Source organism: Alistipes sp. Marseille-P5061, assembly GCF_900290115.1.
GTDB lineage: Bacteria > Bacteroidota > Bacteroidia > Bacteroidales > Rikenellaceae > Alistipes > Alistipes excrementigallinarum.
Genome location: NZ_LT985749.1, coordinates 310,586 through 368,256, shown reverse-complemented (window position 1 = coordinate 368,256; position 57,671 = coordinate 310,586). Strand labels below are relative to the sequence as shown.

The following is a 57,671-nucleotide window of genomic DNA, read 5'->3' as shown; positions in this document are numbered from 1 at the left end:
GAAGACGCGGTCCGCGCCGCCGTGGTCGCTGTGGCGCCGCACGAAGTCGCGGCACTCCCCGGGCGTGGTGACGAGCACCTCGGGGTAGTGCTCCCGCACGAAGCGGCGCCGCCCGGGCTCCTTTTCGCAGACGATGATGCGGCGCGGGCGGTGGAGCATCGCGCAGAGCAGCGTGCAGATGCCCGTGGGGCCGGCTCCGATGATGAGGAGCGTATCCTCTTCGGTAATCTCGGCGATGCGGGCGGCCCAGAATCCCGTGGCGAGGATGTCGCCCGCGAAGAGCGCCGCCTCGTCGCTCACCGTCGCCGGGATGGGGGTCAGCCCCTGGTCGGCATGGGGCACCCGCACCAGAGGGGCCTGCCCGCCGTCGATGCGGCAGCCCAGCGCCCACCCTCCGTCGGGGTCGGTGCAGTTGTTGACATAGCCGTGGCGGCAGAAGTAGCACTCGCCGCAGAAGGTCTCGACGTTGACCGCCACGCGGTCGCCCGGGCGGAGCGTCGCAACCTCCGTGCCCACCTGCTCGACGACGCCCACCATCTCGTGGCCCACGGTGATGCCCTCGACGGCGCGCGGCACGCTGCCGTGGAGGATGTGCAGGTCGCTGGTGCAGATGCTTGCCAGCGTGACGCGCACCAGGGCGTCGCGGGGTGTTTCGAGCCGGGGTTCCGGCTTTTCGCGGAGCTCGAAGCGTCCGCGTTCGACATAGGTACAGGCTTTCATGGTCCGGCGTGTTTTCACGTGTACAAAGATAACCATTTGCGGCGGAAAACGGAGCGTCTGGAGGACGTTGTTCATGGCTGCCCGTGGCTGTCTGCGCCCGGCGGAGACCGCTTGGCGGCCGTTTCGAACAAAAAGGTGCATGCAGATGTTCGATTTCGGACGAAAATGTTGCATATTTCGCAGAATTTTGTACTTTTGTAACAACACGTTGAAGGAGACGTAAGTTTGCCTCCTGAATCCGGGCTTCCCGGATGAGGTGACTGCGAATGAGAAGTGCGAGATTCCCGGGATGGGAAGTGGACTGCTGCACCACGTCTCCTTTCCAAGAACAGCTGCCGAGGTGCGGGCGGCAAAAACACATGAACGATTATGGAAGAAAATGTACAAAAGCCGCAGGGCAAGGAGAACCAGGGCCAGACGATTATCATCAACCAGCCCGCTGAAAAGAAATCGAACGGAGTAGGTACGGCCGGTTTCGTGCTCGCACTGCTGGGCCTGATTTTCTCCTGGGTTCCCGTGCTGGGATGGATTCTCTGGGTACTGGGTCTGATTCTGTCGCTCGTGGGCGTATTCCGTACGCCGCGCGGCCTGTCGATTGCCGGTCTGGTCATCTCCTTCCTGGGACTGATTCTGCTGATTGTCCTGGTTGGAGCCGTGGCTGCAGCCTTCTGACATCGGCCCCTGACCTCCGGAGTGCGTGAGGCGCCTCCTCCGGAAACGAGTCAAACGGACCTTCTCACTGTACGGACGGCAGTGCGGAGGTCCGCTTTTTTGTGCCCCTCTCCGCCGTGCGGAGAGGCTTCGACCGGGAGAGAGCCGGCTGCGCGTCCGACCGGGAGAAGCTGGCTGTGCGTCCGGCCGAGTCTACGGCCGGGAAAGTCTGGTGGGCGTCCGGCCGGGGAGGAGGACATCGGCCGGTTCGAAACCGTTTGTCCGCCTGTTGCCCGGGCGCATTTGGGCCGGGATGGAAAAGAGAGCGGGACCCTTCCGTTGAGGAAAGGTCCCGCTTGTCGCATCGGAAGAGCGGCGCGGCTCTCCGGAACGCTGGTTGCCTATTTTTCCGGCTTGCGCAGTTCGAGGTAGAGTTCGTCAAGCTGCGACTGGTCGAGGTACGACGGTGCGTCGAGCATCACGTCGCGGCCGGCGTTGTTCTTCGGGAAGGCGATGTAGTCGCGGATGGAGTCCGAGCCGCCGAAGAGTGAGCAGAGCCGGTCGAAGCCGAAGGCCAGACCTCCGTGAGGGGGTGCACCGTACTTGAAGGCGTTCATCAGGAAGCCGAACTGCTCCTGCGCACGCTCGGGCGTAAAGCCCAGGCACTTGAAGATGCGGGCCTGGAGCTTGGCGTCGTGGATACGAATCGAGCCGCCGCCGATTTCGGTGCCGTTGCAGACGAAGTCGTAGGCGTTGGCGCGTACGCGGCCGGGGTCGCTCTCGAGGTACTCGTAATCCTCGGGCTTGGGCGAGGTGAAGGGGTGGTGCATCGCATAGAAGCGCTGCGTCTCCTCGTCCCACTCGAACATCGGGAAGTCGACCACCCACAGCGGGGCGAACTTCTTCGGGTCGCGCAGTCCGAGCTGCTGGGCCACTTCGAGGCGCAGGGCGCAGAGCTGCGTGAGCGTCTTGAACTTCGGGCCGCTGAGGATGAAGACCATGTCGCCGGCCTTGGCGCCGCAGCGCTCGGCCAGTGCGCGCACCTGCTCCGGCGTGAAGAACTTGTCAATCGACGACTTGATGCCCGACTCCTCGACGCGGAGCCAGATGAGCCCCTTGGCGCCCACCTGCGGACGCTTGACATACTCGGTCAGGGCGTCAATCTGCTTGCGGGTGTAGGTCGCACAGCCCGTGGCGGCGAAGCCCGTCACATACTCGGCGTTGTCGAAGACGCTGAAGCCGTGCCCCTTGGCGAGCTCCGTAAGGTCCGAGAACTCCATTCCGAAGCGCAGGTCGGGCTTGTCCGAACCGTACTTCTCCATCGCCTCAATCCAGGGCATGCGGCGGAAGGGCTCCGTGAAGTCGATGCCCATGACCGCGTGGAACATGTGCTTGGCCCAGCGCTCGAACACCTCGAGGATGTCCTCCTGCTCGACGAACGACATCTCGCAGTCGATTTGGGTGAACTCGGGCTGACGGTCGGCGCGCAGGTCCTCGTCGCGGAAGCAGCGCACAATCTGGAAGTACTTGTCGTAGCCGGCCACCATGAGCAGCTGCTTGAGCGTCTGCGGCGACTGGGGCAGGGCGTAGAACTGGTTGGGGTTCATGCGGCTCGGCACGACGAAGTCGCGCGCGCCTTCGGGCGTGGAGCCCACCAGATAGGGGGTCTCGATTTCGAGGAAGCCCTCGGCATCGAGGAAGCGGCGAATCTCCTGGGCCATCTTGTGGCGCAGGATGAGGTTGCGCTGCAGCGGCGGACGGCGCAGGTCGAGGTAGCGGTACTTCATCCGCAGGTCGTCACCGCCGTCCGAGACCTCCTCGATGGTGAAGGGCGGGGTCAGCGCCTCGTTGAGGATGTTGACCTGCTCGGCCGCCACCTCGATGTCGCCCGTCGGCATCTTGGGATTCTTCGACGAACGCTCGACGACGCGGCCCGTGACCTGGACGACGAACTCGCGTCCCAGACGGGAGGCCGCCTCGCGTGCCTGGGCCGGGGAGTGCTCCTCGACGACAATCTGCGTGATGCCGTAGCGGTCGCGCAGGTCGATGAAGGTCATCGCCCCGAGGTTTCTCACTTTCTGCACCCACCCTGCCAGGGTGACGCGCTCGTTGACGTTTTCGACTCTCAGGGAGCCGCACGTATGGGTTCTGTACATGGAGCTATTGAGTTTGTTTTTGTTAGAATCCTTTTGTAACGGGCAAATTTAGGAAAAATTCACAACAGACGTTCACATTTTCCCGATTTTTCGCCCTTCGGGGCCCTTCGTGCGTCCCGGCCGGCGGAGGGGACGGGCCCTTCGGCCCCGGCACCGGGCCGCCTACGGCTTCCGCTGGTCGCAATCGAAGTCGAAGCAAAGCTGCACGCACTCCGGGCATGCTTCGGATGAATTGCCCACCGTCAGCCCGATGAGGCGGACGCGGTGGCCGCCCAGGTCGGTGGCCGCAAGCAGCTCCTCGGAGACCACGCGCAGCTCCTCGGCCGAGGCCACGGCCGCCGCGAGGGTCCGCGAGCGGGTAATCTGGCGGAAGTCGTCGAACTTGAGCTTCAGCACGACGGTCCGGCCGGCGAATTCGTGGCGCTGGAGCCGCGCCCAGAGCTCGTCGCGCACCCCCGCAAGTTCGAACGCGAGCCGCCCGCGGTCGCCGGTATCCTCGGCAAAGGTGGTCTCGGCCCCGAGCGACTTGCGGATACGGTTGGGGGTCACTTCGCGCTCGTCGATGCCGCGCGCATAGCCGTAGTAGGCGTGGCCCGCCTTGCCGAAGTGGTGGACGAGCGCCTCCTCGCTCCAGAGCCGCAGGTCGGCCCCCGTGCGGATGCCCAGCCGGTGCATCCGTTCGGCCGTGACCTCGCCGATGCCGAAGAAGCGCTCGACGGGGAGTGCCGCGACGAACTCCTCGACCTGGGCCGGGGCAATCGTGAAGAGCCCGTCGGGCTTGCGGTAGTCCGAGGCGATTTTCGCCAGCATCTTGTTCACCGAGATGCCCGCCGAGGCGGTCAGTCCGGTCTCGGCGCGGATGGCTGCCTTGATTTCGCGCGCCACGAGCGTCGCCGAGCGGTGGTGCGAGACGTCGAGAAAGGCCTCGTCGAGCGAGAGGGGCTCGACCAGTTCGGTGTAGCGGTGGAAGATGGCGCGAATCTGCTGCGAGACCTCCTTGTAGACCTCGAAGCGGGCCGGGACGAAAATCAGCGAGGGGCAGAGTCTCCGCGCCACGGCAGAGGGTAGGGCCGAGTGTACGCCGTAGGGGCGCGCCTCGTAGCTGGCCGTGGCCACCACGCCCCGCGGGCCGTCGTAGCCCACGGCAATCGGGCGCCCCCGGTAGGCGGGGTTGTCGCGCTGTTCGACCGAGGCGAAGAAGGCGTCCATGTCGACGTGTATGATTTTGCGCTGCGCCATTATCGCGGTGTTTTCCGAAGCAAAGATAGGAAGAAACGGCGTGGTGCGTACCCGTGGGTGCCGCTTTTCCGCGCCGGAGCGTTTGGACATACGGCGGAAATTTTCTATATTTGTTTTAGAGAATAGGGCGGGCGAAGCGGACTCCGGAGCCCGCCGCCCGGATATGCCCTGTTGACGAAGTACCTCTAAAATAAAATGTAACCTTTATGAAGTCCCTGTTGATTCTTCGATGCGCGGTTGCCACCCTCCTGCTGATGGCGGCCGGAACCGTCGCGGCAGCAACCCATGTCCAGTCGCCCGCTTCGGACGAAAGCTCCGAGGTCAGGATGATGGCCCAGCAGATGCCCTCGTTCAAGGGCGGCACAGTGGCGGCCTACCAGAAGTGGGTCTCCTTCAAGGCCCGTTCCGAGGCCCGCGCCAAGGGGGTGAAGGGCACCTGCAGCGCCAATGTCCTCTTCGTGGTCGATACGCAGGGGCAGGTGACCGACATCGAGGTGAAGTCCGCCTCGTCGCAGGAGTTTGCCGACGCGGTGACGCAGGTTATGGAGCGCTCGCCCAAGTGGCGTGCGGGCCGGCAGGACGGCAAGCCGGTGAAGGTGCGGCTGCTGATAACGGTGACGGCCGAAATCTGATGCGCACCTGCCGCCGTGAATCCGCACCGGGACCGCGGGCCCCGGTGCGGGGAGTTCATGTGCCCTGATGCAACGGAATGAAAAGCAATATGGAAGGTTTGGAACAACAGCAACTTGACGAAAAATTCATGCGCCTCGCACTAAACGAGGCGCATCATGCGTTAGATGCATGCGAGGTCCCCATCGGCGCGGTGGTCGTCTCCGGTGAGACGGTCGTGGGCCGGGGGCACAATCTGGTGGAGACGCTCCGCGACCCGACGGCCCATGCCGAGATGCAGGCGCTGACGGCAGCCGCCTCGACGCTCGGGGGCAAATACCTGCAGGGCTGTACGCTCTACGTGACCGTCGAACCCTGCATCATGTGCGCCGGCGCGATTGGCTGGGCCCAGGTGGCCCGCGTGGTGTGGGGCGCCGACGACCCCAAGAAGGGCTATCGTTGCTACTCCGACGGGGTGTTCCACCCCCGCACGACCGTCACGCGCGGCGTGCTGCGCGGGGAGTGTGAGGAGCTGATGACCCGTTTTTTCGCCTCGCTGCGCCGATAGCCTCTTGTAAAATAGGGAAAAATAAGTTATTTTTGCAACCATCTGCCCGAAAGGGCGACTACGCACGAATATTAAAAACTCTAAGTGAAAATGAAAAAAGTATTGTTATCTGTAGCTGCGCTCTTTGCTGCGGTATCGCTCTCGGCGCAGGATTTGACGGCTGTCTACAACGAGGCTGCCGCTGCTTACGGTGCCAAGGATTTCGCGGGTGCTGCGGCCAAGTTCCAGCAGGTCATTGACGAGGGCATGGATGCCGAAGGCTCCGAGTCGCTGGTCGCAACCGCCAAGTCGACGCTTCCGAAATGCTACTTCATGATGGGCGGCTATGCCGCACAGGCCAAGAAATACGACGAAGCGCTGACCAACTTCAGCAAGTCGGCCGAGCTGGCCGAGCTCTACGGCGACATGACGCAGATGACCAAATCGAAGCAGTGGGTTGCCAAAATCTACCAGCTGCAGGGCGGTGAGGCCTTCAACAACAAGGACTACGCCACCGCATCGGAGATTTTCGCCAAGGGCTACGCTGCCGACCCCCGCAATACGGACATGGCACTCAACCTGGCGATGAGCTACTGCGAGTTGGGCAAGTATGCCGAGGGTATGGCCATCTACGAGGACATCGCCGCGCTGACCAACCCCAAGTATGAGGATGCCGTTGCGAAGGCCAACGAGATGATGACGCTCTATACGAACAACGAGGTTGCCAAGCTGCAGGCCAACAACGACTACGACGGTATCATCGCCATGGCCGACGCCCTGCTGGCCAAGAACCCCGCAAGCGCCGTTGCCCACAAGGTGCGTCTGCAGGCCTACTCGAGCAAGCAGGACTTCGCGAAGGTCATCGAGCTGGGTGAGGAGGCTGCCGCCGCACAGACCGACCCCGAGGACAAGAGCCTCATGTACCTGACGCTGGGCGCCGCCTACAACGCCAAGGAGATGAAGCCGCAGGCCATCGCCGCCTTCCAGAAGGTGACCGACGGTCCGGCCGTCGAGAGTGCCAAGGCCGCTCTTGCCGAGCTGTCGAAGTAATCGTCCTGCTCCGCACCGCGAGGGGGGGGGAAGGTAGATGCCTGAGCGCCTCTGCTCGCGGGGAGCGGACCAGTGAAGGACCATTGAAAATATGAAATAAACGGAGCCGGACGGGCTCTGCGAGTTTTGTAATCCTCATCGGAGGGTATCTACGGTACCGGATAAGATGACTGGGTAAAACCAATCGCTTGTCCGGTACCTTTTTTTGTGACAGGTCATGAAACGGAACAATCAGGAGCGCGATGCCATCGATTTGGGCACCGTGCGGGTCTCGACCCTCTTCCGGCGCCTCTTCGTGCCGACGCTGCTGGGCATGCTGTCGATTTCGGCGGTGACGGTCGCCGACGGAATGTTCGTGGGCCACGGCGTGGGCAGCGACGGCATCGCCGCCATCAACATCTACGTCCCGCTGCTGATGCTCGCCCAGGGGGTGGGGCTCATGGCCGGCGTGGGGAGCTCGGTGGTGGCCTCGATTCACCTGGCGCGCGGCAAGGTGCGGGCCGCGCGGCTCAACGTCACCCAGGCTCTCTGGTTCGTGACGCTGCTGACGCTGCTCCTGGTCGGCGCGGTGATGCTCTGGCCCGATGCGACGGCCCGGATGCTCGGCGCCTCGGAGCGGCTGCTGCCGCTCGTGCGCGATTACCTGCTCTGGTTCTCGCCCGGGCTGCTCTTCCAGATGTGGACGGCCGTGGGGCTCTTCGTCATCCGCCTCGACGGCGCACCGCGCGTGGCGATGTGGTGCTCGGTCCTCTCGGCCGTGCTGAACGTCGTGCTCGACTGGTGGTTCATCTTTCCGCTCGGATGGGGCGTCCGCGGAGCCGCCTTCGCTACGGCCATCAGCGTGGCCGCCGGCGGTGTGGTGGCTGTCGGCTACCTGCTCTTCCGCGCCCGGACGCTGCGGCTCTGCCGCGTGAAGTGGAGCCGCAAGAGCCTCAGACTCTCGTGGCGCAACATCGGCTACCAGTGCCGCATCGGTTCGTCGGCACTGCTGGGCGAGATGACGCTCGCCGTGTTGATGTTCGTGGGTAACGGGGTCTTCATGCGAAGGCTGGGCGACGACGGGGTGGGGGCCTTCGGCGTGGCGTGCTACTACATCCCCTTCGTCTTCATGGTCGGCAACGCGATTGCGCAGTCGGCGCAGCCGATTCTGAGCTACAACTTCGGGCTGGCCAACGGCGTGCGCGTGCGCGCCGCCGCACGCATTGCCCTCATGACGGCCGTCGGCTGCGGCGCGGTGGTCTCGGCGCTCTTCGTCTTCGTCCCCGAGGGGCTGGTCGGACTGTTCCTGCCCGGTGAGAACCGCGCCGCGCAGCTGGCCGTTGCCGGATTCCCGCTCTTCGCGGCCGGCTTCATCCCCTTTGTGGTCAATCTGACGGCCATCGGCTGCTACCAGAGCCTGGAGCGGGTCCGGCCGGCAACCGCCTTTGCGCTGCTGCGCGGATGCGTGCTGCTGGTGCCGAGCTTCCTGCTGCTGCCGGAGCTCTGCGGCGTTGCGGGCATCTGGTTTGCGCAGCCGCTCTCCGAGACGCTCACCACAGTGTTCATTCTGCTCTATTTTCGGCTGCACCGTCCGCGGCGTTGAGCCGTGCATTGCGGCGGATGCGCTCCAGACCGCTGCGCTGGAGGGGCGTCGCCCCGAAGCGCTCCCCGAACTGCCGCTCGTCGAGCGCCTCCCACTCTTCGGACGTCATCGCACGGGGGTCGAACAGCGGGTCGAAGGCCTTGTTGGCATGGTGCGGTGCGCGGCGGTTGTAGGGACAGCAGCTCTGGCAGGCGTCGCAGCCGAAGAGCCAGCCGTGGAGGTCGATGCGCCTCTGCGGTTCGCGCTCGATGGTGTGGCAGGCGATGCAGCGCCCCGTGTCGAGCGTCCGCGGGGCGACGAGCGCCCCGGTGGGGCAGCTCTCGAGGCAGCGGTTGCAGCGGCCGCACCCCTCGAGAGTGCAGGGGGCGTCGTAGCTGTCGGCCTCGTCGGTGAGCAGCAGCTCGCCCAGCAGCACGAAGCTCCCCAGCGTCGGGGTGACGAGCAGCGACTGGCGGCCAATCCATCCCAGCCCCGCCTCGACGGCCAGCTGCTTCTCGAGCAGCGGCGCCGTGTCGACGAACGCTCGCCCCTGCAGTTCGTGGTAGCGCTGCCGCAGCGCGCCGAGCATGCCGCGGAGCATCTGCCGGATGGTGGTGTGGTAGTCGGTCGTCAGGGCGTAGGAGGCGATTTTCGTGCGGCACGAGGCGGGGTAGCCCTCGCTCGCCTCGTTCTTGTAGCCCACGGCGCAGACGACGGCCGTGCGGGCCCCTTCGACCAGCCGCGCGGGGTCGAACCGTTTGTCGAGGTTGCGTGCCAGGTAGTCGAGCGAGGAGTTGTAGCCCTCTGCAAGCCACGAGCGGAAGCGCCGCTCGTTCTCGGGAAAGGGTCTGCAGCGGGCGATTCCGCAGAGGTCGAAGCCCGCTTCGGCGGCCAGGCGTTTGATGTGGAGGCTCTCGAGCATTGCAAGATTTTGTTTCAAAAATAGCGTTTTTCGGGGGAATTTCGTAATTTTGCAACAAACTTTCCGTTTGATAAACGAGGGCTCCGCTCCGCTGCGGGACCGTTGTTGTGAAACGCGAATAAAACCTGAAAAATGACTCTTAACACACTTTACGACCTTGTCCGTCACAGCGTAAAGGAGTTTGCATCCCGGATTGCCTTTTCGATGTTCGACGGCGAGGATGTGACCTACGCCGAGGTGGGCAGGCGCATCGCAAAGGTGCAGGATATTCTGACGGGCGCCGGCCTTCGTCCCGGAGACAAGGTGGCGCTGCTGAGCAGCAACATGCCCAACTGGGGCGTCTGCTACTACGCCGTCACCTCGGCCGGCTTGGTGGTCGTGCCGATTCTGCCCGACTTCACGGGCGAGGAACTCGACATGATTATCGCCCACTCGGAGGCCAAGGCGCTGCTGGTTTCGGACCGGCTCTTCACCAAACTCTCGAAGACGACGGTGGCGTCGCTCAACGTCGTTGTCCGTACGAAGAATCTGGGCGTCATCTCGCAAAAGGTCCACGCCCAGGGCTCGACGACGGTTCCTGCACCCGAGGATTTGGCCGTCATCATCTACACCTCGGGTACGACCTCGAAACCCAAGGGGGTGATGCTCTCCCACGCGGCGCTCTGCGCCCAGGTGGATTTGAGCGCCTCGATTTTCCCAATCCATTCCGAAGATGTCTTCCTCTCGGTGCTGCCCCTGTCGCACACCTACGAGTGCTCCATCGGCATGATTTACCCCTTCTCGAAGGGGGCCCGCGTGGTCTACCTCGACCGTCCGCCCACGGCTTCGGCCCTGATGCCGGCGCTGCGGCAGGTGCGCCCCACGGTGATGCTCATCGTGCCGCTCATCATCGAGAAAATCTACCGCCACCAGGTGCTCGCCAAGTTCAACTCGAACAACTTCTGGCGGACGCTCTACCGCGTGGGCTTCATGCGCCGCTACCTACACCGCGTAGCGGGCAAGAAGCTGCTAAAGCTCTTCGGCGGCCGCCTGCGCTTCCTGGGTATCGGCGGCGCGAAGCTCGACGGCGACGCCGAGAAGTTCATGATGGAGGCGCGGATTCCCTACTCCATCGGCTACGGATTGACCGAAACGGCTCCGCTGCTGGCCGGCGCTGCGCCGTCGCAGGTGCGGCTGGGTTCGACCGGGCCCCAGGCTCCGGGCGTCGAGCTGCGGCTCGTGAATGTCAACCCCGAGACGCGGCAGGGTGAAATCGTCGCCCGCACGCCGAGCGTCATGATGGGCTACTACAAGAATCCCGAGGCCACGCGCGAGGCCTTCACCTCCGACGGCTGGTTCCGCACGGGCGACCTGGGCGAGTTCGACAAGGACGGCTGGCTCTACATCAAGGGGCGCCTGAAGAACATGATTGTCGGCCCGAGCGGCGAGAACATCTATCCCGAGGATATCGAGAGCGTGCTCAATTCGCACGTCTGCATCGCCGATTCCATCGTCACGCAGAGGGAAGGTCGTCTTGTGGCGCTCGTGCACTTCAACCGCGAGGAGCTTGAGTCGATGCTCGACGACTGGCGCGAGGAGTGGGCGACGAAGAAGGAGGCGCTCGAGGCGAAGACCGAGCAGCTCAAGAAGGAGCTGGTGGCCTATGTCAATGCCAAGGTGAACCGCTTCTCGCGCATCTCGGAGGTGGTCGAGCAGAAGAAGGAGTTCGAGAAGACCCCGACGCTCAAAATCAAGCGCTTCCTCTACAATACGACGCACCGCAAGCACGAAAAGGAGGGCTCCAAGTCGGGAGTCTCCCATGCCAATGCGGCGCTTCCCGCCGACAAGCCGCAGGCGTAATGCGCCGGGGCGGGGCGTGACACTGTGAAAACCTCGCACGGAGAAGGCGAGCGCCTCGCTCGCCGGGAAAAGAACCGCCGAAAAAGCCTTCGGCCGGCCGGTGAGCCCGCTGCGGGCGAAGCCCCGGTTCGGCCAATGTGAAGCAACAGGTTGGGCCGGTGAGAAGCAACTGGTTCAGCTGGAGAGAAGCTTTCGGGTTAGCCGGTGAGAAAGATTCGGCTCGGCCGGTGAGAAAGATTCGGCTCGGCTGATGGGAGTCCTCCGGTTCGGCCGGTGAGATGAAATGAAAAAGGAACTCCGCACCTTTGGGGTGCGGAGTTCCTTTTTACGTTTTCGGACCGGGAACAGAGCGGGCGCGGCATCGTTGCGCCGCGCCCGGCCCGAAAGAAGAGTCGTTACCGCTGCTCCGAGACGGTGGAGTCGGCCTGCTGGGGCTTGTCGCCCACGTCGGTGAGGTACTCCTCCGAGACGCCCAGCGAGCGGTAGTACTTGTTGATTTCAGCCACTACGTCACGCCGTCCGGCATAGCTTGCCAGCGAGTAGATATCGCCCAGCTCGGTGAGCTTCGCGTCGATGGTGTCCGACACCATGTCGCCCAGCGCTCCGTCGAAGCGGAAGTAGTACTCGATGTACTCGATGAGCGTCGTGGCATACTCCCTGAGCAGGGCATCGCCCTTCTCGGCGGCCCCTTCGGCCCCCATGCTCGCGGCGGCGTAGTACCCTTCGATGTAGGGATAGGTGTTCATGTCGGTGAAGCGAATCTGCGAGGTGGGGAACTTCTCGAGCCCCATGTCGAGCATCTCGACAGCCTCGTCGACGCGTCCCTCGCGCAGCAGCTCCTTCCCGACGCGGGCAAACATCTCGCGGGTGCGCGATGCCCCCAGGTTGTACTGCAGGAAGTAGTCCACATAGACGCGCGGGTCGTTCAGATTGCCGTAGCGGAAGGTGTCGCGCACGAGCGGCAGCGTGTAGTCGACATCCATGCGGCCGATTTCATAGGCGTTCTGCACTGGCGTGAGAATCGGCACCAGACGGTAGGCGTACCCGTCGTACTGGAGGTAGTCGAGCAGCCCGAAGTCCTGCAGGATGTAGATTTGCGTGAAGAAAATCGGACGCTTCCAGTCGAAGTTGGCCAGCATGTCGAGAATCATCAGCTGGCTCTTGTCGATGCTGCTCTGGCGGAGGTTGATGTATACCGTGTCGACCATCAGGTCGCGGTCCTTCTCGGCCACGATGCCCGAGGCAATGGCGTTCTCCTTGTTGACCGGCAGGGCGATGCGCCGTGTGGGGATGTAGTCGATGGAGGAGCCGTCAACGAGCTTGATTTTCGAGCGCGGGTCGTCGCTCAGCACGAAGTCCATCACCTCGTGGATGTCGACCGGACCCTCCAGACGCTCCTCGACCGGCAGCACGTCATTGGCGTAGGTGTACTTCCGCTTGGGCAGCGAGAAGGGTACGCCCGGCGCGTCGTTGGCCTTGGTCTTCATCTCGTCGATGTACCACTCGCCGCCCAGGTAGGAGGTGTTCATGATGCGCACGTCGGGGCGCACGCCGTAGACCTCCTGGTTGTTCCAAAGCGGGAAGGTGTCGTTGTCGCCGTAGTTGAGGATAATCGAGTTGGGCAGCGTCGACTGGAGGTAGTTCCAGCCGATGTCGCGGGCCATGTAGCGGTGCGAGCGGTCGTGGTCGTCCCAGTTCTGTGCGGCCAGGATGGCGGGCACGACCAGTCCGACGAGCGTCGCCGCGCCGGCAACGACCCGCGTGTCGCGCTTCGCAAGCCGGGCAAACAGGTCTCGCAGCGCCAGCACGCCGAAGCCTATCCAGATGGAGAAGGCGTAGAACGAACCGGCATAGACGTAGTCGCGTTCACGCGGCTCGCCGGGCGCCGTGTTGAAGTAGAAGACCAGCGCCACGCCCGTCATGATGAAGAGCCACATGACAATCGAGAAGTTCCGCGGGTCGCGGTTGAGCTGGTAGAGCAGTCCGACCAGACCCAGCAGGAAGGGGAGGAAGTAGTAGGTGTTGCGCCCCTTGTTCTCGGCGATTTCGTGCGGCAGGTTGTCCTGAGGGCCCAGCCGCCGCTCGTCGAGCCAGCGGATGCCCGAGAGCCAGTTGCCGTCGGTGATGGTGCTCGAGCCCGAAGGCTGTATGTCGCTCTGGCGCCCCACGAAGTTCCAGAGGAAGTAGCGCCAGTACATGTAGTTGAGCTGGTAGTTGAAGAAGAAGTAGAGGTTCTCGGCAAAGGTGGGTTCGACGACCGTGCGCAGGTCGTAGCCGTCGTCGTAGACCCGCTTGCGGCCGAAGTCGAGCACCTCGCCGCGGACGGGACGTCCCTGTTCGTCGCGGACGATTTCACCCTTGTCGTCGCGCATCACCTCGGTCTTGGTGCGGTATGCGGCCCACGGCTTGTAGGCCCGCTCGCCGCGGCGCGGCTCCCACATGCGGGGGAAGAGGTGCATGAATTCCGACGAGTGGGTGTAGCCCGTGACGGTGGTGGTCGCCTTGTAGCGGCCGTCCTCGTCGAGGTAGCGCACCTGCTTCTCCTTGTAGCCCTCGATGGGTGCCGAGTAGTAGGGACCGTAGAAGAGCGGACGGTCGCCGTACTGGTCGCGGTTGAGCACCGAGTAGAGGGCGAAGGGGTTGTTGGGGTTGTTGCTGTTCATCGGGGGATTCACCGCTGCGCGGATGGTCATCGAGGCGTAGGAGGAGTAGCCGATGAGAATCATCGTCGTCGAGAGCAGGATGACGTTCCACGTCACCTTGCCCTTGCGGTGGGTGTACCACGAGGCCCACCCCATGGCGATGATGAGCGCCAGGGCGAAGAGCACCATGCCCGAGTTGACGGGCAGCCCCAGCGTGTTGACGAAGAAGAGGTCGACCATCGCCCCGCAGTAGACCGTATAGGGGATGATGATGCCGTTGATGAAGCCCAGGATGAGCAGCGCGACGAGCGTGGCGAGGCCCATGCCGCGCCAGGTCACCCGCTTGGTGGTGCGGAAGTAGTAGATGAAGACCAGCGCCGGGATGGTCAGCAGGTTGAGGATGTGCACGCCGATGGAGAGTCCCATCATGTAGGCGATGAGCACAATCCAGCGCAGGCTGTGGGGCTGGTCGGCCTCGTCCTCCCACTTGAGCATGAGCCAAATGACCAGCGCGGTGAACATCGACGAGAGGGCGTAGACCTCGCCCTCGATGGCCGAGAACCAGAAGGTGTCGGTGAAGGTGTAGGCCAGGGCGCCGACGATGCCGGCTCCGAGCACGGCCCACGTCGAGGCGACGGTCAGCTCGCGGCCGTCACGCGTGACGAGCCGTCGTGCAAGGTGCGTGATGGTCCAGAAGAGGAAGAGGATGCAGAAGGCACTCGCCAGCGAGTTCATGGCGTTGACGGCTATCCCCACGTAGTCGGGGTTGCCCAGCGCGAAGAGGGTGGCCAGACGGGCCAGCATCATGAAGAGGGGTGCTCCGGGAGGGTGCCCCACCTCGAGTTTGTAGGAGGTTGCGATGAATTCCGAACAGTCCCAGAGACTTGAGACGGGTTCCATCGTTTTCAGATAGACGAACGCCGCAATGGCGAATACCGCCCATCCGACGATGTTGTTCCAGCGTTTGAAAAATGTCATATCGGATTTGAGCTCAAGTTTTTCCTGCAAATGTAATCATTTAACGGCGAAAATCAATCGTTATTACCCCTCAAAGGCGGAAAGTTCCATGCTCGGGGCCGATTTTGTCGTTCGGGTGCCGCGCAACCGGCCGGCAGGAGGCCAGCCCTGCCGCCGGGGACCGCTGTTTTGTCGGGTGCTGCCTGTCCCTCCGCCGGAGGTGCTTGTTCTGCCTCGGAAGTTCACTCCCGGCGGCACGCGTCACCGCTTTGCCGGACGGCGGTGGCTGCGGTGTCGGGCAGGGCGCTCCGCGCAGGGGCGCTCCTGATGCTCCGGATGCACGTGCCGCTCTTGACGCTCCTGCCGCTCCTGCCGCTCCTGACGGGCGGGGCGTGGAGAGGTTGCGGCGTATTGGCTCTTCGCTGCGGGGTGCACCGGGTGCGCGGCATGTGCGGAGGGGCCGGTTGCGGCCGGTGCGGCGTGGGTTCCCGTGCGACGGCGACGGCTTCGGCGGGCATCGGAGCGGGTGCCGGATTGTTGCTGCGCATCGGAGGGGCGGGGTGCCGCAGCGGTGGGGTGCTCCGCACGTCGGGCGGAGGCTGCGGGGACAGGCCGGTCGCCTCCGGCAGCAGCTTTTGCGGAAACGGTCTGCCCCTTGGCGGCAGCCTTTGCGGGAGCAGCCCCGGCGGCTTTTGCCGTAGAGCCCTTTGCGGCCGGGCCCTTTGCGGGGGCAGGTTGGTAGGGCTCCGGTGCGGGGGCAGGTTCGACGGTGGGCTCGAAGCCGGCGAGGGGCGCGGCGTGGGGAATCGCGCGTCCGATGGTCCGCTCGATGTCGCGCAGCAGCGGGCGCTGCTCCTCGGAGCAGAACGAGAGGGCGCACCCCTCGCATCCGGCGCGCCCCGTGCGGCCGATGCGGTGGACGTAGGTCTCGGGAACCTCCGGCAGGTCGTAGTTGACCACCAGCGGCAGCTCCGAGATGTCGATGCCTCGCGCGGCGATGTCGGTGGCAATCAGCACGTGCAGCTCGCCCGACTTGAAGTCGCCGAGGGCCTTCTGCCGGGCGCCCTGCGACTTGTCGCCGTGGATGGCCCGCGCGGGGATGCCGCTGCGCGTGAGCGTGCGGGCGATGCGGTCGGCGCCGTGTTTGGTGCGGGCGAAGACGAGCGTCGAGCGTTCCGGCGCCCGGCGCAGCAGCTCGGCAAGCAGGGCGCTCTTGTCGGGCTTCTCGACGAAGTAGACCTCCTGGCGGATGGTCTCGACCACCGAGGCCGGCGGGGTGACGGTCACATGCACCGGGTCGTGGAGCAGCTGCCCGGCCAGCGCGGCGATGTCGGCCGGCATCGTGGCCGAGAAGAGCAGCGTCTGCTTTTGGCGGGGCAGCAGCGGCAGCAGCCGTTTGATGTCGTGGATGAAGCCCATGTCGAGCATGCGGTCCGCCTCGTCGAGCACGAAGTGGCGCACGGCGTCGAGCGTGAGGCACCCCTGCCCCAGCAGGTCAAGCAGGCGGCCCGGCGTGGCGACGAGCAGGTCGACGCCCTGCTGGAGCGCCTCGACCTGGGGCCGCTGGCTGACGCCGCCGAAGATGACCGTGTGGCGGATGCGCGTGAAGCGGGCGTAGTCGCGGCAGCAGGCGTCAATCTGGATGGCCAGCTCGCGCGTGGGGGTGAGAATCAGAGCCCGTACGGGGCGTCGTCCGCGCGGGGCGGGCGAGGAGTCGAGCAGCTGGATGAGCGGCAGCGCGAAGGCCGCCGTCTTGCCCGTGCCGGTCTGGGCGCAGCCCAGCAGGTCGCGCCCGGCCAGCACGGCCGGAATGGCCTGCTGCTGAATGGGGGTGGGGGTATCGTACCCGATTGCTTCGACGGCCCTCTGCAGTGGGGCCGTCAGTGCCAAGTCGTGGAATGTCATGCGTGTTGTAATCTGCGGGATTTGCGGCGGCAGCCTCTGCGGCCGTTGCCGCCGCTGTCGCCTCGAAAGGGCCCCGCCGGCGCGTTGCGGGGCCGTCGGGGCGCGGCAAAGGTAGGATTTATTGTCGGATTTTGGGCGCACTCTGAATTATATTTCCTATTTTTGTAGCAAAATATTCCGACACTATGGATTCCAAACTCGTGCTTTACAATACGCTCACCCGCCGCAAGGAGGTGTTCGAGCCGATTACCCCCGGCCGCGTGGGGATGTACGTCTGCGGCCCCACGGTCTACGGCGACCCCCATCTGGGCCATGCCCGTCCGGCCGTGACCTTCGACCTGCTGTTCCGCTACCTGAAGGCCTCGGGCTACAAGGTGCGCTACGTGCGCAACATCACCGACGTGGGCCATCTGGAACACGACGCCGACGAGGGTGAGGACAAAATCGCCAAGAAGGCGCGTCTCGAGCAGCTCGAACCGATGGAGGTGGCCCACTACTATACGGAGCGCTACCACCACGCTATGGATGCGCTCAACGTCGAGACGCCCTCTATCGAGCCCTGCGCTTCGGGCCACATCATCGAGCAGATTGCCTTCGTCAAGCGGATTCTCGATGCGGGCTACGCCTACGTGTCGAACGGTTCGGTCTACTTCGACGTCGAGAAGTACAACGCCGCCTACAACTACGGCCGCCTGTCGGGCCGCAACCTCGACGACATCGTCGCCAACACGCGCGAGCTCGACGGCCAGAGCGACAAGCACCACTCTTACGACTTCGCCCTCTGGAAGAAGGCCTCGCCCGAACACATCATGCGGTGGCCCTCGCCCTGGAGCGACGGCTTCCCGGGCTGGCACATGGAGTGCTCGGCCATGTCGACGCGCTATCTGGGCGAGCGGTTCGACATCCACGGCGGCGGCATGGACCTCATGTTCCCCCACCACGAGTGCGAAATCGCGCAGTCGACGGCCGCTCTGGGCCACGATTCGGCGCGCTACTGGGTCCACAACAACATGATTACCATCAATGGCCAGAAGATGGGCAAGTCGCTGGGCAACTTCATCACGCTCGAGGAACTCTTCACGGGGCGCCACCGCCTTCTGGCGCAGGCCTACTCGCCGATGACCATCCGCTTCTTCGTGCTGCAGGCCCACTACCGCTCGACGCTCGACTTCTCGAACGAGGCGCTGCAGGCCGCCGAGAAGGGGCTCGACCGTCTGATGAAGGCCGTCGAGACGCTCGACCGCCTCAAGGCGTCGGACTCCTCGACGGTCAATCCGGCCGAGCTCGAGGAGCGCTGCCGCGCGGCGATGGACGACGACCTCAATTCGCCGATGGTCATCTCGGCCCTCTTCGACTGGGTGCGCATCATCAACCAGATTGCCGAGGGGCAGCAGCGCATCTCGGCCGAGGAACTCAAGGCGCTTCACACGACGGTGCACCGCTACGTCTTCGGCATCCTCGGACTGAAGGACGAGAAGGCGGCCGGCGCCGCTTCGGGCCGCGACTACGTGACGCCGCTGGTCGAGCTGCTGCTCGAGGAGCGTCTCAAGGCGCGTGCCGCCAAGGACTGGGCCACGTCGGACCGCATCCGCGACGGCCTCTCCGCCGCCGGCATCCGCGTCAAGGACCGCAAGGACGGCAGCGACTGGGAGCTCGAGTAGCGCTGCGGAACCCCTGCCCCGGCATCCATCCGCCGGGGCGCAGGTGTGCTCTCCGGAGGGCAGGGTCTCCGGGGCGGAGACTCCATCCGTCCGGAGTGCTCCGCCACGGGACTGTCCGTGCCGGGAAGAGAGCCCGGGGTTCCTCCCCCGAATGGAAAAATAAACAACGGGGTGCCTGCGGGCATCCGCATCTGGAAGAGACAACGCAAGGAAAGAAAGGAGAGAAGAAGTTATGACGGAGATAAGGGGAGCGGCCATGGAGCTCGGAACCGAGCGTATTCGCAAACTGCTCGTGCAGTATGCCGTGCCGGCCATCATTGCCATGACGGCCTCGTCGCTCTACAACATGGTGGACAGCATCTTCATCGGCCACGGCGTGGGCCCGCTCGCCATTTCGGGTCTGGCGCTCACCTTCCCGCTGATGAACCTCGCGGCGGCCTTCGGCTCGCTGGTGGGCGTGGGTGCCGCGACGCTCGTCTCGATGCGCCTCGGACAGCGCGACTACGACACGGCGGGCAAGGTGCTGGGCAACGTCTTCATGCTCAATCTGATTATCGGCGTGGCCTTCAGCATCGTCACGCTGCTCTTCCTCGACCCGATTCTCTACTTCTTCGGTGCGAGCGAGGCGACGGTGGGCTATGCGCGCGAGTACATGACCGTGATTCTGCTGGGCAACGTTATCACGCACATGTATCTGGGGCTGAACTCCGTGCTGCGCGCCTCGGGCCACCCGCGCAAGGCGATGTACGCCACCATCAATACGGTGGTTATCAATACGGTGCTCGACCCGCTCTTCATCTACGGCTTCGGCTGGGGCATTCGCGGCGCCGCCATCGCCACGGTGCTTGCCCAGGTCATCTCGCTCGTGTGGCAGTTCCGCATCCTCTCCGACCGGCGCGAGCTGCTCCACTTCCGGCGCGGCATCTACCGCCTCCATGCCAAAATCGTGCGCGACATCCTGGCCATCGGCATGTCGCCCTTCCTGATGAACCTGGCCGCCTGCTTCATCGTGATTCTCATCAACAAGGGGCTCAAGGAGTTCGGCGGCGACCTCTCCATCGGCGCCTACGGCATCGTCAACCGCGTGGCCTTCTTCTTCGTGATGGTGGTCATGGGGCTCAACCAGGGCATGCAGCCCATCGCCGGCTACAACTTCGGCGCGCAGCAGTACGACCGCGTGCTGCGGGTGCTGAAGCTGACGGCTATCGGCGCCACGTGCGTCACCACGTGCGGCTTCCTGCTGGGCGAGCTGATGCCGCGGCTGGCCGTCTCGCTCTTCACGAAGGATGCCGAGCTGGTGCGTCTGGCGGCCGAGGGCATGCGCATCACCTTTGTCTGCTTCCCGATTATCGGCTTCCAGATGGTGGCCACCAACTTCTTCATGAGCATCGGCATGGCCGGCAAGGCCATCTTCCTGTCGCTCTCGCGCCAGCTGCTCTTCCTGCTGCCGGGGCTCGTGCTGCTGCCTCCGCTCTTCGACCAGTATACGCAGTGGAACGGCAGCTGGGGCGTATGGTGCGCCATGCCGCTGTCGGACCTGCTGGCCAGCATCGTCGCCTTCCTCATGCTGATGCATCAACTGCGCGGATTCAGGCGCCTGGTGGGGCCGGACTCCGCACCTCAAAAATAACGCGATATGGACAAGTTCGTAATCAACATAGGCCGCCAGCTGGGCAGCGGCGGCAAGGCTGTCGGCGAGCTTCTTGCCCGCCGGCTCGGCATCCGGATGTACGACAAGCAGCTCATCGCCCTGGCGGCCGACCAGAGCGGCATCCGTCCCGAACACTTCGAGAAGGCCGACGAGAAGGAGTCGCGCGGCATGCTCTCGTCGCTGGTCTACTACCTGAGGGCCCCCTTCTGCGGCGACAACGCCACGGTGGCCAACGTGCTGTCGAACGACGCGCTGTTCAAAATCCAGAGCGACGTGATTCGCGACCTGGCCGCACGCGAGTCGTGCATCTTCGTGGGACGCTGCGCCGACTACATCCTGCGCGACCATCCGCGCGCGGTCAACGTCTTCATCTCGGCCGACGAGGAGGACCGCATCGAGCGGCTCTGCCGCCTGCACGGCATCACGCCCGAGGAGGCGCGCACGCGGATGCGGCGGACCGACGCCAGCCGCGCCGACTATTACAATTACTACAGCTCCCGCACGTGGGGCGAAGCGGCCACCTATCACCTGTGTGTCAACTCGTCGACGCTCGGCGGTGAGGAGGGAACGGCCGACTTCATCCTCGAATTTGCGTCGCGGAAGCTCAAAACCCGATTCTGAAACATCATGGTACTTGCCGAACAAATCAAGGAGGCGGCCGCGCGCCGCGATACGCTCTACCGCTGTCTCGACATCGAACAGCGCCGGATAGACCTGCGCAACGAGGAGGAGAAGACCCAGGAGCCCGACTTCTGGAACGACCCCGCCAAGGCGCGCGAACAGCTGCGCAAGGTGGCGGGCATCAAGGCGTGGATTGAGGAGTACGATGCCGTGGACAAGCTGGTCGAGGACCTCGAGCTGATGCCCGACTTCGTGAAGGAGGGGGTCGTCTCCGAGGAGGAGCTCGACGCCCACTACGCCGAGACAATCGAGCGCATCGGAAAACTCGAGATGCGCAACATGCTGCGCCGCGACGAGGACAAGCTGGGCGCCATCATGGACATCAACGCCGGTGCGGGCGGCACCGAGGCGCTCGACTGGGCCTCGATGCTCATGCGCATGTATACGCGCTGGGGCGAGGCCCACGGCTACAAGGTCAAGGTGCTCGATTACCAGGCCGGCGAGGAGGTGGGCGTCAAGTCCTGTACGCTGGAGTTCGAGGGCGACTATGCCTACGGCTATCTGAAGAGCGAAAACGGCGTCCACCGCATGGTGCGCCTCTCGCCCTTCAACGCCAACAACAAGCGTCAGACAACCTTCGCCTCGGTCTTCGTCTCGCCGGCGGTCGACGACTCGATTGAGATTGTGGTCAATCCGGCCGACATCGAGTGGGATACCTTCCGTTCGAGCGGTGCGGGCGGCCAGAACGTCAACAAGGTGGAGACGGCCGTGCGCCTGCGCTACCACGGCAAGGACCCCGATACGGGCGAGCCGGTGGAGTACCTCATCGAGAACATGGAGACCCGCTCCCAACTGATGAACCGCGAGAATGCGATGCGCATCCTCAAGTCGAAGCTCTACCAGCGCGAGCTGGACAAGCGCATGGCGACGCAGCAGGCTCTGGAGGCCTCGAAGAAGCGCATCGAGTGGGGCTCGCAGATTCGCTCCTACGTCTTCGACGACCGCCGGGTGAAGGACCACCGCACGGGGGTGCAGACCTCGGATGTCGATGCGGTGATGGACGGCGACATCGACGCCTTCATCAAGGCCTACCTGATGGAGTTCGGCGGCGAGGCGTAGCGCAGCGGCCGGAGTGTAATGCGCGAAGGCCCCGTTCCCGTCGGCGGAACGGGGCCTTCGTCGCAGGAGCCGGCATCTTTTTTCATGGACAACCTCTGAAACGTGTTGAAGCGATGAACCATTCGACAACCTTGCGTTGCCGCCGGGGCCTGCGGAGCCTCCTTGCGGCGTTGTGTACGGGCCTCTGCGCCCTTGTTGCGGTGCAGACGGCCGCCGCTGCGGTGCTGCTGCCGTACGCGGAGACGGCGTGTGACGGGCCGGCTTCAGCGGCTCCTTCCCGTGCGACGACCGACGCCGGACCGTTGGTCGGCATGACCGATACGGCGGCCTACTTCCCGCTGCTGCGCGGCCGGCGCGTGGCCGTGCTGGCCAACCATACCTCGGTGGCCCTCCGCTCTGAACTGGGCGACGCCGCACATGCTTCCGCCGCAACCTCCGCCGCAACCCCTGCGGCCTCTTCGCAGCAGCTTGCGATGACGCCCGCCGGCGAGGGGTGGGTCCATCTGGTCGACCTGCTCCACGAATGCGGCTTCGACCTCCGGGCCATCTTCTCGCCCGAGCACGGCTTCCGCGGCGAGGCCGACGCCGGGGCCCACGTCCAAAGCTCGGTCGATGCCCGGACCGGCGTCCCGATTCGGTCGCTCTATGACGGCCGGACGCAGCGCCCCTCCGACGAGGCGATGCGCTCGTTCGACGTGCTGGTGGTCGACCTGCAGGATGTCGGGCTGCGCTTCTATACCTATTATATAACGATGCTGAGGATGATGGAGGCGTGCGCCGACTACGGAATTCCGGTCGTGGTGCTCGACCGACCCAACCCCAACGGCCGCCACATCGACGGCCCGGTGCTCGACATGAAGTACCGTTCGGGGGTCGGAGCCCTGCCGCTGCCCGTGCTGCACGGCCTGACGATGGGCGAGATTGCCCGGATGGCGGTGGGCGAGGGGTGGACGCCGCCCTGCTCGCTGGAGGTGGTCCCCTGCCGCCGCTATACGCACGCTACCCCCTACCGGCTGCCCGTCGCCCCCTCGCCCAACCTCCGCACGCAGCGGGCCGTCTACCTCTACGCCTCGCTCTGTCTCTTCGAGGGGACGGTCGTCAGCCTGGGGCGCGGTACCGACTGCCCGTTCGAGTGCTACGGCCACCCCGACCTTGCGGGCGACTTCTCCTTCACGCCCCGCCCGACGGCCGGTGCGGCCCATCCGCCGCTCGAAGGGCGCCTCTGCCACGGCCGCGACCTGAGGAAGCTCTCCGAGGAGGAGGCCGCCGGGGTAGGCTTCTCGCTCGGCTGGCTGCTCGAGGCCTGTCACGGGCTGGAGCTCGGCGAGCGCTTCTTCACCCCCATGTTCGAGAAGCTGGTGGGTGTGGGGTATCTCCGTCCGCTGATACTCGAGGGGGCCACGGAGGAGCAGATGCGCGCCCGCTGGCACGACGATTTGCTCCGTTACCGCACGATGCGTCTTGAATACCTGCTCTATCCCGACGGTCCGGCTTCGGAATTGTGAATAAAATTGTCGAAAAAAAAAGAAACGGCAGAGATATATCGGAGATTTTTTTCCTATATTTGTGAAAGCGTTGTTTGTGAACAAACCCTTAATACTCGATTTTCATTGTCTAATTTAAATATCCCGAGTGTATGAAAATGACGAATTTCTTCAAGATGGCCCTCATGGGTATCTTTGCAGCCGGAGTCTTCACGGCTTGCGGTGGTGACGACGACAACCCCAATCCCAACCCCAATCCCGGCGGCGGGGATGATCCCAAGACGGCTCCGACCATCACGCTGACCGGCGCTCAGACCTCCGGTTCGGAGAGCTCTTCGCTGACCTTCAAGCTCACGCTCAAGAATGCCGAGTCGGCCAAATACCTCACGGTACCGACCTCGGAACTCAATAACGCTCTGAACAGCGCAACGCTCGAGGAGCTGGTTCAGTCCGAAGGCAATGCACTCACCAGCTCGCAGCTTCAGAACGCTCTGGGCCAGGGTCTCGACCTGGTGTTCACGCAGCTGGAGCCCAACACGGAGTATACCTGCGCCGTATATGCCGTTAACGGCACCGAGTCGGCCGTGAAGTCGGCAACCGCAACGACGGCCAACGGTGGCGGCGGCAGCGTAACGCCGGGCACGGGCAGCGACGCCTACAATGCATGGATTGGCACGTGGAACGTGACCAGCACGAGCTCGCTGATTGGCAGCGACCCGATGTCGTTTACGGTAAGCATTGCCGAGCTTAATGCCGACCAGACCTATGCCGTAACCGGCTGGGGTATCTCGATGCTGGCCGCACAGCAGCCCGTAGGTGCCATCTTCAATGCTGAGGATGGAGGTCTCTATTTCGTGAACGAGCAGGAGCTCGGTGAGGTTTCCGGCCCGCAAGGCGAGTCGCTGATAGTAACCTATCTGGGTGTCTGCGGCTATAATGGTTCGTGGACGGTTGTTTCGGGTGACTACTACGGTCTGATTGGCGCAATGGGTGCCGACGGCAACTCGGCTACCGTGACCGGTGAGCAGCTCGAAATTTCGACCGGAGACGTGATTCCCGTCTATACGTTCGACTTCTTCGGCATGATTCAGGGTGAGAACTCGTTCTACACGTTCCAGCCGGCTGCCGGCTTTACGGCTGATGACTACCCGATTGGCCCCTACACGCTCACCAAGAGTGGTTCGGCAGCTTCGAGCAAGGGTCTGCACACCTACTTTGCTGCTCCCCAGGCCAAGAAGGCCGGCTATCCCGTACGTCTGCTCAGCGAGGAGGTTCGTACGGCCATCGTAGCAAAATAGTCTCCGCGAGGAGAAGCATGCTCCTTAGCGGGCGATACGACAAGGGAGGAACTCCGACTGGGGTTCCTCTCTTTTTTGTATCCGCTCACTTGTTTTTTACGCACCCTTGATTTTGTATCCGAACCCCTGTCTCGGGGCTGATGCCCCAAGGGCCTGCCGACGGTCGCGGGGCGGAGTGCCAGGGCCGTCAGCCGTACGTCGTCAGTCGCTGCCGGCCGTCTACCGTTTGTCGTTCGCCGCCCGGCCACAAAAACAAAAAATGCACCGCCGGACGGAACCGGACGGTGCATTTTCTATTCGAATCTTCGTGTTACTCCGATACGATAGCCTCCGAGGGGCATACGCCGGCGCAGGTGCCGCAGTCGATGCACTTGTCGGGGTCAATCACGTAGATGTCGCCGGCCGAGATGGCCTCAACGGGGCACTCACCGATGCAGGTGCCGCAGGCTACGCAGGAGTCGGTAATTTTGTAAGCCATTGCAGTAAATTTTATTGGTTAATGTGTGTTGTTGTGTCAGCAAAGATAAGCAAATATCTCGGATAAACAAATCTCCCGTAATGGGGAATTGCATCCTCTCGGCCTCACTTTGTCGTGTCGACGCTTTCCGGCCGCCGGACGGGCCAGGCCTCGGGGTCCGGCACCGCCCTGTGGGGTCGGGCGGCGTGGGTTAGCGAATCATGTCGAAGCCCGTGTAGGGTACCAGCACCTCGGGGATGCGGATGCCGTCGGGCGTCTGGAAGTCCTCGAGCATGGCGGCCACGATGCGCGGAAGGGCCAGCGACGAGCCGTTGAGCGTGTGGGCCAGGTGAATCTTCTTGTCGGCATCCTTGTAGCGGAGCTTCAGGCGGTTGGCCTGGAACGACTCGAAGTTCGAGACGGACGAAACCTCCAGCCAGCGCTTCTGCGCCTCGGAGTAGACCTCGAAGTCGTAGGTCAGCGCCGAGGTGAACGACATGTCGCCGCCGCAGAGCCGCAGGATGCGGTAGGGAAGGCCGAGCGAGCGGACAATCGACTCGACATGGGCCACCATGCCGTCGAGCGCCTCATAGGAGCGGTCGGGCAGCGAGAGCTGGACGATTTCCACCTTGTCGAACTGGTGCAGACGGTTCAGACCGCGCACGTCCTTGCCGTAGGAGCCTGCCTCGCGGCGGAAGCAGGGGGTGTAGGCGGTCATCTTGACCGGGAAGTCCTTCTCGTCGAGAATCACGTCGCGGTAGATGTTCGTCACGGGCACCTCGGCCGTCGGAATCATGTAGTAGTTGTCGACCGTGGCGTGGTACATCTGCTCCTCCTTGTCGGGCAGCTGGCCGGTGCCGAAGCCCGACGCCTCGTTGACCATCACCGGAGGCTCGACCTCCAGATAGCCGGCCTTGGTGTTGCAGTCGAGGAAGTAGTTGATGAGCGCGCGCTGCAGACGGGCGCCCTGTCCCTTGTAGACGGGGAATCCGGCGCCGGTGAGCTTCACGCCCAGGTCGAAGTCGATGATGTCGTACTTGCGGGCCAGCTCCCAGTGGGGCAGTGCATTCTCGGGCAGCTTGGTGTAGCTCTCGACGAGCTTGACCACCAGGTTGTCGGCCGCAGTGCGTCCCTCGGGGACGATGTCGGCGGGGAAGTTGGGCAGCGAGACGATGGCGGCCTGCAGCTCCTCGGCCACCTCCTTGGCCTCGGTGTTGAGGCGTGCCGACTGCTCTTTGAGTCCGGCGACGAAGCTCTTGCGCTCCTCGGCCTCCTCGCGGCGGCCCTGGCTCATCAGCATGCCAATCTCCTTGGCCGCCTTGTTCTGGGTTGCGAGCGTGTTGTCGAGCTCGACCTGGATGGCCTTGCGGCGGTCGTCGAGCTTCTCGATTTTGGCAATGACCGGGGCTGCATCCACGCCCTTCTTGGCGAGTTTGCGGATGGCGGCCTGGGGGTCTTCTCTCAGTTGCTTGATTGTAAGCATGGTATCTTCGTTTTGTTGTGTATTCCCTTTTCAGTCTGCAAAATTAGTAAAAATCGCCTCAAAGTGGCGCTCCGGGCCCCGTTTTTTGGATGGCAGAGCTTATTTTTCGCAAGGAGGTGCGGCCGGTCTCCCGCGGCGCGGCAGTCTTGCGGAGGCGGATGGTCCGTGCGGCCGCTTCCTTTGGTCGTGCCGGGCCTCCGTCGTGCGGGCCTGAGGCGAAGTGCGCTTTCCGCCCGGGCTCACTCCCCGAAGAGGGGCCACGAGGGGTCCGAGGCGTAGGCCTGCTCCATGAGCCGGCGCAGCTCGGCGACCTTTTCGGGATGGCTGGCCGCCAGGTCGTGCTCCTCGGCGGGGTCCTCGTCGAGGTTGTAGAGCTCGTAGCGCGGGGCGTCGCTGCGGATGTCGAGGTGGAGCAGTTTCCAGGGCCCCTGCCGCACGGCCTCACGCCCGTCGAGCTCCATGAAGCCGAAGTAGAGGTAGTCGTGCTCCGCCTGCTCCTCAATTCGCCCTTCGAGCAGCGGCAGGAGGCTCAGACCGTCGCCCGACGGGGCGTCGCGCCCCGTCAGCTCGGCGAAGGTGGCCGGCAGGTCCCAGAAGGCGCATACGAAGTCGCTTTGGCTGCCGGGGGCCACGTGTCCCGGCCACGAGACGAGCAGCGGCACGCGGATGCCTCCCTCGTAGAGGTCGCGCTTGTAGCCGCGCAGCGGGCCGTTGCTGTCGAAGAAGTCGGGGTCGGCGCCCCCTTCCAGATGGGGCCCGTTGTCGCTGGCGAAGAGGATGACGGTATTATCGAGCAGCCCCTTTTCGCGGAGTTTGGCCACCAGCTCGCCCACGTAGCGGTCCAGCCGCGTGACCATCGCCGCAAAGGTCGCCCGCGGGTACTCCTGCGAGCAGTATCCGCCCCGACGGAAGGCGGGACCCGAGTCGATGCCCCGGTAGGGGGTCTCCTCGAAGCGGCCCCGCAGGCGGAGGATGGTGCTGTCCTCGGGGACAATCAGCTCGGCGTGGGGGATGGTCGTGGGGTAGAAGAGCAGGAAGGGCTCGTCGGCCGTGCGCTCGTCGAGGAAGCGCAGCGCCTCGGTGTGAATCAGGTCGGGGGCGTAGCTTCCCGCTCCGTAGGGGGTCTGCCCGTCGTTGCCCGGCAGCTCGACGCGCGTCGAGTCGCTCCACAAGTGGTCGGGGTAGTAGCTGTGGGCCAGCAGCTGGCAGTTGTAGCCGTAGAAGCGGTCGACGCCCTGGTTGGCCGGGTCGCCCGTCGAGCCGATGAAGCCCAGCCCCCACTTGCCGAAGACGCCCGTCGTGTAGCCCGACTGCTTGAAGATGCGAAAGAGCTCGGCGGCGCCGTAGGGGAGCGGGTACTGCCCTTCGGGGGGCAGCTCGATGTTGCCGCGCACGGGGGTATGGCCCGAGTGGGTGCCGGTAAGCAGGCACGAGCGCGACGGGGCGCTGACGGTCGTGCCCGCGTAGCACTGCGTGAAGCGCATGCCCGTGAGCGCGAGCGAGTCGATGTGGGGCGTGGCGAAGCGCTGCTGCCCGTAGCAGCTCAGGTCGCCGTAGCCCAGGTCGTCGGCCAGAATGAAGAGCACGTTGGGGCGGCGGGGCGCCTCGGCGTTGCGGGGCGAGCAGGCGGTCGTCAGCTGCGAGGCCGTTGCGCCGAGCAGCAGCGCGCCGCCGATTCGGAGGGGAGTGGTCATGGTGCGGTGGGGGTTTTGGTTGCGGAGGCTAATTTAGCGATTATATTCCGAAATCGGGCGTGAACCGGAAAAAAAGCGTATCTTTGTTCCCTTGAAGTCATATCCGAAAATCAATCCGAAACCCTCGTGAAAAGCGTTGAACTGCTCGCTCCCGCCCGGGACCTGGAATCCGCCATGGCCGCCGTCGACTACGGCGCCGATGCCGTCTACATCGGCGGCTCGAAATTCGGTGCGCGCCGCGGCGCCTGCAACCCGGTCGAGGAGGTGGCCCGCGCCGTGGAGTACGCCCATCAATACGGCGTGCGCATCCACGCCACGCTCAATACGCTGCTCTTCGACGGGGAGCTGGCCGACGCCGAGGCGGAGGCCCGTGCGCTCATCGCCGCGGGGGTCGACGCCCTCATCGTGCAGGACATGGCGCTGCGGCGCATGGAGCTTCCCGTCGAGCTGCACGCCTCGACCCAGATGTGCAACATGACGCCGGAGCAGGCCCGCTTCCTGGGCGACTGCGGCTTTGCGCGGGTGATTCTCGAACGGGCCCTCTCGCTCGAGGAGATTCGGGCCGTGGCGGCCGCCACGAAGGCCGACGTGGAGTGTTTCGTCCACGGCGCCATCTGCGTGGGGTACAGCGGTCGCTGCTTCCTCTCGCGCTCGATGTCGGAGCGCAGCGGCAACCGCGGCGCCTGCAGCCAGCCCTGCCGGCTGACCTACGATTTGACCGACGGCCGCGGCAGGAGCTACCTGTCGGGCCGTCATCTGCTCTCGGTGCGCGACCTCGACCTTTCGGGGCACATCGGCGAGTTGCTCGACGCCGGGGTCACGTCGTTCAAAATCGAGGGGCGTCTGAAGGATATCAACTACATCCGCAACGTGGTGGCCTACTACCGCCGCGCGGTCGACGAGGCGCTGGCCGCGCGTCCGCAGCTGCGCCGCTCGTCGGTGGGCGTGAGCCGTCCCGACTTCCGTCCCGACCCGGCCAAGAGCTTCACGCGCGGCGCTTCGGAGTACTTCTTCGCCGGCCGGAGCGCCGGTGTGGCGTCGTTCGATACGCCGAAGTCGGTGGGCGAGTACGTGGGGCGCGTCGTCTCGTGCGACGCGCGCAGTTTCCGCCTCGATGGCGACGTTGAGTTGGCACCCGGTGACGGCATCTGCTTCGTGACCGGACGGGGGCCCTCGGGAACCAACGTCAACGCGGTCGAGGGGCGGCGCATCACCCCCAACCGGATGGAGGGCATCCGCCCCGGGGTGGAACTCTACCGCAACTTCGACCGGCGCTTCAACCTGGTCCTCGAGCGGAGCCGCACGCGCCGCGTCATTCCGGTGACGGCCCGCGTGGAGTTCATGGACGGGGGGCTTCGCCTGAGCTACCGCGACTGCGAGGGGTTCGAGGCTTCGGCCGGGCACGACGGACCCTTCGACGAGGCGCGCGACGTCGCCGCCATGGAGCGGACGCTCCGCACGCAGGCGGCCCGCTGCGGCGACACCATCTTCGAGGTGCGCGACGTGAGCATCGAGGGGCCGGTGCGCTTCGTGCCGGCATCGCTCCTCGGCGAGCTGCGCCGCGAGGCGCTCGACGGGCTGCGCCGCCTCCGCATCGAGGCTCCCCGCACGCACCGCATCCTGCCCGACGACGGCACGGCGCGCTATCCGTCGGATACGTTGACGGCCGAGGAGAACGTCACCAACCACCTGGCCGATGAGTTTTACCGGGCCCACGGCGTGCGCCGCATCGAGCGCGGCCTCGACCTCGCCCCCTCGACGGCGGGCCATACGGTGATGCGCTCGGCCTACTGCATCCGCCGCGAAATCGGCGAATGCCTGAAGGAGCACCCCCGCCTGCGGGGCGACCTCTATCTGGAGCGGGGCTCGCACCGCTACCGCCTCTGCTTCGACTGCGCGCGGTGCGAGATGAGCCTGGTGGATTGCTCTGCCGAGCGTCCGCGCGACGAGAAGACCGACAAACCGAAACCAAACCGATAAATGAAAAAGAGACTTCTGATGCTTTGGGCGCTGGCGGCCGTGTGCGGCCCCCTCGCCACGGTGGCCCAGACGGGCCGCGAATGGCAGGACCCGGCCGTCAACGAGGTCAACCGTCTGCCGATGCGCGCCTCGTTCGAGGCGGGCGAGCGGATGTCGCTCGACGGCGTATGGCGTTTCCACTGGGTGCGCAACGCCTCGGAGCGCCCCTCGGGTATTGAACGCGCGGACTACGACGACGCCTCGTGGGGGCGGATGCCCGTGCCGGGAATGTGGGAGCTGAACGGCTACGGCGACCCGATTTACGTCAACATCGGCTACGCCTGGCGCGGCAACTTCGTCAACAACCCGCCCGAGGTGCCCGATGCCGAGAACCACGTGGGCTCCTACCGCCGGACCTTCACCCTGCCCGAATCGTGGGCGGGCAAGGATGTCAGCCTGAGCATCGGCTCGGCCACGTCGAACGTCTACGTGTGGCTCAACGGCCGCTTTGTGGGCTACAGCGAGGACAGCAAGCTGTCGGCCGATTTCGATGTGACGAAGTATCTGCGCAAGGGTGAGAACCTGCTGGCGCTGCAGGTTTTCCGCTGGTGCGACGGCACCTACCTCGAGGACCAGGACTTCTGGCGCTTCTCGGGCATTGCGCGCGGCGTCGAGCTGCGTGCCCGCGAGAAGGCGCGCCTCGAGGACCTCTTCGTCACGCCGGAGCTCGACGACGACTACACGGACGCCACGCTGCGGGTGGCGCTGGAGACCACCCCCACGGTGCGCCGCGTGGAGCTGACGCTGCGCGATGCGTCGGGCGTCGCCGTGGCCGAGGGGAGCGCGCAGCCGAAGGGGGGCCGCTCCGAGGTGCGGCTCGCGGTGAAGAACCCCGTCAAGTGGAGCGCCGAGACTCCGTATCTCTATACGCTCGAACTGGCCGTCTCGGACGGCCGTCGGACGACCGAACGGATTGAGCAGCCGGTGGGCTTCCGCCGGGTTGAAATCCGCAACGCGCAGCTGCTCGTCAACGGGCAGCCGGTCCTCATCAAGGGGGCCGACCGCCACGAGATGGACCCGCTGGGCGGATATGTGGTCAGCCGCGAGCGGATGGTGGAGGATATCCGCATCATGAAGCAGCTCAACATCAACGCCGTGCGTACGTGCCACTATCCCGACGACCCCGTCTGGTACGACCTCTGCGACCGCTACGGCATCTACGTGCTCGACGAGGCGAACGTCGAGTCGCACGGCATGGGCTACGGCGAGCAGACGCTGGCCCGCGAGCCGAAGTATGCCCGGATGCACCTGGAGCGCAACCAGCGCATGGCGCGCCGCGACAAGAACCACCCCTCGGTCATCATCTGGTCGATGGGCAACGAGGCGGGCATGGGCCCCAACTTCGAGCGCTGCTACGAGTGGCTCAAGGCCTACGACCCTTCGCGTCCGGTGCACTACGAGCGTGCGGTGGACTACAGCCTCGAGACCCCGTCCGACTTCACCGACATCATCTGCCCGATGTACTGCGACTACCGGTGGTGCGAGCGCTACTGCACGTCGAATCCGACCAAGCCGCTGATTCAGTGCGAATATGCCCATGCGATGGGCAACTCGCTCGGCGGCTTCAAGGAGTACTGGGACCTGGTGCGCAAGTACCCCTCCTACCAGGGCGGTTTCATCTGGGACTTCGTCGACCAGGGCCTTGCGCGCTACGAGCCGAACGGCCGCGTGTCGTTCTGCTACGGCGGCGACTTCAACAACTACGACGCTACGGACAACTCGTTCAACAACAACGGCATCATCGCCGCCGACCGGACGTGGCACCCCCACGCCTACGAGGTGCAGCGCCAGTATCAGTCGATTTGGACCTCGCCCGTCGACCTGTCGAAGGGCGAAGTGGAGGTCTACAACGAGAACTTCTTCATCGGGCTGGAGGATTACGAGCTTGAGTGGAGCCTCAAGGCCGACGGCGCGGTCATCCGCACGGGCCGCATCACGGAGCTCGACGTCGCGCCCCAGTCGCGCCGCGTCTATGCGCTGGGCTTCAACGCCGGGGAGTTCCCCGCCTCCGGCGAGCTGCTGCTTGACGTCGCCTACCGCCTCAAGGTGAAGCAGCCGCTGCTCGACCCGGGCACGGTCGTGGCCCGTCAGCAACTGGAAATCCGCCCCTACGACTGCGCGGCGGCCTGCGTGCTGCCCAAGAGCGACCGCGGCGTGAAGCTTACGGTCTGGGAGCGCGGCAAGCGCGTCGAGGGCGACAACTGGAGCATCTTCTTCTCGCGCGAGGGCTTCGTCAGCTCCTACTGCGTCGAGGGGCGCGAACTGCTGGCCCGCGACAGCGAGCTGCGGCCCAACTTCTGGCGCGCCCCGACCGAGAACGACCTCGGCGCCGGCCTTCAGTACAAGTACGCCGTCTGGAAAGAGCCCGAGCTGCGCCTCGAGTCGTTCGACGCGACGGTGGAGGAGGGTGTGGCCCGCGTCGAGTGCCGCTATACGATGCCCGCCGTCGGGGCGACGCTCACGATGAGCTACCGCATCAACGGCGAGGGGCGGATGGAGGTGGTCGAGCGGATGGAGGCCGGCCCCCGGGCCGAGGTTCCGAACCTCTTCCGCTTCGGCATGAGCATGGCCCTGCAGCCGCGCTACAACCGTCTGAGCTACTACGGCCGCGGCGCCCACGAGAACTATGCCGACCGCCTCTCGTCGGCCGATATCGGCCTCTACGAGCAGCGGGTTGACGAGCAGTACCACGACGAGTATGTCCGTCCGCAGGAGTCGGGCACGCGGAGCGACCTGCGCCGCTGGGCGGTGCTCGATTCGTCGGGCTCGGGTCTGGAGCTCCGCGCCGAGAAGCCATTCTCGGCCTCGGCGCTGCCCTACGCCACCGCGGAGCTCGACGTGACGAACTTCCCGCCGCAGCGCCACTCGGGCCAGCTGGTCGGCGGTGGTGCCACCTTCGTGAACTTCGACCTGTGCCAGATGGGACTCGGCTGCATCGACAGCTGGGGTGCGCTGCCCATGGAGCAGTACCGCCTGCCCTACGGTGACTACACCTTCCGCTTCATCATGACGCCGGTGCGCAAATAAGAGCTTCGAATCCACGGGAGCGGTGCCCTCCGTACATGTCCGTACCGGGCGGCGGCCGCTCCCTTTTCCCCTTTCCGAAAACCATGCAACGACAACTCACCCCCGATTTCCGGGACTACGAACTCATTGACTCGGGCGCCTTCGAGAAGCTCGAGCGCTTCGGCCGCTTCGTCACGCGCCGTCCCGAACCGCAGGCCATCTGGCATCCGTCGCTTCCCGAGGAGGAGTGGCGGCGCCTGGCCGACGCCTCGTTCCGCCGCGATGCCCGTCAGGAGGAGCGCGGCGAGTGGCGCCTTGCTCCGAAGATGCCCGACCGCTGGACGGTGGAGTATGCCTACGGGGCGATGCGGCTGTGCATGCGGCTGGGACTCACCTCGTTCAAGCACGTGGGCCTCTTCCCCGAGCAGGCGGCCAACTGGAACTTCATCTACGACTGTTGCCGCACGCGGTGCCGGAGCGGCGCCGTGCCCGCCGAGGAGGGTCGGGCTACCGGAAACGGTCGGGCGGCCGGTGCGGTTTCCGCGGCCGGCGGTGAAGGGGCCGGGGAGCGGCCGCTGCGCGTGCTCAACCTCTTCGCCTATACGGGCGGTGCGACGCTGGCGGCGCGTGCCGCGGGTGCCGAGGTGACGCATGTCGACTCGGTGAAGCAGGTGGTGACGTGGGCCCGCGAGAACATGGAGCTGAGCGGTCTGGACGGGGTGCGCTGGATTGTGGAAGATGCGCTGAAGTTCGTGCAGCGCGAGGTGCGCCGCGGCAACCGCTACGACGGCATCATCCTCGACCCGCCCGCCTATGGCCGCGGCGCGAACGGCGAGAAGTGGATTCTGGAGGACAACATCGGCGAGATGCTCGACTGCTGCGCCCGGCTGCTGGCGCCGGCGCACGCCTTTCTGGTGCTCAACCTCTACTCGATGGGGCTCTCGTCGACGCTGGCCCGCACGGCCGTGCGTCAGGCCTTCGGTGCGCCGCGCGACGAGGAGTGGGGCGAGCTGACCTTCACGGACCGGGGCGGCAAGGAGCTGCCGCTGGGCACCTACTACCGCTTCGTGCGCTGAGCCGCCCCTGAGGGCGGCGTCCCTGCGGAGCGGGACGAAGGAAAAAGAGAGGCTCCTCCCGATGCGTCGGGAGGAGCCTTTTTCGGTGGTATCAGGCGGCGTGCGGCGGCTCAGAAGACGTAGTAAATGAGGATGCCGGCCACGGCCGAGAGGATGATGAGCAGAATGGGGTTCACCTTGCGCAGCGAGCCGATGAAGACGCCGCCGAAGAGCACCCAGCTCCAGGCGTCGATGAAGTTCTGGTCGCCCGGCTCGGAGCTGTGGGGGGCGATGAGCAGCAGGGCGGCCGAGGCAATCATGCCGATGACCACCGGGCGCATCCCCTTCATGGCCCCCTCGACCAGCGGGTTGTTGTGCAGCTTGAGGAAGAAGCGCGTGAGCAGGAGCATGAGCATGAGCGAGGGGAGGCTGACGGCGAAGGTGGCGATGAAGGCGCCGAGCAGTCCGAACCACGGGCTGCCGGCCTCGATGCCCACCGAGTAGCCGACGTAGGTGGCCGAGTTGATGGCGATGGGGCCGGGCGTAATCTGCGAGATGGCCACGATGTCGGCAAATTCGGCGTTGGTGAGCCAGGCGTGCTGGACCACCACCTCGTTCTGGATGAGCGACAGCATGGCGTAGCCGCCGCCGAATCCGAAGAAGCCGATTTTCAGATAGCTGATGAAGAGTTGGAGAAATATCATCGGTCGTTTTGTTTCTTGGCTTTTTTCGAAGTGTAGAGCACCCAGCCGATGCCCGTCAGGGCGGCGGCCAGCAGGATGTAGATGGGCGACCAGCCGAGGTACCAGACGGCCAGCGCCGTGCCGGCGATGACGAAGAGCATCGACCAGTGCATGCCGCGGGCCAGCGAGATGACCGGCCCGATGATGAGGGCCACCACGGCCGGACGCATCCCCTTGAAGGCGGCGTCAACTACCGGATTGTGGCGGACGTCGGCGAAGAGCAGCGCAATGACCAGGATGATGACGAACGAGGGGACGATGATGCCCAGCGTCGTGGCCACGGCGCCGGCGTAGCCGCGCGACTTGTAGCCGATGAAGACCGCCGTGTTGAGGGCGATGGGGCCCGGGACGGTCTGGGCCAGCGTCAGCAGGTCGAGGAATTCGGTGCGGCCGATTTGCCAGTTGGCGTGGCGCTCGACCTCGGCCTGGATGAGCGGAATCATGGCGTAGCCGCCGCCGAAGGTGAACAGACCGATTCGGAAGAAGCTGCGGAAGAGTTCAAAAAGTTCGTGCATGGGGTGTAAGGGTGTTGTTGTCCGCCGGGCGGTCTATTCGTTGTCGGGGGCGGCGAGGTGGTTGACCACCGAGACCATCGCCGTGGCGACGACGGCCGCCGTTTCGGTGCGCAGCCGCTGTTCGCCGAGCGTAATCTCCTCGAAGCCGTGGTCGAGCGCCAGCGCAATCTCGGCCGGGGAGAAGTCCCCCTCGGGACCAATCAGGATGAGTGCATCCTCACCCGCGCGGAGCGTCTGCGCCAGATAGCGCTTGCCTGCGGGCGAGAGGGCCGGGGCGCAGTGGGCGATGAACTTCCGCCCGGCGAAGGGGCGCGTGACCGCCTCGGCGAAGGGGGTGAGGGGAGCCAGTCGGGGGCGGTAGGCCTTGAGCGACTGCTTGAGGGCCGCCGTGATGATTTTCTCGCTGCGCTCGGCCTTGAAGAGGCGGCGCTCGCTGTGCTCGGTCTCGAGCGGCAGAATCGCCGCAATGCCGATTTCGGTCGCCTTTTCGAGGAACCACTCGAAGCGCTCGGTATTCTTGGTCGGGGCGCACGCCACGGTGAGGGCGTAGGGGAGCTTCTCGAATTCGTGCTGCGTCGAGACGACGCGCACGGTGCAGCGCCGGGGGTTGTCGTCGACAATCTCGCAGCAGTAGAGCTCACCCCGCCCGTCGGTGATGTGGAGCCGGTCGCCGCATGCGAGGCGGAGCACCCGCACGCAGTGTTTCGACTCCTCCTCGCTCAGCGTGTGGAGCGGCGGAGTGATGTCGGGAGCGTAGAAGAGTTGCATGTCTGGTTGTTCGGTATGGTCTGTCTGCCGCGCGGCGGGGTGGGGCCGCACGGCTGCGGCGCGGGGCTTTTTCCGCCCGCAGGGGGAGCCGTGCAGGCGCTCCGGAGTTGCATAATCGGTATAAATGATTATCTTTGCGGAGGCAACGCTCCGCCCGGGGCCGCGCCGCTGCAAAGTTAAGTAAAATTTACAGGAATTTCACCGACGATGAAACGTTTTACGGGACTGTTACTGATGAGTACCTTTTTCATGACGCTCGCCTCGTGCGGCTCTTCGAAGCAGAGCGGCGAGAATCCCTTCTTCACCGAGTGGGAGACCCCCTACGGGACACCTCCCTTCGATAAAATCCACTCCGAGCACTTCATGCCGGCCTTCGAGCGGGGCATGTCGCTGCACGATGCCGAGATTGCCGCCATCGTGGAGAACAACGACGAGCCGACCTTCGAGAACGTGATTCTGGCCTACGACAACTCGGGCCAGATGCTGGCCCAGACGCGGCTGGTCTTCGAGATGCTCTGCGGCGCCGAGACCAACGAGCGGATGCAGGCCATCCAGGAGGAGGCGCTGCCGCTGCTCTCGGCCCACAACGACCGGATTCTGCTCAACGAGCAGCTCTTCGCCCGCGTCAAGGCGGTCTATGACCGGCGCGCCGAGCTCGGCCTTGACGCCGAGCAGAGCCGCCTGCTGCAGAAGACCTACGACCGCTTCGTGCGCAGCGGCGCGCTGCTCGACCCGGCCCAGAAGAAACGGCTCCAGGAGATTAACGAGGAGCTGACGCGCGTGGCCGTCCGCTTCGGCAGCAACCTGCTGGCCGAGAACAACAACTTCGTGCTCGAGATTTCGGACGAGGCCGACCTCGACGGACTGCCCGCCGGCGTGCGCGACGCCGCGCGCGAGAAGGCCGACGAGCTGGGCCGCGGCGGCAAGTGGGTCTTCACGCTCCACAAGCCGAGCCTCATCCCCTTCCTCACCTATTCGTCGAAGCGGGCGCTGCGCGAGGAGCTCTACAAGGCCTACCTGAACCGCTGCAACCACGGCGACCAGTACGACAACAAGCAGCTCATCAACGACTTCATCCGCCTGCGTACGGAGAAGGCCCACCTGCTGGGCTACCCCTCCTATGCGGCCTATGTCGTGGCGGACGAGATGGCCGGCACGGTGTCGAACGTCTACTCGCTGCTCGACCAGGTGTGGGAGCCCGCCCTGAAGCGCGCCTCCGAGGAGCTGGCCGAGATGACCGAACTGCTGCACGAGGATTTGCCCGGCGCGACCTTCGAGTCGTGGGACTGGTGGTACTATGCCGAGAAGTTGCGCAAGAAGAACTACTCGCTCGACGAGGAGATGCTGCGCCCCTACTTCTCGCTCGACAACGTGCAGAGCGGCGCCTTCTTCCTGGCCAACCGCCTCTACGGCATCACCTTCCGGCCGATTGCCGCCCCCGTCTACCACGAGGAGGTGCGCGCCTACGAGGTGCTCGACCAGGACGAAACCCATCTGGGCGTGCTCTACTTCGACTACTTCCCCCGTCCGGGCAAGAGCCAGGGGGCATGGTGCGGCAACTACGTCGAGCAGGTCTACCGTGACGGCAAGCGCGTGGCTCCCGTGCTGAGCATCGTCTGCAACTTCACCCGCCCGACCGGCTCGACTCCGGCGCTGCTGACCCTCGACGAGACCAAGACGCTCTTCCACGAGTTCGGCCATGCGCTCCACTTCCTTTTCCACGACGTGAAGTACCGCGGCCTGTCGGAGGTCGAGGGCGATTTCGTCGAGCTTCCGTCGCAGATTATGGAGAACTGGGTCACCGAGCCCGAGATGCTCCGCCAGTTCGCCGTCCACTACCGCACGGACGACGTGATTCCCCAGCACCTGATTGACCGCATCCGCCGCAGCGAATACTTCAACCAGGGCTTCAACACCACCGAGCTGGTGGCCGCCGCCCTGACCGACATGGACATCCACTCCATCGAGAAGTACGAGCCGTTCGACGTCGAGGCCTTCGAGCACGACGCCCTGCGCGTGCGCCGCAACCTGATGCCTCAAATCGAGCCGCGCTACCGCTATCCCTACTTCAGCCACATCTTCGACGGCGGCTATTCGGCCGGCTACTACTTCTACATCTGGGCCGAGGTGCTCGACAAGGATGCCTTCCAGGCCTTCAAGCAGAGCGGCGACCTCTTCAACCGGCGTCTGGCCGAGCGCTTCCGCCGCCAGCTGCTCGCACGCGGCGGCTCGGAGGACGGCATGAGCCTCTACCGCGCCTTCCGCGGCGCCGACCCTGACAAGACGGCGCTGCTCGTGGCCCGCGGCTTCATCGAACCGCCCCAGACGGCCGACAGCGTGGCGATGCCCGACGCCCCGGCGCGTCCCGTTGCCGGCAGCGTCGATTCGCTCGGCGCCCGGCCCCGCCCCACGCAGGCGGCGCGTCTCAAGACCACGCTCAAAAAGTAATGCAACCCAATCGGAAAGAACCCTAACCCAGGAACGTTTATGAAAAAAGCACTTCTAATCATGGCAATCTCCGCAATGACGGCGGGCTGCGCCGACAATTCGCTCCCCAAGGCACAGCTGCCCGAGCTCGACAAGACCAATCCGCTGCTGGTCGAGTGGGATACCCCCTACGCCACGCCGCCCTTCTCGAAAATCGAGCTCAAACACTATGAACCGGCCTTCGATGCCGCCATCGCCTGCTCGCGGGCCGAAATCGAGGCGATTGTGAACAACCCCGCCAAACCCACCTTCAAGAATACGGTCGTGGCGCTCGAGCGTCAGGGCGCGCTGCTCAACCGCATCTCGGGTGTCTTCTACAACCTGCTGAGCTCCAACACTTCGGAGGAGATGCAGCGCATCGCCGCCGAGGTGCAGCCCCGTCTGACGGCGCTCCAGAACGACATCGCGCTCAACCCCGAGCTCTTCGCCCGCGTGAAGGCCGTCTACGAGCATCCGGGATGGTTCCTCTCGCAGGAGGACAAGATGCTGCTCGAGAAGAGCTACAAGAGCTTCGCCCGCAACGGCGCGGCGCTCTCCGATGCCGACAAGGAGCTCTACCGCCAGTATTCGACCCAGCTGGCCGGCCTGACGCTCAAGTTCGACCAGAACGAGCTGGCCGCCACCAACGCCTTCGAGCTCAACATCACCGACCCGAAGGCCGTTGCCGAACTTCCCGAGTTTGTCCGCGAGGGGCTGGCCGCCGAGGCCAAGGCCCGCGGTCAGAAGGGGTGGACCGTGACGCTCCATGCGCCGAGCTACGTCCCCTTCCTCACCTACTCGTCGAACCGCGAGCTGAAGGAGCAGCTCTGGCGCGCCTACAATTCGCGTGCGCTCGGCGGTGAGTTCGACAACTGCGAGGTGCTGAAGCAGATTGCCAACCTGCGTCTGAAAATCGCCAACCTGCTCGGCTACGAGACCTATGCCGACTACGTGCTCGAGGAGCGCATGGCCGGGAATACGCAGACGGTCAACTCCTTCCTCGACGAGCTGCTGGAGGCCACGAAGTCCTACGCCGACCAGGACTACGCCACACTGAACGCCTATGCCGCCTCGCAGGGGCTCGAGGGTGAGCTGATGCCTTGGGACTGGGCCTACTACAGCGAGAAGTACAAGAACGAGAAGTATGCCCTGAGCGACGAGATGGTGAAGCCCTACTTCAAGCTCGAGAACGTGAAGAAGGGTGTCTTCCTGCTGGCCAACAAGCTCTACGGGCTCAACTTTACGCCCAACGAGCAGGTTGAGGTCTACCACCCCGACGTGACGGCCTACGACGTGACCGACGAGCAGGGCAACTTCCTGGCGGTGCTCTACCTCGACTTCTTCCCCCGCGCCTCGAAGAACTCGGGCGCCTGGATGACCGAGTACCGCGGTACGAAGGTGGTCGACGGCAAGGAGACCCGCCCGCTGGTGTCGCTGGTGATGAACTTCACGAAGCCCACCGAGACGAAGCCCTCGCTGCTGACCTTCGACGAGGTGGAGACCTTCCTCCACGAGTTCGGCCACGCGCTGCACGGCATGCTGGGCAAGGGTACCTACGAGTCGCTCACCGGCACGAACGTCTACCGCGACTTCGTCGAGCTTCCGTCGCAGATTATGGAGAACTGGGCCACCGAGAAGGAGTTCCTCGACCTGTGGGCCGTCCACTACGAGACGGGCGAGCCGATGCCCGCCGAGCTGGTCGAGCGCATCGTGGCGGCGCAGAACTACCTGGCGGCCTACGCCAACGTGCGCCAGCTCTCGTTCGGCATGACCGACATGGCATGGCATACGCTCAAGCAGCCCTACGAGGGTGACGTCGAGCAGTTCGAGGTGAAGGCGATGGCCCCCACGCAGGTGCTGCCCGTCGTTGCCGGTACGGCCATGTCGCCCGCCTTCGGCCACATCTTCGCCGGCGGCTATGCGGCCGGATACTACGGCTACAAGTGGGCCGAGGTGCTCGAGGCCGATGCCTTCTCGCTCTTCAAGGAGAAGGGCATCTTCAACCGCGAGGTTGCCGACTCGTTCCGCGAGAACATCCTCTCGAAGGGCGGTACGGAGCCCCCGATGACCCTCTACGTCAAGTTCCGCGGCCACAAGCCCGAGACCAAGGCGCTGATTGAGAAGATGGGTCTGGGCAGCGACCAGAAGTAAGGCCGCTGCGTGCAGTAACCTGCGGGCCGCACCGTGTGCGGCATCCGTTACGGGCGGCCACCCTTCGGGGTGGCTGCCCTTTTTTTGCGACAGAGGAGAGGGGGAGCGGTGCGTTCGGGCGGTGTGTTCGGGCGGTGCGGCGTATGGCCTGCGTCGGATTTTCGCGTCGGATTTCTGCGCCCGATTCCGGTGTGCGTTCCGGTGTGCGTTCCGGCGTGCATATCGGCCTTTATTCCGGTCCGCGTTTCGGTGTGCATTGGCCTGTGTTCTGGCCTGCGTCTCGGTCCGCGTTTCGGTGTGAATTCCACTGCGCGTTCCGGCCCAACTTCCTTCCTGCCTGTGAAGCTGCGCTTCGGGGCTTGCTGTGGAAGAAGGCGTCGAGGCGAGAAGTGGGGTGGTGCTTTTGCGGCACAAGGCCTCTCCAAAAAAAGACCGCCTCCCGGAGGGGAAGCGGTCTTGTGCGTTGAAGCGCCGGAATCGGCGGGTTGTACCTCGCGTGCTGTCACGCAGGCTCTGTTATCGGAGCTTGTTGACCAGCTGCTGCACGAGGGGCCGCGTGGCAAGCGGTCTGGAGGCAGGACGGGCCGAACCGGTCAGCTCGCTTACGGGCGATGCTCCGTCGAGGCTGACGGTAAGGCTCTTGCGGAAGACGGGTCCGAAGTTCCCGGCGGCATCCTTCGCCACGGCGAGGAAGTAGACCTCGGTATCCCACGCGACGGCGTAATGGGGCGTCTCGTCCCCTTCGGTCCCCTGCTTGACGAGAATCGAACGCAGTACCGTGTCGGTGTAGGTCTCCGTGTCCATGATGTTGGTCGAGGTGTAGATGGTGTACCACGTCGTGGCGTCGGCCGAACGCTCCACGGTGGCCGGGACGTAGGCCTTGCCGTTGTAGCTGGCGTAGAGGTTCTGGTCGAGCTTGTAGAGCTCGCTGCCGTCGTAGTACTTGTCGAAGACGAGGGTGGCCGTGGCCGTCGAGACCACCTCCTCTTTGGTGGTGAACGACTCGCTCAGCGCCGGGTCGGCCGTCGGGTTGCCCGAAGCGTCGACGCAGATGGCCCAGATGTAGTAGGTCGTGCTGGGCAGCAGCGACTCGTAGCCGAAGTTGCTCTCTCCGCGCACGCCGCAGACCGCAACGACATCCTCGCGCGTGGGGAACGACGTGCTGATTTGGCTCTCGATGTAGTCGTTCAGGTATTTGCGCAGGCCGTCGTTGTTCTGGCCGTAGCTCTTGTAGTTCGCCTCGGTGATGACGTCCCAGACGTAGAACACGCTGGCGTCCGAGGGGTGCACCGTGATGTTGGCGCCGTTGGCGGTGACGTCGGCGATGTCGAACGTGAAGGTGTTCTGCGTCGGGTCGCCCGCAGCGGCCGACTTGAACTTCATCTTGGCGAGCTTGGTCGATGCGCTGTTCGTTGCCTCGTTGTAGCCGAAGGCCGAGACGTAGTACTCGGTGTCGGGCTGCAGCGAGCCGAAGTCGACGCCCGAAGAGATGGTCTTCTCGCCCTGATAGGTGAAGAGGAAGGCCATGGCGCCTCCGTAGAGCTTCAGCAGCTCCTCGACGAGCTTCTCGTCGCCCATCTGGTCGACCGAAGCGGCATCGCGCACGTCGATGAAGTAGGACATCGAGGCGTCGAGCGGCTTGACAAGGATGGAGGCGCTGTTGAAGGTGACCTCCTTGACCTCGAACGTGAAGGGCTCGGGTTCGGCCGAAGCCTCCACCTCAAAGGGTTCGCTCAGCGCGAAGTCTCCCGTGAAGCCTGCCTTGGCGTCGTGGCCGGCCACCAGAATGCGGTACTTGGTGGCGGGGGTGAGCTCACGCGCAAGGGTGAACTCCCCGGTGCCGGTGTGCAGGAGCGACGCTTCGGCCTCGAGCCCCTTGATGAAGGTGCGCAGGGCATCGTCGGAGAGCCCCTCGAAGGTCGACGCCTCGAAGAGGTTGCAGTAGTACGACGCCTGCTCGTCCGACGGGGTGACCTTGAGCGAGACGCCCTGCTGGTCGTAGCTGCCGAGCGTGATGGCGAAGGTGACGGCCGTCGGGGTGTCGGGGTCCGGGTCGGGTTTGGGGGTGGGAGTGGGGGAGTCGGTCTTCGAGTCGCTGCATCCGGTCAGGAGCGAAACGGCGGCGAAGCCGGCAAATAGCCCTTGCAGCAGGGCATGGAAGAAGCGGTGCTGTTTCATAGCGGGTTGATTTTGATGATTTGTTCGTGCTAAATGTAGTAAAAAAAGGTTTACTCTGCATCTTTCGGAGTAAAAAAGTACATTTTCGGCACATTTTCCCGACATCGGGTGCAGAATGGTTCGTTTTGGAGCCTTGTTTGCGGAGCGGGCCGGTGTCGGAACGTCGGAGCGTGTCGGGAAGTCGAAGTGTGCCGGGCCAGCAGAGCGTGCAGGGGTAACGGAGCGGCGCTTCGTTCGGGGCGGGCGCACCCTCTGCGGCGGAAGATGCGGCTGCGCTCTTATAAATAGGTGAGGGTTGAACGACGGTCGGGAGGTTGTCGGTGGTGGGGCAAAGGTTCGCGAAAGGCTTGCGCCTCGCCGTGGAGCAGCGGGGCCGCGCGGTCAACGGTCAATCGGTGGGAGCGTGGTGCGGGGGGGGCGTCCCGAGCATCTGTAACGCCGGGTCGGTCGGGGTTTGCGACGGCTCCGGGGAAAAAGAAAACCGCTCCTGAAGAGGAGCGGTTTTGTTGAGCTACCTGGATTCGAACCAAGAATAACAGGACCAGAATCTGTTGTGTTACCATTACACCATAGCTCAATGACGTTTTGGTGATGCAAAAGTAGATATTTATTTTGCAAATGCAAAGAAAATCGCAAAAAAAATGTATTTTTGTTTAAACTTTTTTTGGACGACAAACCGACACAAAACGCAAATGTAACCTTAAACCGTTGTTTTTATGGGAATTAAATTCCGCCTTACCGTAATGAACTTTCTCCAGTACGCCATCTGGGGAGCCTACCTGACCTCCATGGGGTCGTACCTCGTCGGCGTGGGACTGGCCTCGCATATCGGAATCTTCTATGCCATGCAGGGCATCGTGTCGCTCTTCATGCCCGCCATCGTGGGCATCATTGCCGACCGCTGGGTGCCGGCGCAGCGGCTGCTGGGCATCTGCCACCTGCTGGCTGCGCTCTTCATGGGGGCGGCCGGCTACTACGCCCTGGCTACGGGCGAAGGGGTCTCGTTCGGCGTGCTCTTCACGCTCTACTCGCTCAGCGTCGCCTTCTACATGCCCACCATCGCCCTCTCCAACTCGGTGGCCTACTGCGTGCTTGAAGGGTCGGGCTACGATACGGTGAAGTCCTTCCCGCCGATTCGCGTGTGGGGCACCGTGGGCTTCATCTGCTCGATGCTCCTGTGCGACGCGGCGGGCTTCCAGACCACCTACATGCAGTTCGTGCAGTGCGCCGTGCTGGGGCTGGTGCTGGGCGTCTACGCCATGACGCTCCCCTCGTGCCCGGTCAGCCGCGGCGGCGAGCGCAAGAGCCTGGTCGAGGCGCTTGGCCTGCGCGCCTTCACGCTCTTCAAGCAGCGCAAGATGGCGCTCTTCTTCATCTTCTCGATGCTGCTGGGCGTCTCGCTCCAGATAACCAACGGCTTTGCCAACCCCTTCATCACCAGCTTCCGTGACATTCCGCAGTTTGCCTCGACCTTCGGCGCGAACCACGCCAATGCGCTCATCTCGCTCTCGCAGGTCTCGGAGACGCTCTGCATTCTGCTCATTCCCTTCTTCCTCAAGCGGTTCGGAATCAAGAACGTAATGCTTATGGCAATGCTGGCCTGGGTGCTGCGCTTCGGACTGTTCGGACTGGGCAATCCCGGTCCCGGTGTCTGGATGTTCATCCTCTCGATGATTGTCTACGGCGTGGCGTTCGACTTCTTCAACATTTCGGGCTCGCTTTTTGTAAACAAGGAGACCGACGTCGCCATCCGTTCGAGCGCCCAGGGGCTCTTCATGATTATGACCAACGGCATCGGCGCCACCATCGGCACGCTCGGAGCGCAGGCGGTGGTCAACCGCTTCGTCTATTCGCAGACGGATGCCGAGGCAATGGTGGCCGGCTGGTCGACCTCGTGGCTCATCTTTGCGGGCTATGCACTGGTCGTGGCGCTGGTCTTCGCGCTGGTCTTCCGCTACCGGCATGACCCGAAGACGGTAGGCGACGTGCGGTAAAACAAACGACGACAATGAGAATTGAGATTAGTGACAAGTGCATCCGGTGCGGCCGCTGCGTGCGGGTCTGCCCCTTCGAGATTCTGGAGCAGGAGAAGCCCGGTATGCCGGTTACGGTGCAGCGGCCAGACCGCTGCATCGGCTGCGGCCACTGCGTGGCGGTCTGCCCCGCGTCGGCCATCGACCATGAGCTCTTCCCGGCCGGGACAATCCATCCGCTCGACCGCGCGGCGCTGCCGTCGGCCGATGCGGTCGAACTGCTGATCCGGGCACGCCGCTCGAATCGGGCGCTGACCGACATGCCCGTGCCCGAGGAGGCGTTGCGGCGGATTGTCGCCGCGGCGGACTGCGCCCCGACGGCCTCCAACGCCCGCGAACTGGGCTATACGCTGGTGACCGACCCCGCGAAGCTGCGCGCCGTGACGGAGTTCACGCTCGGAGTCTTCGACCGTACGGCGCGGCTGCTGTCGCATCCGCTCATGCGCCCCTTCGTGCGCTTCCTGATGCCCGACGCCGCGCGCTATCTGCCCGCCTTCCGCCGCATGAAGCAGCAGTATGCAGAGGGGCGCGACCCCATCCTGCGGGGTGCGACGGCCGTGCTCTTCATCCACGCTCCGCTCAAGAGCCGCTTTGCGGTCGAGGATTCCAATCTGGCCAGCCAGAACGCCTCGCTCATGGCCGAGGCGCTGGGTGTGAGTCAGATATACATGGGCTTCGTGCTGGTGGCCGGACGCCGCCAGAAGGGGGCGCTGGAGCAGCTTCTGGGTCTTGACGGGCGCCGCGTCTGCGCCGTGCTGGCGCTCGGCATGCCCGCCTTCCGGTTTGCCAATACGTTCGAGCGCAAGGCCTCGCCCGTAACGCGTCTTTGAATCGGCGGGCGGACGGGCGGATTGCCCTCTGTCTTGAAAGGCAGGGGATGGCTGCAAAAGCGGCCATCCCCTTACTTTTTTACCTGTTTTGGTCGATTTTTCCGATGATTTGTCCTATTTTTGTCTCCATCAGACCGCCCTTGATATCACTCGGTGCACGCTGCCGGGCCGTTGTCGGGGACGGCCGGTTTTTTTATTCATCCTGTTAAAAGTTTCAATGCTTATAGAAAATCTGGTTAATGGTTGGTTCAAGGTTTGGGTAGTGGCTGTATTGCTGTTCGGCACCGTCGCCTGCGACTCCTCCGACGGGGAGGGTAATCTGTCGCTGGCGGCTCCCGCCATCGGGCAGAGCGAGGAGCGCTCCACGGAGCCCGTGTTGCTCGCCTTCGGGTGGTCGGCCGTGGAGGATGCCGCCGAGTATGCCTACCGCCTCGACGAGGTGGTGGGCGAGGAGCTCCACCCTCTGTTGTCGGGCAAGACTGCCGCAACGTCGGTCGAGCTGGGCGGCGAGCGCGGACGTACGCTCTCGCTCGGTACGACCTACCGCTTCTCCGTGCAGGCGCTGCCCGCCGAGGGTGTGACGCTCTCGGCTTCGGCCTTCGCCAGCGTCGACATCACGACGAGCGAGGCGCCGATTGCCCTGACGGTCGAGAACCTCACCTATCGCTCGGCGCGGCTGCGGGTCGAGCCCAAGGACGGAGTGTTGCTCTATCAGTTCGCACAGATTCCCGTCGAGAAGTATCTGGCCTACGACTCCGACATGGCCTTCATCGAGGGGTATGATTTCGGCTACTACAAGGCGATGACGGCCGCCATGCCCTGGGTGAAGTGGTACCAGTGGATGGAGGAGGCCTCGAAAACGGGCAACAGCGTCTACGATACGCGCATCCTGAATCCCGGTGTGGACTACATGTTTTATGCCTACGGCGTGGAGTTCGACTCCTCGAACGAGGAGGAGCCCGTACGTGTCACTACGCCGCTCTACATCAAGAACTTCACCACGCCCGAGTGGAAGGCGACGAGCAACTGCACGTTCGACGTTGAGGTGACCGGCCAGGAGCTGGTCGAGGTGACCGATTCCGAGACCGGCGAGCCGTTCAATACGGTTAACGTGACGGTCGAGGTGACCCCCTCGGACGATACCGAACACTACTACGTGGCCTTCCCCCAGAGCGACGTGGTGGCCGACAACGGCGGCGACTACGGCTATGCCTTTGCGCTGGTGCTCTCGATAGAGCAGTACGAGGGTATTTCGAGCTGGTTCGCCCCGGCATTCTTTCGAAGGGCAAGGCGACCGTCTCGGCCATCGACCACGGCTTCTCCGTTCTGCCCGGGACGAAGTGCTCGGTACTGGTCTTCGGCGTGAGCGAGCTGGGGTTGGTGACCACCGCAATCCAGCGTCTGGACATCGATGCGGTTTCCAAAGGGTCGGCTGCGGGCAGCTCCTCGGGCGTCAAGCTGGGCCGCGGTGCCTTTGCCGGCCATCCGGCAGTCCGGCAGCGGCTCTAATTCCCTGCCTCGGCCCCTACGTGCGGAGAGCTGCCTCCGCGCGCAGGCGGTCCGGGTGACAAAAAAGCGGACACTCCGACGAGTGTCCGCTTTATGTTTTGTGCCGCTGCCTCTCCGGCATCCAGCCGTGCCGGCTTCTGTTTATCTCGCCGGGTTTCTGTCTGTTCGTGTCGGTCCCCAGTTCGTTCCCACCGGGCAACCGTCCGTCCCTGTCGGCTCCTGTCGGCCCCCCCCGGCATCAGTACATGTTGTCGTAGCGGCTCTGGCTCTTGTCGTACTTCAGGTCGGCAAGCGAGGCGGCCTTCACGCCGATGTTGAAGCTCCAGCTGCGGTAGTATCCGAAGGGAATCCACGAGAAGGACATCTGCCAGCAGTGCAGGTCACGCGTGATGGAGACCGACGAGGTGGTGAGCTTGTTGTTGGCAATGTCGTAACCGCCCTGGAACGTGACGCCCATCTTGGGGGTGATGTTGACACTGCCGTTGAAGCCGATGGTCTGCGAGACGTTGGCCCGGTAGCCCTTGGGCGGATAGTTGCCGTAGGAGACCGAGTAGTTGACCGTATAGTTGAAGCCGAAGTTCCACGGCAGCGAGAAGTCGTAGTAGGTCTGGGCCATGTATTGCCGGCGCAGCACGGGGTCCATCGACCCGTAGGGGTCGTAGAAGGGGTTCATGTACTCGGGCGGGATGCTGGTGATGTCGTTGACGGCCGGTTGCGAGCGGTCGTCACGCGACTTGAAGGTGTAGCCGAACGACCATCCCGTCGAGACGATGCGTCCCGGGAAGAAGAGCTTGTTGTAGCGCCGTCCCTCGGGGGTCACGCGGTAGGGGTCGAGCGTGGCCGAGAGGTTGATGCCGAAGTTGTTGAAGAGCGTCGTACGGAACGAGATGCTGATGTTCGAGAGGTTCATCGAGTCGGCCAGGAAGTTGTACGAACCGCTCAGACGCAGCTCGTCGATGAGCTTGATTTTCTTCACGCCCGAGGTGTCGCGCTTCGAGAGCACCTTCATCTCGAGGTTCTGCGAGAGCGAGAAGGTCATCGCCGCCTGCTGGCCCGAGCTGGGGACGCCGTAGGCGTTGACCGCATAGGGCGAATAGGTGGTGAAGTTGCCCAGCGAGTCGGTCTGCCGCATGCGGTAGTAGCCGTAGCGCGGGTCGCCGAAGTTGGGGGCGTAGGAGAAGCCGATGGAGGGGGTCAGCGTATGGCGGATGGCCTGGAGCTTGCGGTCCTTGCGCTTCTTGGTGAAGTCGTACATGCCGTAGATGGTCGTCGAGGCCGAAACGTTGGCCGTGTAGTTGTAGAGGCGGTAGAATCCGTACTGGGGCGCAAGCGTGTCGGTGCGGTTGGTGACGGGGTTCCACTCATACTCCTGCTTCTTGAAGTACCACTTCTCCGTATAGTTGAACGACGGCGAGATGTTGATGTAGTTGAGCAGGTTGAACGACGCCGAGACGGGAATCGAGTGCTCGATGCCGTTCTTCATGTTGTCGAACGTCTTGCTCGAGAAGAGCTCCGACTCGGTGGCCGAGACCGAGTTGGTCATCTTGCCGGTGTACTGCATCGAAATCTTCTCGTACCAGCGCTCCTTGCCGATGCGCTCCTTGCGCTTGAAGGGGTAGATGCGCGAGACGTTGAAGACCAGCGTGGGGAGCGTGACCGAGATGGTCTTGTTGCTCGAGTTCTGCGAGATGGCCATGTTGGCCGAGAGCGAGAAGGGGGTGCCGGCCCAGTTCTTCGAGTAGGAAATCGAGGAGTTGGTCTGCGTGGCAAGAATGTCGTTGAGGTTGGTGGCCGCATAGCGGTTGTAGCCGCTCGTGCGGAAGTTCACCGAGGCCGAGAAGGTCGAACCGGGGTTGGCCTTGGCATCCTGCGAGTGGGTCCACTGGATGCTGAAGTCGCTGCTCTTGGTGTAGTCGGGTTCGCCCTTCTCGCCGATTTTGTTGTTCGAGTATTGGACGTTGAAGCTGCCGCTGTACTTGTAGCGCTTGATGTAGCGCGCCGCGGCCGAGGCCTCCCACGAGCCGAGCGTATAGAAACCGCCGCGCACGGCCAGGTCGGCGTGGTCGCCCAGCGTGAAGTAGTAGCCCATGTCGCGCATGTAGAAGCCCTTGGTGGCCACCTCGCCGTAGGTGGGCATCAGCAGACCCGACTTCGGGCCGCTGCTGATAGGGAAGAAGCCTTCGGGGATGCCGAGGAAGTAAATCGGCACATCCTCCATGACGAGGTAGGCCGGACCGGTGACCACCTTCTTGCCGGGAATCACCTTCGCCTTGGTCATTGCCAGATAGAAGTGCGGGTGGTCCGTATTTTCGCAGGTGGTGTATTTGCCGTTTTCGATGTTGATGGTGTTGTCGGGCATCTTCTTCACACTGCCGCCCACCAGCCAGCCGTCGCCCTGCTGCGTGGCCACGCCCTTGATTTTGGCCTTCTTCGTGTCGATGTTGTAGACAATCGTGTCCATCGCGTAGGACTCGCTGCCCTCCGAAAACTCGGGCTTGGTGACCGTGGGTTTCCCCTCGACCGTGTCGGCCTTGCCGTATGCGTAAATCAGCTTGTTGTCCATGTTGATGCGCATGAAGTCGGCCTTCAGGCTGCTGTTCTGGTAGGAGACGCTGCCTTCGTTGTAGACGTAGACCGTCTTGTTGCGCACGTCGTAGACCAGTGAGTCGGTGTTCTGGCCCGAGATGATGTCTTCGAGAAAGGCGCCCCCCTTCTTGCCGCCCTTGCGCTTCGAGGAGTCGCGCTGCGGGGCCGCGCTCTTCTGCTCGACGAGCGAGTCGACCGAGGCGCTGAAGAGCGAGTCGCGCTCCTGCTGGGGCAACGAATCGAAGGCGGCGCGGCGGCGCTCCGCTTCGCGGGCCTCGCGCTGCTGGCGGCGCCGCTCGCGGCGGCTCAGCGGCTCTTCGGGGGTTGCGGTCTCCTGGCGGGCGATGGCTTCGCGGGCCGAGTCGGAGGCACGGTTCAGGGTATCACGCAACGGGGCCGCTCCCGCAGCAGGAGAGGCCGGAAAGCCGAAGACCAGCTGCGCGAAGAGCAGGACGACGGCTGCCGAGACGAGATATTTTACCCGGAATTTCTCCAAATTTTCAAAAAATTACGTACCTTTGCCGACAAGTCGGCAAAACACCTCCGAGGGGTGTCCTTCGCTCTGCCGGGAGGCATTTTCGGGGCGCGACAAAGATAGGTAAAAATTTACAGAAAGCTAACAATTCACCTCACAATATGCGGGGAAGATTTCTTGCAGCAGTGGCCTTTGCGCTGTGCGCCGTTCTTATGAACGGTGCGCAGGCGGAAAATATTGCGCCGGGGCTCAAGGTCATCGTGCTCGATGCGGGCCATGGCGGCAAGTTCCCCGGGGCGCACTACGGCAAGGTCTACGAGAAGGACCTCACGCTGGCGGTGGTGCTCCGTCTGGGGCGGCTCATCGAGCAGGGGATGCCCGGGGTGAAGGTGGTCTATACGCGCAAGACGGACAAGGAGCTGGGCGCTACGCTGCTCGACGACCTGCAGGCGCGGGCCGACATTGCCAACGGCGCCGGCGGCGAGCTCTTCGTCTCGGTGCACGTCAATGCGGCGGCGGCAACCTCGGCGCGCGGTGTCGAGACGCTCATCATGGGCGAGACGCCCAAGGAGCAGCGCTACAACGAGAACGCCCTCTACGAGAGCAACCGCGAGGACCTCATCGACATGTCGGACGAGCGGACGGCGGCCATCGTGCGGGCCTACATCCAGAACCTGCAGTTCACCTACGGCGAGTACAGCATGGCGATGGCCCGCTGCATCCAGAGCCGCTACGGCAAGGCGGGACGCCACCTGCGGGGCATCAAGCCCCAGCTGCTGCGCGTGCTCTACGCCACCGACATGCCGGGCGTGCTGACCGAAATCGGCTTCATGTCCAACCCCCAGGAGATGGCCTACATGAAGTCCGAGAAAGGACAGGCCGAAATCGCCCGCTCGCTCTACAACGCCGTGCGCGACTACGACGCCTACCTGCGCGGGACGCAGCTTCCGGAGCTCGACGAGGCCGATGCGGAGGAGGAGCCGGCGCCCGAGACCGTTCAGGCGGCCGGGGAGCGGAAGAGCGGCTCCGAGGCTGCGCAGCGTGCCGATACGGAGGTGCGCTACGCGGTGCAGGTGCTTGCGAGCCCCCGGCAGGTTGCCCTCTCCTCGTCGCAGTTCGGCAAGTACCGCAACAAGGTGAAGCAGTACGATGCGGAGGGGAGCTTCCGCTACAAATATTGTGTGGGGGAGTACCGCACCCAGGAGGAGGCCCGCAAGGCGCTCCGCGAGGTGCGCCGCAGCTTCCCCGATGCCTTCGTGGTGCGTTGCAGCGGGGGCCGGATTGTCAAATAAAGCATTTGAGCCATGAAAGTGAAAAGAGAAGCCAAAATCGGAATATTCGCCGTCACGATGATTCTCGCCGCATGGGCGGGCATCCGCTTCCTGAGCGGCATCGACATCTTCAGCCGCAACGTGGAGTACTATGCCGCCTACGACCAGATTAACGGCGTGCAGGCCGCCTCGCCCATCATGATGCGGGGCGTGAAAATCGGTACGGTGACCGGCATCGCCTTCGACCCGGCAAAGAGCGACAAGGTGGTGCTGCAGCTCACCATCCGCCGTACGTACCGCATCCCGACCGACTCCGAGGCCAAGATTGTCAGCCAGAGCCTGATGGGCGGCAAGGCCATCGAGGTGAGCTACGGCGCGGCCTCGACCTACCTCGAGGCGGGCGATACGATTCGTTCAAGCCGCGACCGCGACCTGATGGACATGGCCGACTCGGAGCTCGACTTCTTCAAGCAGCGCTTTTCGCGGCTGACCGACGACCTGTCGCAGACGCTGGGCAACATCAACCGCCTGCTGGAGGAGAATGCCGCCAGCCTCTCGGGGACGATGACCCATCTGAACTCCATCACGGGCAACGTCGACGAGCTGCTCGCCGCCGAGCGGACGCATCTGCACGAAGCCATCGGCGGACTGTCGGAGTTCGCCGGGACGCTGGGCGAGAATGCCGGCCGCGTGGACAGCATCCTGCGCAGTGTCAATGCGATGGCCGGGGAGCTCTCCGAGCAGGAGTTCGCCTCGAATCTGGCCGGCTCGGTCGAGGAGCTCAACGCCCTGCTCGAGAAGCTCAACGAGCAGCAGGGGACGCTCGGCAAGCTGGTGGGCGATGCGGCGCTCTACGATTCGCTCACGGAGGCGAGCGGCAACCTCGCGACGCTGCTCGAGGATTTGAAGCAGTACCCGGCGCGTTACGTCCACCTTTCGCTCTTCGGGCGTGACCCCGAGAAGATGAAGGCCCGTGCCGAGCGCCGTGCCGCGAAGGAGGCGGCCCGTGCCGAGCGCGACTCGCTCAAGCGCGCCGCGCAGCAGTAGCCGAGGCGGTGCCGCGGAGCGCGGAGGGCGACTTGTCCTTTTCGGGCAGCTGCGGCTGGAGCCGGCGAGACATCGGGGCCTGCGGTGGCGATAGAGAGGTGATGGAAACGATTGATGAGACGATGTGGACATGCGGCGTCTCGCAGCGTTCGTTCCGGGGCGGAGCGCCCGACGGGCGGAGCGCGGGAGCGGGACGGCAGGCGGCAGATGGATACGATACAATGTGATGCAAACCCCTTCCTCGGGAGGGGTTTGATTCATGAAGAGGGGCGGCCTTCGAAGCGGGAGAAGCTCCCCGTTCAGGGGCGGCCCGGCAGAAAGGGGCGCGTATGGCTCCGCTGTAACGTGTGGTTCCTTAGAATAGTTTGTTTTATGATATATCCGGATACTTTCGAACAGAAAATCGGTTTCGACCGAATCCGAGAGCAGGTGGCCGCCGGCTGTACGATGCAGGCGGCCCGCGAGAAGCTCGCTGCCGAGGGCTTCTCGACCTCGGCCCGCGAGATTGAGCGGCGCCTGGCGCTGGCCGACGAGATGCGCCAGCTGCTCGACCTCGAGCGCGACTTCCCCTCGGGCGACTTCCCCGATGTCGACGGCGTGATGGCCAAGCTGCAGGTCGAGGGTACCTTCCTCGACGTGGAGGAGGTGGTCACGCTGCGGCAGGCCCTTGCGGCCGTCGGGGCGATTGTCTCGTTCATCCAGACGCGGGGCGAGAGCCGCTATCCGGCCCTTTATGCCCGCAGCCGCGGGGTGGAGGCTTTCCCCGAGATTGTGCGGCGCATCGACTCGATTGTCGACAACTTCGGCGAGGTGAAGGACAGCGCCTCACCCGCGTTGCAGGAGGTGCGTCGCTCCATCCGCGAACGCGAGGGGCAGGCGGCCAAGCGGCTGCAGCAGGTGCTGGCTGCCGCCAAGGGGGCGGGCATCGTCGATGCCGACGCCCAGATTTCCATCCGCGACGGACACCCCGTGATTCCCGTCGCCGCTTCGAACAAGCGCAAGCTGCAGGGCTTCATCCACGACGAGTCGGCCACGGGCCGCACCTTCTACGTCGAGCCGGTCGAGGTGGTCGAAATCAACAACGAGCTGCGCGAGCTGGAGTATGCCGAGCGGCGCGAGGTTGTCCGCATCCTCACCGAGTTCACCGACTCCATCCGCCCCGATGCGCCGCTCATCGCCGCCTCGGGCGACTACCTCTCGGATGTCGACATGGTGCGGGCCAAGGCGCGCTGGGCCTCGGAGAACGGCTGCGGACGGCCGATTGTCTCGACCGACGACCGCCTCGTGCTGCGGAATGCCCGCCATCCTCTTTTGCAGCAGACGCTGCGCGCCCAGGGGCGCGAGGTGGTGCCCCTCGACATGCAGCTTGACCGCGAAAAGCACATTCTGGTCATCTCGGGCCCCAACGCCGGCGGCAAGTCGGTCTGCCTGAAGACCACCGGCATCGTGCAGTACATGTTCCAGTGCGGATACCTCGTCCCGGCTTCTGAGGTCTCCGAGCTGCCCGTCTTCCGCAGCATCTACATCGACATCGGCGACGAGCAGTCGATGGACGACGACCTGTCGACCTACTCGTCGCACCTGCTCAACATGAAGCACATGCTTGCCGGGGCGTCGTCTCAGACGCTGGTGCTCATCGACGAGTTCGGTTCGGGCACCGAGCCCATCATCGGCGGCGCCATCGCCGAGACCATCCTCGAGCGGCTGCTCGAGAAGGGGTGCTACGGCGTCATCACGACCCACTACGCCAACATCAAATACTATGCGGCCAGCACCGAGGGGATTGCCAACGGCGCCATGGCCTTCGACGTGCAGCACATCCGGCCGCTCTTCCGTCTGGAGATGGGCAAGCCGGGCAGCTCGTTCGCCATCGAAATCGCCCGCAAAATCGGACTGCCCGAGGAGATTATCCGCGAGGCGGGCGAGAAGGCGGGCAGCGACCACATCAACATCGAGAAGCAGCTGCGCGAGATTGCGCGCGACAAGCACTACTGGGCGCAGAAGCGCGAGCGCATCCGTCTGACGGACCGCAAGGTCGAGGAGCTGGAGCGCAACTATGCCGAGCAGCTCTCGAAAATCCGCACCGAGCGGAACGAAATCATCCGCCGCGCCAAGCAGGAGGCCCAGGAGCTGGTCGCCGAGGCCAACCGCCAGATTGAGAACACCATCAAGACCATCCGCGAGGCGCAGGCCGACAAGGAGCTCACGCGCATGGCGCGCAAGGAGCTGGAGGAGTTCCGCGATACGGTCGAGCAGCGCGACGACGAGGAGCACGACGCCTCGGTGGCGCGCGAGATGGAGCGCATCGAGCGGCGGCGCCAGCGGCGGGCCGAGCGGCGCGAGCAGGAGGCTGCGGCAAAGAGCGATGCGGCACCGGCCGAGGCGCCCAAACCGCGCGAGGTGGAGGTCGGCTCGAAGGTCCGCATGGCGGGGCAGGAGATGGTCGGCGTGGTGCAGTCAATCAAGGGACGGCGGGCGCAGGTGGCCTTCGGGCAGATTCTCACGACCGTCGAGAAGGAGCGGCTGCAGGTGGTCTCGAACAACGAGTACCGCGAGGCGACGCGTCCCCAGACGGCGCGGACCCGCATCTCGGTCGACATCTCGGCGCGCAAGCTCAACTTCCGCGACCACATCGACGTGCGGGGCATGCGGGCCGCCGAGGCGCTCGAGGCGGTGCAGGACCTGGTGGACGATGCGCTGATGGTGGGCGTAAGCTCGGTGACCATCCTCCACGGAAAGGGCACCGGCGCGCTCAAGGAGGAGATTCGCCGCTACCTGCGGACGGAGCCCGAGGTGGTGAGCGCCGTCGACGAGCATGCCGACCGCGGCGGCGCCGGCATCACGGTGGTGACCTTCGATACGAACTGACCCGACGGCGCCGCTGCGCCCTCCGGACTCTGCCTTCCGCCCTCCGGCCGGCGGAGCGGGCGGCAGGATGCACTCCCTTCGGGGCCGCGCTCCCTTCGGGGGGGGAAACGGACTGCGGAGTGCCGGCGCCGGAGCAAGGGCCGGGGCCAAAGGCCGGAGTCAAAGGCCGGAGCAAGGGCCGGAACAAGACCCGGAGCAGCTGTCCGGGCTGCTGTCCGAGCGAATGCCCGGGCAACTGCCCGACGCAAAGGGCCGGAACAAAGAGATGGAACCTTTTAGTTTAGTGATTCGTTCATGAAATACCTTCTTTCGCAGATTGCCGCCATCGTGGGCGGCAGCCTGTACGGGGCGGACGCCGAGGTCCGCTCGGTGGTGACCGACAGCCGCTCGCTCTCGTGCGAGTTCGGCTCGGCCCCGATGTTTGTCGCCATGCGCGGCGCCAACCACGATTCGCACGACTTCGTGCGCGAAATGCAGAGCCGGGGGGTGAAGTCCTTTCTGGTAGAACGCCGCCTGGAGGAGCTCGAGGAGGGCACGTGCGGCTTCGTGGTGGTCGACCACGCCATTGCGGCGCTGCAGCGTCTGGCGGCCTACCACCGCGCGCAGTTCCACGGGACGGTGGTGGGCATCACCGGCTCGAACGGCAAAACGGTCATCAAGGAGTGGATTGTCGAGGAGCTGCCCGCCGGCGTGAAGTTCTACCGCTCGCCCAAGAGCTACAACTCGCAGCTGGGCGTGCCCCTCTCGGTACTGATGCTCGAGGGCGACGAGGAGCTGGCGATTTTCGAGGCGGGCATCTCGCGTCCGGGCGAAATGGCGCGTCTGGAGCGCATCATCCGCCCCGACGTGGTGGTCTTCACCTCGATTGGCGACGCCCACCAGGAGAACTTCCTGAGCCTCGAGCAGAAGTGCGACGAGAAGATGGTGCTGGCCCGCAGCGCCCGCAAAATCATCTACCACAGCTACTACGAGCCGCTCGGCGCGATGATTGAGGCCCGCTTCCCGGAGCGCCGGCCGGTCGATGCCGCCCGCTTCCCCGAGGTGGCGGAGAGCGTCGTGGGCAACGCCGCCTCGCGCCGCAACGCCCAGATTGTCGAGGCCTTCTGTGCCGTGATGGGCTATCCGGCCCCGAGCTTTGCCTCGGCACCCGCGGTGGCCATGCGCCTCGAGGTGAAGGAGGGTATCAACGACTCGGTGCTGGTCAACGACGCCTACAACCTCGACCTCAACTCGCTGGCGCTGGCGCTCGACTACCTCCACAACATCGCCCTCTCGCGCCGCAAGACGCTCGTGCTGTCGGACATCCCCCAGAGCGGCCTGCCCGACGAAGAGCTCTACGCCCGCGTGGCCGGCATGGTCGAGCGGGCCGGCGTGGAGTACTTCATCGGCATCGGCCCGCGGCTGCGCCGCTTTGCCGGGCTCTTCAACTGCCGGCGCTCCTTCTACGCCTCGACCGACGAGTGCATCGCCCGCATCCCGCGCGAGGCGGTGGCCGGCTGCACGGTGCTGCTCAAGGGGGCGCGCGACTACCGCTTCGAGAAGCTGGCCCACGCCCTCTCGCGCAAGAGCCATACGACGGTGCTCGAGGTCGACCTCGACGCCATGCGCGACAACCTCAACTACTTCCGCTCGAAGCTCTCCTTTGGCACGCGCCTGGTGGCGATGGTCAAGGCGGCCAGCTACGGTACGGGCGACTTCGAGGTGGCGCAGATGCTCCAGCACGAAGGGGTCGACTATCTGGCCGTCGCCTTTGCCGACGAAGGGGTGCTGCTGCGCGAGCGGGGCATCACGATGCCCGTGGTGGTGCTCAACGCCGATGCCGACAGCTTCGACGTGATGATTGCCAACCGTCTGGAGCCCGAAATCTACAGCTTCCACTCGCTCG

The 57,671-nt window shown here is 64.4% G+C and carries 38 protein-coding genes and 1 tRNA gene (2 of these 39 running past the window's edge); 24 read left to right on the top strand and 15 right to left on the bottom strand.

What is annotated here, in order from left to right:
• Positions 1-720: the 5' portion of an alcohol dehydrogenase gene (locus C8267_RS05370; protein ID WP_087361624.1), read on the bottom strand. The gene continues 321 nt to the left of window position 1, outside the view; the window shows 720 of its 1,041 coding nt (coding positions 1-720); it begins with the start codon at positions 718-720; the stop codon falls past the left edge of the window.
• Between the two features lie 369 nt (positions 721-1,089).
• Here C8267_RS05370 and C8267_RS05365 point away from each other — a divergent pair, with 369 nt between their 5' ends.
• Complete coding sequence (locus C8267_RS05365) at positions 1,090-1,392, top strand: hypothetical protein (protein ID WP_087361623.1); 303 nt, start codon at positions 1,090-1,092, stop codon at positions 1,390-1,392.
• A gap of 380 nt (positions 1,393-1,772) precedes the next feature.
• Here C8267_RS05365 and aspS read toward each other — a convergent pair whose 3' ends face one another.
• Positions 1,773-3,527: an aspartate--tRNA ligase gene (gene aspS, locus C8267_RS05360; protein WP_087361622.1), complete on the bottom strand. Its 1,755-nt coding sequence runs from the start codon at positions 3,525-3,527 to the stop codon at positions 1,773-1,775.
• A 162-nt stretch (positions 3,528-3,689) separates the two neighbouring features.
• The gene (gene dinB, locus C8267_RS05355) at positions 3,690-4,766 is read right to left on the bottom strand and encodes a DNA polymerase IV (RefSeq protein ID WP_106633944.1); all 1,077 of its coding nucleotides are present in this window, start codon (positions 4,764-4,766) and stop codon (positions 3,690-3,692) included.
• Positions 4,767-4,972: 206 nt separating this feature from the next.
• On the opposite strand from dinB, the gene C8267_RS05350 reads away from it, so the two are divergent.
• The 4 genes from C8267_RS05350 to C8267_RS05335 all read left to right on the top strand — a co-directional run bounded on the left by C8267_RS05350 (position 4,973) and on the right by C8267_RS05335 (position 8,554).
• The gene (locus C8267_RS05350) at positions 4,973-5,398 is read left to right on the top strand and encodes an energy transducer TonB (RefSeq protein WP_106633943.1); all 426 of its coding nucleotides are present in this window, start codon (positions 4,973-4,975) and stop codon (positions 5,396-5,398) included.
• 89 nt (positions 5,399-5,487) lie between these two features.
• Entirely contained in the window at positions 5,488-5,943 is a 456-nt protein-coding gene (locus tag C8267_RS05345) for a nucleoside deaminase (protein ID WP_106633942.1), read from the top strand.
• Positions 5,944-6,033: 90 nt separating this feature from the next.
• On the top strand, positions 6,034-6,972 hold the full coding sequence (locus C8267_RS05340) for a tetratricopeptide repeat protein (protein ID WP_106633941.1): 939 nt from the start codon (positions 6,034-6,036) through the stop codon (positions 6,970-6,972).
• Between the two features lie 217 nt (positions 6,973-7,189).
• Positions 7,190-8,554, top strand: a complete 1,365-nt coding sequence (locus tag C8267_RS05335; RefSeq protein ID WP_106633940.1) for an MATE family efflux transporter — start codon at positions 7,190-7,192, stop codon at positions 8,552-8,554.
• Here the strand turns inward: C8267_RS05335 and queG are convergent.
• Positions 8,514-9,455: a tRNA epoxyqueuosine(34) reductase QueG gene (queG, locus tag C8267_RS05330; RefSeq protein WP_106633939.1), complete on the bottom strand. Its 942-nt coding sequence runs from the start codon at positions 9,453-9,455 to the stop codon at positions 8,514-8,516. The genes C8267_RS05335 and queG overlap by 41 nt on opposite strands.
• A 132-nt stretch (positions 9,456-9,587) precedes the next feature.
• Here queG and C8267_RS05325 point away from each other — a divergent pair, with 132 nt between their 5' ends.
• On the top strand, positions 9,588-11,294 hold the full coding sequence (locus tag C8267_RS05325) for an AMP-binding protein (protein ID WP_106633938.1): 1,707 nt from the start codon (positions 9,588-9,590) through the stop codon (positions 11,292-11,294).
• Between the two features lie 395 nt (positions 11,295-11,689).
• Here C8267_RS05325 and C8267_RS05320 read toward each other — a convergent pair whose 3' ends face one another.
• Complete coding sequence (locus C8267_RS05320; RefSeq protein ID WP_106633937.1) at positions 11,690-14,914, bottom strand: glycosyltransferase family 117 protein; 3,225 nt, start codon at positions 14,912-14,914, stop codon at positions 11,690-11,692.
• Between the two features lie 240 nt (positions 14,915-15,154).
• A complete protein-coding gene (locus C8267_RS05315; protein WP_106633936.1) occupies positions 15,155-16,798 on the bottom strand; it encodes a DEAD/DEAH box helicase in 1,644 nt (547 codons plus the stop codon).
• Between the two features lie 185 nt (positions 16,799-16,983).
• On the opposite strand from C8267_RS05315, the gene cysS reads away from it, so the two are divergent.
• The 6 genes from cysS to C8267_RS05285 all read left to right on the top strand — a co-directional run bounded on the left by cysS (position 16,984) and on the right by C8267_RS05285 (position 24,632).
• On the top strand, positions 16,984-18,459 hold the full coding sequence (cysS, locus tag C8267_RS05310) for a cysteine--tRNA ligase (protein ID WP_106633935.1): 1,476 nt from the start codon (positions 16,984-16,986) through the stop codon (positions 18,457-18,459).
• A gap of 232 nt (positions 18,460-18,691) precedes the next feature.
• A complete protein-coding gene (locus C8267_RS05305) occupies positions 18,692-20,089 on the top strand; it encodes an MATE family efflux transporter (RefSeq protein ID WP_087361611.1) in 1,398 nt (465 codons plus the stop codon).
• 6 nt (positions 20,090-20,095) lie between these two features.
• On the top strand, positions 20,096-20,731 hold the full coding sequence (locus C8267_RS05300) for a cytidylate kinase-like family protein (protein WP_087361610.1): 636 nt from the start codon (positions 20,096-20,098) through the stop codon (positions 20,729-20,731).
• A gap of 6 nt (positions 20,732-20,737) precedes the next feature.
• A complete protein-coding gene (gene prfB / locus C8267_RS05295; protein ID WP_106633934.1) occupies positions 20,738-21,850 on the top strand; it encodes a peptide chain release factor 2 in 1,113 nt (370 codons plus the stop codon).
• Positions 21,851-21,999: 149 nt separating this feature from the next.
• On the top strand, positions 22,000-23,355 hold the full coding sequence (locus tag C8267_RS05290; RefSeq protein ID WP_442778177.1) for an exo-beta-N-acetylmuramidase NamZ family protein: 1,356 nt from the start codon (positions 22,000-22,002) through the stop codon (positions 23,353-23,355).
• A gap of 131 nt (positions 23,356-23,486) precedes the next feature.
• A complete protein-coding gene (locus C8267_RS05285) occupies positions 23,487-24,632 on the top strand; it encodes a hypothetical protein (protein ID WP_106633932.1) in 1,146 nt (381 codons plus the stop codon).
• A gap of 310 nt (positions 24,633-24,942) precedes the next feature.
• Here the strand turns inward: C8267_RS05285 and C8267_RS05280 are convergent, their stop codons facing one another.
• From C8267_RS05280 to C8267_RS05270, 3 genes are all read right to left on the bottom strand, one after another.
• Positions 24,943-25,110: a DUF362 domain-containing protein gene (locus tag C8267_RS05280; RefSeq protein WP_087260820.1), complete on the bottom strand. Its 168-nt coding sequence runs from the start codon at positions 25,108-25,110 to the stop codon at positions 24,943-24,945.
• 190 nt (positions 25,111-25,300) lie between these two features.
• A complete protein-coding gene (gene serS / locus C8267_RS05275; RefSeq protein ID WP_087361605.1) occupies positions 25,301-26,572 on the bottom strand; it encodes a serine--tRNA ligase in 1,272 nt (423 codons plus the stop codon).
• A 239-nt stretch (positions 26,573-26,811) separates the two neighbouring features.
• Positions 26,812-28,266, bottom strand: coding sequence for an arylsulfatase (locus C8267_RS05270; protein ID WP_106633931.1), 1,455 nt, complete (start codon positions 28,264-28,266; stop codon positions 26,812-26,814).
• 126 nt (positions 28,267-28,392) lie between these two features.
• Here C8267_RS05270 and C8267_RS05265 point away from each other — a divergent pair, with 126 nt between their 5' ends.
• From C8267_RS05265 to C8267_RS05255, 3 genes are all read left to right on the top strand, one after another.
• A complete protein-coding gene (locus tag C8267_RS05265) occupies positions 28,393-30,246 on the top strand; it encodes a peptidase U32 family protein (RefSeq protein ID WP_106633930.1) in 1,854 nt (617 codons plus the stop codon).
• Positions 30,247-33,312 carry a glycoside hydrolase family 2 TIM barrel-domain containing protein gene (locus tag C8267_RS05260; RefSeq protein ID WP_162607748.1) on the top strand — a complete coding sequence of 1,022 codons (3,066 nt, stop codon included), beginning with the start codon at positions 30,247-30,249 and terminating at the stop codon, positions 33,310-33,312.
• A gap of 83 nt (positions 33,313-33,395) precedes the next feature.
• Positions 33,396-34,367 (top strand): class I SAM-dependent methyltransferase, encoded by a 972-nt coding sequence (locus tag C8267_RS05255; RefSeq protein WP_106633929.1) that lies wholly within the window; start codon positions 33,396-33,398, stop codon positions 34,365-34,367.
• Between the two features lie 110 nt (positions 34,368-34,477).
• Here the strand turns inward: C8267_RS05255 and C8267_RS05250 are convergent, their stop codons facing one another.
• From C8267_RS05250 to C8267_RS05240, 3 genes are read right to left on the bottom strand one after another with little or no spacing between them, the layout of a single operon-like run.
• The gene (locus C8267_RS05250) at positions 34,478-35,050 is read right to left on the bottom strand and encodes a chromate transporter (RefSeq protein ID WP_087361597.1); all 573 of its coding nucleotides are present in this window, start codon (positions 35,048-35,050) and stop codon (positions 34,478-34,480) included.
• A complete protein-coding gene (locus C8267_RS05245; protein ID WP_087361595.1) occupies positions 35,047-35,604 on the bottom strand; it encodes a chromate transporter in 558 nt (185 codons plus the stop codon). The genes C8267_RS05250 and C8267_RS05245 overlap by 4 nt, the downstream gene beginning before the upstream one ends.
• Positions 35,605-35,637: 33 nt before the next feature.
• Positions 35,638-36,372 (bottom strand): 16S rRNA (uracil(1498)-N(3))-methyltransferase, encoded by a 735-nt coding sequence (locus tag C8267_RS05240; RefSeq protein WP_106633928.1) that lies wholly within the window; start codon positions 36,370-36,372, stop codon positions 35,638-35,640.
• A 207-nt stretch (positions 36,373-36,579) separates the two neighbouring features.
• On the opposite strand from C8267_RS05240, the gene C8267_RS05235 reads away from it, so the two are divergent.
• The gene (locus tag C8267_RS05235) at positions 36,580-38,820 is read left to right on the top strand and encodes a M3 family metallopeptidase (protein ID WP_234025701.1); all 2,241 of its coding nucleotides are present in this window, start codon (positions 36,580-36,582) and stop codon (positions 38,818-38,820) included.
• 60 nt (positions 38,821-38,880) lie between these two features.
• The gene (locus C8267_RS05230) at positions 38,881-40,989 is read left to right on the top strand and encodes a M3 family metallopeptidase (RefSeq protein ID WP_234025700.1); all 2,109 of its coding nucleotides are present in this window, start codon (positions 38,881-38,883) and stop codon (positions 40,987-40,989) included.
• A gap of 516 nt (positions 40,990-41,505) precedes the next feature.
• Here the strand turns inward: C8267_RS05230 and C8267_RS05225 are convergent.
• The gene (locus C8267_RS05225) at positions 41,506-43,167 is read right to left on the bottom strand and encodes a hypothetical protein (protein WP_106633926.1); all 1,662 of its coding nucleotides are present in this window, start codon (positions 43,165-43,167) and stop codon (positions 41,506-41,508) included.
• Positions 43,168-43,673: 506 nt separating this feature from the next.
• Positions 43,674-43,744 (bottom strand) — tRNA-Gln (locus C8267_RS05220).
• A 139-nt stretch (positions 43,745-43,883) separates the two neighbouring features.
• On the opposite strand from C8267_RS05220, the gene C8267_RS05215 reads away from it, so the two are divergent.
• From C8267_RS05215 to C8267_RS05205, 3 genes are all read left to right on the top strand, one after another.
• The gene (locus C8267_RS05215; protein ID WP_106633925.1) at positions 43,884-45,161 is read left to right on the top strand and encodes an MFS transporter; all 1,278 of its coding nucleotides are present in this window, start codon (positions 43,884-43,886) and stop codon (positions 45,159-45,161) included.
• Between the two features lie 14 nt (positions 45,162-45,175).
• Positions 45,176-46,030, top strand: coding sequence for a nitroreductase family protein (locus C8267_RS05210; protein WP_106633924.1), 855 nt, complete (start codon positions 45,176-45,178; stop codon positions 46,028-46,030).
• Positions 46,031-46,247: 217 nt separating this feature from the next.
• The gene (locus tag C8267_RS05205) at positions 46,248-47,396 is read left to right on the top strand and encodes a hypothetical protein (RefSeq protein WP_158699723.1); all 1,149 of its coding nucleotides are present in this window, start codon (positions 46,248-46,250) and stop codon (positions 47,394-47,396) included.
• A 381-nt stretch (positions 47,397-47,777) separates the two neighbouring features.
• On the opposite strand, the gene C8267_RS05200 is transcribed toward C8267_RS05205, so the two are convergent.
• Positions 47,778-50,621, bottom strand: a complete 2,844-nt coding sequence (locus C8267_RS05200; protein ID WP_106633922.1) for a putative LPS assembly protein LptD — start codon at positions 50,619-50,621, stop codon at positions 47,778-47,780.
• A gap of 140 nt (positions 50,622-50,761) precedes the next feature.
• Here C8267_RS05200 and C8267_RS05195 point away from each other — a divergent pair, with 140 nt between their 5' ends.
• From C8267_RS05195 to alr, 4 genes are all read left to right on the top strand, one after another.
• Positions 50,762-51,892, top strand: a complete 1,131-nt coding sequence (locus C8267_RS05195) for an N-acetylmuramoyl-L-alanine amidase family protein (RefSeq protein ID WP_234025699.1) — start codon at positions 50,762-50,764, stop codon at positions 51,890-51,892.
• Between the two features lie 12 nt (positions 51,893-51,904).
• Positions 51,905-52,918, top strand: coding sequence for an MlaD family protein (locus tag C8267_RS05190; protein WP_308663238.1), 1,014 nt, complete (start codon positions 51,905-51,907; stop codon positions 52,916-52,918).
• 372 nt (positions 52,919-53,290) lie between these two features.
• Positions 53,291-55,786, top strand: coding sequence for an endonuclease MutS2 (locus C8267_RS05185; RefSeq protein WP_106633921.1), 2,496 nt, complete (start codon positions 53,291-53,293; stop codon positions 55,784-55,786).
• Positions 55,787-56,080: 294 nt separating this feature from the next.
• Positions 56,081-57,671, top strand: the 5' portion of a protein-coding gene (gene alr, locus C8267_RS05180; RefSeq protein WP_106633920.1) for an alanine racemase. 785 nt of this gene lie beyond the right edge of the window; 1,591 of the gene's 2,376 nt are visible here — the first part of the coding sequence; the start codon lies at positions 56,081-56,083; its stop codon lies beyond the right edge, outside the window.

Bases quoted from the DNA above. Each gene is read 5' to 3' on its own strand.
- C8267_RS05255 (WP_106633929.1), top strand. From the start codon at position 33,396: ATGCAACGACAACTCACCCCCGATTTCCGGGACTACGAACTCATTGAC.
- C8267_RS05215 (WP_106633925.1), top strand. From the start codon at position 43,884: ATGGGAATTAAATTCCGCCTTACCGTAATGAACTTTCTCCAGTACGCC.
- C8267_RS05280 (WP_087260820.1), bottom strand. From the start codon at position 25,110: ATGGCTTACAAAATTACCGACTCCTGCGTAGCCTGCGGCACCTGCATC.
- C8267_RS05245 (WP_087361595.1), bottom strand. From the start codon at position 35,604: ATGCACGAACTTTTTGAACTCTTCCGCAGCTTCTTCCGAATCGGTCTG.
- prfB (WP_106633934.1), top strand. From the start codon at position 20,738: ATGGTACTTGCCGAACAAATCAAGGAGGCGGCCGCGCGCCGCGATACG.
- queG (WP_106633939.1), bottom strand. From the start codon at position 9,455: ATGCTCGAGAGCCTCCACATCAAACGCCTGGCCGCCGAAGCGGGCTTC.
- cysS (WP_106633935.1), top strand. From the start codon at position 16,984: ATGGATTCCAAACTCGTGCTTTACAATACGCTCACCCGCCGCAAGGAG.
- C8267_RS05190 (WP_308663238.1), top strand. From the start codon at position 51,905: ATGAAAGTGAAAAGAGAAGCCAAAATCGGAATATTCGCCGTCACGATG.
- serS (WP_087361605.1), bottom strand. From the start codon at position 26,572: ATGCTTACAATCAAGCAACTGAGAGAAGACCCCCAGGCCGCCATCCGC.
- C8267_RS05230 (WP_234025700.1), top strand. From the start codon at position 38,881: ATGGCAATCTCCGCAATGACGGCGGGCTGCGCCGACAATTCGCTCCCC.
- C8267_RS05315 (WP_106633936.1), bottom strand. From the start codon at position 16,798: ATGACATTCCACGACTTGGCACTGACGGCCCCACTGCAGAGGGCCGTC.
- C8267_RS05340 (WP_106633941.1), top strand. From the start codon at position 6,034: ATGAAAAAAGTATTGTTATCTGTAGCTGCGCTCTTTGCTGCGGTATCG.
- C8267_RS05350 (WP_106633943.1), top strand. From the start codon at position 4,973: ATGAAGTCCCTGTTGATTCTTCGATGCGCGGTTGCCACCCTCCTGCTG.
- C8267_RS05305 (WP_087361611.1), top strand. From the start codon at position 18,692: ATGACGGAGATAAGGGGAGCGGCCATGGAGCTCGGAACCGAGCGTATT.
- C8267_RS05335 (WP_106633940.1), top strand. From the start codon at position 7,190: ATGAAACGGAACAATCAGGAGCGCGATGCCATCGATTTGGGCACCGTG.
- C8267_RS05195 (WP_234025699.1), top strand. From the start codon at position 50,762: ATGCGGGGAAGATTTCTTGCAGCAGTGGCCTTTGCGCTGTGCGCCGTT.
- C8267_RS05210 (WP_106633924.1), top strand. From the start codon at position 45,176: ATGAGAATTGAGATTAGTGACAAGTGCATCCGGTGCGGCCGCTGCGTG.
- C8267_RS05285 (WP_106633932.1), top strand. From the start codon at position 23,487: ATGAAAATGACGAATTTCTTCAAGATGGCCCTCATGGGTATCTTTGCA.
- C8267_RS05250 (WP_087361597.1), bottom strand. From the start codon at position 35,050: ATGATATTTCTCCAACTCTTCATCAGCTATCTGAAAATCGGCTTCTTC.
- aspS (WP_087361622.1), bottom strand. From the start codon at position 3,527: ATGTACAGAACCCATACGTGCGGCTCCCTGAGAGTCGAAAACGTCAAC.
- C8267_RS05205 (WP_158699723.1), top strand. From the start codon at position 46,248: ATGCTTATAGAAAATCTGGTTAATGGTTGGTTCAAGGTTTGGGTAGTG.
- C8267_RS05365 (WP_087361623.1), top strand. From the start codon at position 1,090: ATGGAAGAAAATGTACAAAAGCCGCAGGGCAAGGAGAACCAGGGCCAG.
- C8267_RS05325 (WP_106633938.1), top strand. From the start codon at position 9,588: ATGACTCTTAACACACTTTACGACCTTGTCCGTCACAGCGTAAAGGAG.
- C8267_RS05240 (WP_106633928.1), bottom strand. From the start codon at position 36,372: ATGCAACTCTTCTACGCTCCCGACATCACTCCGCCGCTCCACACGCTG.
- C8267_RS05225 (WP_106633926.1), bottom strand. From the start codon at position 43,167: ATGAAACAGCACCGCTTCTTCCATGCCCTGCTGCAAGGGCTATTTGCC.
- C8267_RS05270 (WP_106633931.1), bottom strand. From the start codon at position 28,266: ATGACCACTCCCCTCCGAATCGGCGGCGCGCTGCTGCTCGGCGCAACG.
- C8267_RS05185 (WP_106633921.1), top strand. From the start codon at position 53,291: ATGATATATCCGGATACTTTCGAACAGAAAATCGGTTTCGACCGAATC.
- C8267_RS05320 (WP_106633937.1), bottom strand. From the start codon at position 14,914: ATGACATTTTTCAAACGCTGGAACAACATCGTCGGATGGGCGGTATTC.
- C8267_RS05235 (WP_234025701.1), top strand. From the start codon at position 36,580: ATGAAACGTTTTACGGGACTGTTACTGATGAGTACCTTTTTCATGACG.
- C8267_RS05260 (WP_162607748.1), top strand. From the start codon at position 30,247: ATGAAAAAGAGACTTCTGATGCTTTGGGCGCTGGCGGCCGTGTGCGGC.
- dinB (WP_106633944.1), bottom strand. From the start codon at position 4,766: ATGGCGCAGCGCAAAATCATACACGTCGACATGGACGCCTTCTTCGCC.
- C8267_RS05345 (WP_106633942.1), top strand. From the start codon at position 5,488: ATGGAAGGTTTGGAACAACAGCAACTTGACGAAAAATTCATGCGCCTC.
- C8267_RS05300 (WP_087361610.1), top strand. From the start codon at position 20,096: ATGGACAAGTTCGTAATCAACATAGGCCGCCAGCTGGGCAGCGGCGGC.